This is a genomic window from Actinoallomurus rhizosphaericola (assembly GCF_024055675.1).
Lineage (GTDB): Bacteria > Actinomycetota > Actinomycetes > Streptosporangiales > Streptosporangiaceae > Actinoallomurus > Actinoallomurus soli.
On sequence record NZ_JAMXMW010000012.1, the window covers coordinates 229,985 to 286,656 of the forward strand.

Annotated in this window: 54 protein-coding genes (2 of these 54 running past the window's edge); 42 read left to right on the forward strand and 12 right to left on the reverse strand. The window is 71.6% G+C overall.

Annotated elements, in window-relative coordinates; all coding sequences use genetic code 11:
• Positions 1 to 853, reverse strand: the start of a protein-coding gene (locus NE234_RS26145) for an elongation factor G-like protein EF-G2 (protein WP_252783286.1). Its footprint begins 1,292 nt before the window's first position; the window shows 853 of its 2,145 coding nt (coding positions 1-853); the start codon lies at positions 851 to 853; the stop codon falls past the left edge of the window.
• Positions 854 to 1,086: 233 nt separating this feature from the next.
• On the opposite strand from NE234_RS26145, the gene pgsA reads away from it, so the two are divergent.
• From pgsA to NE234_RS26235, 18 genes are all read left to right on the forward strand, one after another.
• Positions 1,087 to 1,710, forward strand: a complete 624-nt coding sequence (gene pgsA, locus NE234_RS26150) for a phosphatidylinositol phosphate synthase (protein ID WP_252783353.1) — start codon at positions 1,087 to 1,089, stop codon at positions 1,708 to 1,710.
• Complete coding sequence (locus NE234_RS26155) at positions 1,707 to 2,594, forward strand: phosphatidylinositol mannoside acyltransferase (protein ID WP_252783287.1); 888 nt, start codon at positions 1,707 to 1,709, stop codon at positions 2,592 to 2,594. Before pgsA ends, NE234_RS26155 begins: the two co-directional genes overlap by 4 nt.
• 47 nt (positions 2,595 to 2,641) lie before the next feature.
• Positions 2,642 to 3,772, forward strand: a complete 1,131-nt coding sequence (locus tag NE234_RS26160) for a glycosyltransferase family 4 protein (protein ID WP_252783288.1) — start codon at positions 2,642 to 2,644, stop codon at positions 3,770 to 3,772.
• 2 nt (positions 3,773 to 3,774) lie between these two features.
• Complete coding sequence (locus tag NE234_RS26165) at positions 3,775 to 4,332, forward strand: hypothetical protein (protein WP_252783289.1); 558 nt, start codon at positions 3,775 to 3,777, stop codon at positions 4,330 to 4,332.
• Positions 4,333 to 4,530: 198 nt separating this feature from the next.
• Positions 4,531 to 5,571 carry a DUF3048 domain-containing protein gene (locus tag NE234_RS26170; protein ID WP_252783290.1) on the forward strand — a complete coding sequence of 347 codons (1,041 nt, stop codon included), beginning with the start codon at positions 4,531 to 4,533 and terminating at the stop codon, positions 5,569 to 5,571.
• 104 nt (positions 5,572 to 5,675) lie between these two features.
• Positions 5,676 to 6,593, forward strand: a complete 918-nt coding sequence (gene pdxS, locus NE234_RS26175) for a pyridoxal 5'-phosphate synthase lyase subunit PdxS (RefSeq protein WP_308206030.1) — start codon at positions 5,676 to 5,678, stop codon at positions 6,591 to 6,593.
• A 273-nt stretch (positions 6,594 to 6,866) separates the two neighbouring features.
• Entirely contained in the window at positions 6,867 to 7,511 is a 645-nt protein-coding gene (locus NE234_RS26180) for a DUF6928 family protein (RefSeq protein WP_252783291.1), read from the forward strand.
• Positions 7,512 to 7,672: 161 nt separating this feature from the next.
• Positions 7,673 to 8,881, forward strand: a complete 1,209-nt coding sequence (locus tag NE234_RS26185) for a helix-turn-helix domain-containing protein (RefSeq protein WP_252783292.1) — start codon at positions 7,673 to 7,675, stop codon at positions 8,879 to 8,881.
• Between the two features lie 170 nt (positions 8,882 to 9,051).
• A complete protein-coding gene (gene pdxT, locus NE234_RS26190) occupies positions 9,052 to 9,657 on the forward strand; it encodes a pyridoxal 5'-phosphate synthase glutaminase subunit PdxT (protein ID WP_252783293.1) in 606 nt (201 codons plus the stop codon).
• A complete protein-coding gene (locus NE234_RS26195) occupies positions 9,654 to 10,406 on the forward strand; it encodes a YebC/PmpR family DNA-binding transcriptional regulator (RefSeq protein WP_252783294.1) in 753 nt (250 codons plus the stop codon). Before pdxT ends, NE234_RS26195 begins: the two co-directional genes overlap by 4 nt.
• A 98-nt stretch (positions 10,407 to 10,504) precedes the next feature.
• On the forward strand, positions 10,505 to 11,647 hold the full coding sequence (locus tag NE234_RS26200; protein WP_252783295.1) for a GNAT family N-acetyltransferase: 1,143 nt from the start codon (positions 10,505 to 10,507) through the stop codon (positions 11,645 to 11,647).
• 97 nt (positions 11,648 to 11,744) lie between these two features.
• Positions 11,745 to 12,269 carry a crossover junction endodeoxyribonuclease RuvC gene (gene ruvC / locus NE234_RS26205; protein WP_252783296.1) on the forward strand — a complete coding sequence of 175 codons (525 nt, stop codon included), beginning with the start codon at positions 11,745 to 11,747 and terminating at the stop codon, positions 12,267 to 12,269.
• Between the two features lie 91 nt (positions 12,270 to 12,360).
• Complete coding sequence (ruvA, locus tag NE234_RS26210) at positions 12,361 to 12,963, forward strand: Holliday junction branch migration protein RuvA (protein WP_252783297.1); 603 nt, start codon at positions 12,361 to 12,363, stop codon at positions 12,961 to 12,963.
• A 136-nt stretch (positions 12,964 to 13,099) separates the two neighbouring features.
• The gene (gene ruvB, locus NE234_RS26215) at positions 13,100 to 14,137 is read left to right on the forward strand and encodes a Holliday junction branch migration DNA helicase RuvB (protein WP_252783298.1); all 1,038 of its coding nucleotides are present in this window, start codon (positions 13,100 to 13,102) and stop codon (positions 14,135 to 14,137) included.
• 157 nt (positions 14,138 to 14,294) lie between these two features.
• Positions 14,295 to 14,822 carry a preprotein translocase subunit YajC gene (gene yajC, locus NE234_RS26220; RefSeq protein WP_252783299.1) on the forward strand — a complete coding sequence of 176 codons (528 nt, stop codon included), beginning with the start codon at positions 14,295 to 14,297 and terminating at the stop codon, positions 14,820 to 14,822.
• Positions 14,823 to 14,940: 118 nt separating this feature from the next.
• Positions 14,941 to 16,677 (forward strand): protein translocase subunit SecD, encoded by a 1,737-nt coding sequence (secD, locus tag NE234_RS26225; protein WP_252783355.1) that lies wholly within the window; start codon positions 14,941 to 14,943, stop codon positions 16,675 to 16,677.
• 5 nt (positions 16,678 to 16,682) lie between these two features.
• Positions 16,683 to 17,834, forward strand: a complete 1,152-nt coding sequence (gene secF, locus NE234_RS26230; protein WP_252783300.1) for a protein translocase subunit SecF — start codon at positions 16,683 to 16,685, stop codon at positions 17,832 to 17,834.
• 103 nt (positions 17,835 to 17,937) lie between these two features.
• Entirely contained in the window at positions 17,938 to 18,498 is a 561-nt protein-coding gene (locus NE234_RS26235; RefSeq protein ID WP_252783301.1) for an adenine phosphoribosyltransferase, read from the forward strand.
• A gap of 206 nt (positions 18,499 to 18,704) precedes the next feature.
• On the opposite strand, the gene NE234_RS26240 is transcribed toward NE234_RS26235, so the two are convergent.
• Positions 18,705 to 20,123: a peptidoglycan D,D-transpeptidase FtsI family protein gene (locus tag NE234_RS26240; protein ID WP_252783302.1), complete on the reverse strand. Its 1,419-nt coding sequence runs from the start codon at positions 20,121 to 20,123 to the stop codon at positions 18,705 to 18,707.
• A 201-nt stretch (positions 20,124 to 20,324) separates the two neighbouring features.
• On the opposite strand from NE234_RS26240, the gene NE234_RS26245 reads away from it, so the two are divergent.
• The gene (locus tag NE234_RS26245; protein WP_406567070.1) at positions 20,325 to 22,706 is read left to right on the forward strand and encodes a RelA/SpoT family protein; all 2,382 of its coding nucleotides are present in this window, start codon (positions 20,325 to 20,327) and stop codon (positions 22,704 to 22,706) included.
• Positions 22,707 to 22,769: 63 nt separating this feature from the next.
• Here the strand turns inward: NE234_RS26245 and NE234_RS26250 are convergent, their stop codons facing one another.
• Both NE234_RS26250 and NE234_RS26255 read right to left on the reverse strand, forming a co-directional pair.
• Positions 22,770 to 23,999 (reverse strand): DUF349 domain-containing protein, encoded by a 1,230-nt coding sequence (locus tag NE234_RS26250; RefSeq protein WP_252783303.1) that lies wholly within the window; start codon positions 23,997 to 23,999, stop codon positions 22,770 to 22,772.
• Positions 24,000 to 24,211: 212 nt separating this feature from the next.
• The gene (locus tag NE234_RS26255) at positions 24,212 to 25,048 is read right to left on the reverse strand and encodes a peptidylprolyl isomerase (protein WP_252783304.1); all 837 of its coding nucleotides are present in this window, start codon (positions 25,046 to 25,048) and stop codon (positions 24,212 to 24,214) included.
• Between the two features lie 249 nt (positions 25,049 to 25,297).
• Between NE234_RS26255 and NE234_RS26260 the strand changes: the two genes are divergently transcribed.
• The 3 genes from NE234_RS26260 to aspS are packed head-to-tail and all read left to right on the forward strand — an operon-like array spanning position 25,298 to position 29,047.
• Positions 25,298 to 25,981, forward strand: a complete 684-nt coding sequence (locus NE234_RS26260) for an MBL fold metallo-hydrolase (protein ID WP_252783305.1) — start codon at positions 25,298 to 25,300, stop codon at positions 25,979 to 25,981.
• Positions 25,982 to 25,991: 10 nt separating this feature from the next.
• Positions 25,992 to 27,260 (forward strand): histidine--tRNA ligase, encoded by a 1,269-nt coding sequence (hisS, locus tag NE234_RS26265; RefSeq protein ID WP_252783306.1) that lies wholly within the window; start codon positions 25,992 to 25,994, stop codon positions 27,258 to 27,260.
• The gene (gene aspS / locus NE234_RS26270) at positions 27,257 to 29,047 is read left to right on the forward strand and encodes an aspartate--tRNA ligase (RefSeq protein WP_252783307.1); all 1,791 of its coding nucleotides are present in this window, start codon (positions 27,257 to 27,259) and stop codon (positions 29,045 to 29,047) included. The genes hisS and aspS overlap by 4 nt, the downstream gene beginning before the upstream one ends.
• A 42-nt stretch (positions 29,048 to 29,089) precedes the next feature.
• Here the strand turns inward: aspS and NE234_RS45490 are convergent, their stop codons facing one another.
• From NE234_RS45490 to NE234_RS26280, 3 genes are all read right to left on the reverse strand, one after another.
• Positions 29,090 to 29,917 (reverse strand): DUF4253 domain-containing protein, encoded by an 828-nt coding sequence (locus NE234_RS45490; protein WP_252783308.1) that lies wholly within the window; start codon positions 29,915 to 29,917, stop codon positions 29,090 to 29,092.
• A gap of 123 nt (positions 29,918 to 30,040) precedes the next feature.
• Positions 30,041 to 30,157, reverse strand: coding sequence for a DUF397 domain-containing protein (locus NE234_RS46065; protein WP_406567071.1), 117 nt, complete (start codon positions 30,155 to 30,157; stop codon positions 30,041 to 30,043).
• A 19-nt stretch (positions 30,158 to 30,176) separates the two neighbouring features.
• The gene (locus tag NE234_RS26280; RefSeq protein ID WP_252783309.1) at positions 30,177 to 31,031 is read right to left on the reverse strand and encodes a helix-turn-helix domain-containing protein; all 855 of its coding nucleotides are present in this window, start codon (positions 31,029 to 31,031) and stop codon (positions 30,177 to 30,179) included.
• 185 nt (positions 31,032 to 31,216) lie between these two features.
• Between NE234_RS26280 and NE234_RS26285 the strand changes: the two genes are divergently transcribed.
• The 3 genes from NE234_RS26285 (at position 31,217) to NE234_RS26295 (ending at position 32,539) form a co-directional block, all read left to right on the forward strand.
• Positions 31,217 to 31,495, forward strand: coding sequence for a hypothetical protein (locus tag NE234_RS26285; RefSeq protein ID WP_252783310.1), 279 nt, complete (start codon positions 31,217 to 31,219; stop codon positions 31,493 to 31,495).
• Positions 31,492 to 31,875 (forward strand): ATP-binding protein, encoded by a 384-nt coding sequence (locus NE234_RS26290; protein ID WP_252783311.1) that lies wholly within the window; start codon positions 31,492 to 31,494, stop codon positions 31,873 to 31,875. The genes NE234_RS26285 and NE234_RS26290 overlap by 4 nt, the downstream gene beginning before the upstream one ends.
• Before the next feature lie 70 nt (positions 31,876 to 31,945).
• Positions 31,946 to 32,539, forward strand: coding sequence for a DUF4291 domain-containing protein (locus tag NE234_RS26295; protein ID WP_252783312.1), 594 nt, complete (start codon positions 31,946 to 31,948; stop codon positions 32,537 to 32,539).
• 32 nt (positions 32,540 to 32,571) lie between these two features.
• On the opposite strand, the gene NE234_RS26300 is transcribed toward NE234_RS26295, so the two are convergent.
• Positions 32,572 to 34,923, reverse strand: coding sequence for an HAD-IC family P-type ATPase (locus NE234_RS26300; protein ID WP_252783357.1), 2,352 nt, complete (start codon positions 34,921 to 34,923; stop codon positions 32,572 to 32,574).
• A 52-nt stretch (positions 34,924 to 34,975) separates the two neighbouring features.
• On the opposite strand from NE234_RS26300, the gene NE234_RS26305 reads away from it, so the two are divergent.
• Both NE234_RS26305 and NE234_RS26310 read left to right on the forward strand, forming a co-directional pair.
• Positions 34,976 to 35,824, forward strand: coding sequence for a DMT family transporter (locus tag NE234_RS26305; RefSeq protein WP_252783313.1), 849 nt, complete (start codon positions 34,976 to 34,978; stop codon positions 35,822 to 35,824).
• A gap of 139 nt (positions 35,825 to 35,963) precedes the next feature.
• A complete protein-coding gene (locus tag NE234_RS26310) occupies positions 35,964 to 36,443 on the forward strand; it encodes a DUF2231 domain-containing protein (RefSeq protein WP_252783314.1) in 480 nt (159 codons plus the stop codon).
• A gap of 245 nt (positions 36,444 to 36,688) precedes the next feature.
• On the opposite strand, the gene NE234_RS26315 is transcribed toward NE234_RS26310, so the two are convergent.
• Both NE234_RS26315 and NE234_RS26320 read right to left on the reverse strand, forming a co-directional pair.
• On the reverse strand, positions 36,689 to 37,912 hold the full coding sequence (locus NE234_RS26315) for an NAD(P)/FAD-dependent oxidoreductase (protein ID WP_252783315.1): 1,224 nt from the start codon (positions 37,910 to 37,912) through the stop codon (positions 36,689 to 36,691).
• A gap of 82 nt (positions 37,913 to 37,994) precedes the next feature.
• Complete coding sequence (locus NE234_RS26320) at positions 37,995 to 39,104, reverse strand: LacI family DNA-binding transcriptional regulator (protein WP_252783316.1); 1,110 nt, start codon at positions 39,102 to 39,104, stop codon at positions 37,995 to 37,997.
• A gap of 236 nt (positions 39,105 to 39,340) precedes the next feature.
• Here NE234_RS26320 and NE234_RS26325 point away from each other — a divergent pair, with 236 nt between their 5' ends.
• The 7 genes from NE234_RS26325 to NE234_RS26355 all read left to right on the forward strand — a co-directional run bounded on the left by NE234_RS26325 (position 39,341) and on the right by NE234_RS26355 (position 48,953).
• The gene (locus NE234_RS26325) at positions 39,341 to 40,369 is read left to right on the forward strand and encodes an SIS domain-containing protein (RefSeq protein ID WP_252783317.1); all 1,029 of its coding nucleotides are present in this window, start codon (positions 39,341 to 39,343) and stop codon (positions 40,367 to 40,369) included.
• Entirely contained in the window at positions 40,369 to 41,337 is a 969-nt protein-coding gene (locus NE234_RS26330) for a PfkB family carbohydrate kinase (RefSeq protein ID WP_252783318.1), read from the forward strand. The genes NE234_RS26325 and NE234_RS26330 overlap by 1 nt, the downstream gene beginning before the upstream one ends.
• Positions 41,279 to 43,351 (forward strand): hydantoinase/oxoprolinase family protein, encoded by a 2,073-nt coding sequence (locus NE234_RS26335; protein WP_252783319.1) that lies wholly within the window; start codon positions 41,279 to 41,281, stop codon positions 43,349 to 43,351. The genes NE234_RS26330 and NE234_RS26335 overlap by 59 nt, the downstream gene beginning before the upstream one ends.
• Before the next feature lie 35 nt (positions 43,352 to 43,386).
• Positions 43,387 to 45,063 (forward strand): hydantoinase B/oxoprolinase family protein, encoded by a 1,677-nt coding sequence (locus NE234_RS26340; protein ID WP_252783320.1) that lies wholly within the window; start codon positions 43,387 to 43,389, stop codon positions 45,061 to 45,063.
• A gap of 311 nt (positions 45,064 to 45,374) precedes the next feature.
• Positions 45,375 to 46,748: an MFS transporter gene (locus NE234_RS26345; protein WP_252783321.1), complete on the forward strand. Its 1,374-nt coding sequence runs from the start codon at positions 45,375 to 45,377 to the stop codon at positions 46,746 to 46,748.
• A 96-nt stretch (positions 46,749 to 46,844) separates the two neighbouring features.
• Positions 46,845 to 48,437 carry a gamma-glutamyltransferase gene (locus tag NE234_RS26350; RefSeq protein WP_252783322.1) on the forward strand — a complete coding sequence of 531 codons (1,593 nt, stop codon included), beginning with the start codon at positions 46,845 to 46,847 and terminating at the stop codon, positions 48,435 to 48,437.
• Between the two features lie 126 nt (positions 48,438 to 48,563).
• A complete protein-coding gene (locus NE234_RS26355; protein ID WP_252783323.1) occupies positions 48,564 to 48,953 on the forward strand; it encodes a tautomerase family protein in 390 nt (129 codons plus the stop codon).
• Here the strand turns inward: NE234_RS26355 and NE234_RS26360 are convergent.
• Both NE234_RS26360 and NE234_RS26365 read right to left on the reverse strand, forming a co-directional pair.
• Positions 48,950 to 49,660, reverse strand: coding sequence for a GNAT family N-acetyltransferase (locus NE234_RS26360; protein ID WP_252783324.1), 711 nt, complete (start codon positions 49,658 to 49,660; stop codon positions 48,950 to 48,952). The two genes, NE234_RS26355 and NE234_RS26360, sit on opposite strands and share 4 nt — an antisense overlap.
• Positions 49,661 to 49,773: 113 nt before the next feature.
• Complete coding sequence (locus tag NE234_RS26365; protein WP_252783325.1) at positions 49,774 to 50,670, reverse strand: helix-turn-helix transcriptional regulator; 897 nt, start codon at positions 50,668 to 50,670, stop codon at positions 49,774 to 49,776.
• A gap of 165 nt (positions 50,671 to 50,835) precedes the next feature.
• Here NE234_RS26365 and NE234_RS26370 point away from each other — a divergent pair, with 165 nt between their 5' ends.
• From NE234_RS26370 to alaS, 8 genes are all read left to right on the forward strand, one after another.
• On the forward strand, positions 50,836 to 51,174 hold the full coding sequence (locus NE234_RS26370; RefSeq protein ID WP_252783326.1) for a carboxymuconolactone decarboxylase family protein: 339 nt from the start codon (positions 50,836 to 50,838) through the stop codon (positions 51,172 to 51,174).
• Between the two features lie 61 nt (positions 51,175 to 51,235).
• On the forward strand, positions 51,236 to 51,643 hold the full coding sequence (locus NE234_RS26375; RefSeq protein ID WP_252783327.1) for a (R)-mandelonitrile lyase: 408 nt from the start codon (positions 51,236 to 51,238) through the stop codon (positions 51,641 to 51,643).
• A gap of 172 nt (positions 51,644 to 51,815) precedes the next feature.
• A complete protein-coding gene (locus NE234_RS26380; protein ID WP_252783328.1) occupies positions 51,816 to 52,013 on the forward strand; it encodes a hypothetical protein in 198 nt (65 codons plus the stop codon).
• Positions 52,013 to 52,879 carry a PhzF family phenazine biosynthesis protein gene (locus NE234_RS26385; protein ID WP_252783329.1) on the forward strand — a complete coding sequence of 289 codons (867 nt, stop codon included), beginning with the start codon at positions 52,013 to 52,015 and terminating at the stop codon, positions 52,877 to 52,879. Before NE234_RS26380 ends, NE234_RS26385 begins: the two co-directional genes overlap by 1 nt.
• 183 nt (positions 52,880 to 53,062) lie before the next feature.
• Positions 53,063 to 54,412: a replication-associated recombination protein A gene (locus tag NE234_RS26390; protein ID WP_406567072.1), complete on the forward strand. Its 1,350-nt coding sequence runs from the start codon at positions 53,063 to 53,065 to the stop codon at positions 54,410 to 54,412.
• Between the two features lie 111 nt (positions 54,413 to 54,523).
• A complete protein-coding gene (locus NE234_RS26395; RefSeq protein ID WP_252783330.1) occupies positions 54,524 to 54,898 on the forward strand; it encodes a DUF948 domain-containing protein in 375 nt (124 codons plus the stop codon).
• Entirely contained in the window at positions 54,895 to 55,137 is a 243-nt protein-coding gene (locus NE234_RS26400) for a hypothetical protein (protein ID WP_252783331.1), read from the forward strand. Before NE234_RS26395 ends, NE234_RS26400 begins: the two co-directional genes overlap by 4 nt.
• A protein-coding gene (gene alaS, locus NE234_RS26405; protein ID WP_252783332.1) for an alanine--tRNA ligase crosses the window boundary here: on the forward strand, positions 55,137 to 56,672 show its 5' portion. 1,131 nt of this gene lie beyond the right edge of the window; only the first 1,536 of its 2,667 coding nucleotides appear in the window; its start codon is at positions 55,137 to 55,139; the stop codon falls past the right edge of the window. Before NE234_RS26400 ends, alaS begins: the two co-directional genes overlap by 1 nt.

Genomic DNA, 56,672 nt, shown 5'->3' on the forward strand with positions numbered 1-56,672 from the left:
CCTCGAGGAGCTCGCGCATGCCGATCACCGGCCCGGGATGGTCCCCGTGCGGGACCGACGTGGCCAGCACGGGATAGAAGCTGCCGCGCGCGACCGCCTTCTCCATGTCCTCGATGAGGACCTTGACGTCGATCTGCTCCCCGGAGAGGTAGCGATCCATGAGCGTCTCGTCCTCGCTCTCCTGGATGATCCCCTCGATGAGGGCGCCGCGCTGCTCGGCGAGGCGGTCCAGGAACTGCGGGTCGGGGTCGCGCTCGACGCGTTCGCCGGAGGAGTAGTCGAAGCACCGGCCCGTGAGCAGCCCGATCAGGCCGGTCTCGCATGGGAAGTAGCACGGCAAGACGCCGTCGCCGAAGGCGTCCTGGCAGGCGGTGAGGACCTCGTCGAAGTCGCCGCGCTGCTGGTCGATCTTGGTGACGACGACCGCACGCGGCATGCCGACCAGCGCGCACTCCTCCCACAGCATCCGGGTGAGGCCGTCGACGCCGTCGACCGCGGAGACCACGAACAGCGCCGCGTCGGCCGCCCGCAGCCCGGCCCGCAGGTCGCCGACGAAGTCGGCGTAGCCCGGGGTGTCGAGCAGATTGACCTTGAGCCCGCCGTGCATGAACGAGGCGAGCGAGAGGTTCACCGAGCGTTGCTGGCGAATCTCGACCTCGTCGTAGTCGCTGACCGTCGAGCCGTCCTCGACGCGACCGGGCCGCTGGATGGTACCGGTCGCAGCGAGCAGCGCCTCGACGAGCGTCGTCTTACCCGCTCCGGAGTGGCCGACCAGCGCGATGTTGCGGATCTTGTCGGGCTGGTCGACCGCTGGTGCCCTGCCGGCGGCTTGGGGAGCTGTCTTGTCCGCCACGTGCCCACCTCCAAAGGACGGATGGGTGTGACGGGTGCCACACCCGTGGTCACCACCATTACCGCCCCGGCCTCATATCACAAGGGGTGACCGGGCCCGGGTTGAGGCCTGTCTGATATGAGCCGTTCCCACCTGCGCCGACGCCACGCACTACGATTGGCCCGCCCGGGGGGTGGCGCGGCTACGGCCACGGGGCGATGAAATCGCGGCCAGAACACGATCAGAGGATGGCAATGCTCAACCAGTTGCGGCCGGCGCTCTCGCGTGTGATCACACCGGTGGGCCGGGCGCTCGCCCGCACCGGTCTCACGCCGAACGCGATCACCCTCATCGGCACGCTCGGTGTCGTCGGCGGCGCGCTCGGCTTCTACCCGCGCGGCGAGTTCTTCTGGGGAACCGTCGTCATCACGATCTTCGTGTTCTTCGACATGTTCGACGGTGCGGTGGCCCGGGTCACGGGGAAGACGAGCCGGTTCGGGGCCTTCCTCGACTCCAACATGGACCGGGTGTCCGACGCGGCGATCTTCTCCGGGGTGATCCTCTACTTCGCCCGGCAGGACCACCAGGACCTGCTGATGATCGGCCTCGCGCTGTTCTGCCTCGTGGCCGGGGCGCTCGTCTCGTACGCGCGGGCGCGCGCCGAGGGCATCGGCGTCGGCGCGACCGTCGGCATCGCCGAGCGCGGCGAGCGGCTGATCGTCAGTCTCGTCGCGATCGGCCTCGACGGACTCGGCGTCCCGTACGTCCTGGCCATCGGGCTCTGGCTGCTCTCGCTGGCCAGCGCGATCACCGTCGTGCAGCGGTTCGTGGCCGTACGCCGTCAGCTCGAGGTGCTCGAGGTGAGCGAGCAGTCATGAGGGACGAGGCGGCCGACGCCGCGTACGCGCTGGGCTGGGCGGCGGTACGACGGCTGCCCGAACCGGTCGCCCGGGAGATCTTCATGCTGATCGCCGACCGCACGTGGCGGCAGCGCGGCCGTGGAGTCCGGCAGCTGGAGAAGAACCTCCGCCGGGTCGTCGGGCCCGACGTCTCCGAGGAGGAGCTGCGCGGGCTGAGCCGCCGGGGCATGCGCTCGTACATGCGCTACTGGATGGAGGCGTTCCGGCTGCCCGCGACGAGCCGGGAGCGGATCCTGTCCGGCATGCGCATCACCGGCATCGAGGACCTGCGCAAGGACCTCGACGCGGGGCGCGGCGTCGTGGCGGCCCTCCCGCACATGGGCAACTACGACCACGCGGGCGCCTGGATCAGCCTGTCCGGGGTGCCGTTCACCACGGTGATGGAGCGGCTGCGGCCCGAATCGCTGTACGACCGGTTCATCGCCTACCGGGCGAGCCTCGGCATGGAGGTGCTCCCCGCCACCGGCGGCGACGGCGACGTCTTCCGCACTCTGGCCGCGCGGCTGCGCGAGGCCCGCCTGGTCTGCCTGGTCGCCGACCGGGATCTCACCGCGTCGGGCGTGGAGGTCGAGTTCTTCGGCCGGGCCGCGAAGATGCCCGCGGGCCCTGCCGCGCTGGCCATCGAGACGGGCGCCGCGCTCCGCCCGGTCACCTTGTGGTACGAAGGAGACGATTGGGGTGTCCGCGTCCACGAGGAGATCCCCGTGCCCGACGCGGGAGAGCGGCAGGAGAAGGTCCGGGCGATGACGCAGTCCCTCGCGGACGCCTTCGCCGGCGGCATCGCCGCCCACCCGGAGGACTGGCACATGCTCCAGAGGGTCTGGCTTGAGGACCTCCGGTGAGCTGAGATGACCGAGACGGCGCGGACGGCGGAAAGGGCGGGCGGTCGGTGAAGATCGGGATCGTCTGTCCCTACACATGGGACGTTCCCGGCGGTGTGCAGCAGCACGTCCGCGACCTCGCCGAGGCGCTGGTCGCGCTCGGCCACGACGTGTCCGTGATCGCGCCCGCCGACGAGGACTCGCCGCTGCCCTGGTACGTCGTGCCCGCGGGCCGCGCCGTACCGGTGCCGTACAACGGCTCGGTGGCACGGCTAGCGTTCGGGTTCCTGTCCGCGAGCCGGGTGCGCCGCTGGATCCGCGAGGGCGGGTTCGACGTCCTCCACGTTCACGAGCCGGCCGCGCCCTCGCTCGGCCTGCTGGCCTGCTGGGCCGCCGACGGGCCGATCGTGGGGACCTTCCACGCCTCCTTCGAACGATCACGGGCGCTGTCGGCGGCCGGCCCGATCCTGCAGAGCGCCCTGGAGAAGATCACCGCGCGGATCGCGGTGTCGGAGAAGGCACGCAAGACCCTCGTCGAGCACCTCGGCGGCGACGCCGTGCTCATCCCCAACGGCGTGACCACCGAGCGCTACGCCATGGCCGAGCCGCTGCGCGGCTGGCCCGGGGAGGACGGCGCGCTCGGCTTCCTCGGCCGCATGGACGAACAGCGCAAGGGCCTGCCGATCCTGCTGTCCGCCTTCGAGATCCTCGGGCGGCGGCGCCCCGGCCTGCGGCTCCTCGTCGCCGGGCCCGGTGACGAGGAGGAGGTCCTGGCCCGGGTCTCGCCGGACCTGCGCGACCGGGTCGTCCTGCTCGGCCTGGTCAGCGAGGCCGACAAGGTCCGCGCCCTGCACTCCGTGGACGTGTTCGTCGCGCCCAACACCGGCGGGGAGAGCTTCGGCATCGTGCTCGCCGAGGCGATGTCCGCCGGGGCGCCGATCCTCGCCAGCGACATCGAGGCGTTCCGGCGCGTGCTGCTCGACGGCCGGGCCGGAGCGCTGTTCCCGGTGGGCGACGCCGGGGCGCTGGCCGCCGCGGCGGCGGAGCTGCTGGACGACCCGGCCCGCCGTAAGCAGCTGTCGGCGGAGGCCAAGACCGCCGTGCGCGCCTACGACTGGTCGACGGTCGCCCGCGACGTCGTGCGCGTGTACGAGACCGTGGCAGGGGACGCGACCGTCGTCGAGACGTCGGCGGGCTGATCGTGTACCACACCCTGCTCAACGTCGCGCTCGCCGCCGCGGTCCTCCTCCTGCTCGGCGTCTACGTCTCCTGGCGCGCCACCCGCATCGACCGGCTGCACGTGCGCCTGGAGACCGCGCGCGCCGGGCTCGACGTCGCGCTCGTCCGGCGCGCGGCGGTCGCCCTGGAGTTCGCCGCCTCCCGCCTGCTCGACCCGGCGACCAGCCTGCTGCTGGCCGCGGCCGCCCACGAGGCCCGCATCGCGGACGCCGACAACCGGGAGTTCGCCGAGAGCGACCTGTCCCGCGCGCTGCGGGCGGTCGTCGAGCAGCCGGGCTTCCGCGACGCCCTCGCCGGCCGCGAGGACGGCGCGGCGCTGCTGGAGGAGCTCGACGCCGCCGCGCGGAAGGTGGCGTACGCGCGCAGCTTCTACAACAACGCGGTGACCGCGACCCGCGCCGCGCGGCGCAAGCTCCTGCCGCGCCTGCTGCACCTGGCCGGCCGGGCGCCGCTCCCGGAGTTCTTCGAGATCGACGACGCCCCGCCGGAGACCTCCGCCGACGTGGCCCGACCGGTCTGACGGCCCCGACGCTCGGGCGGCGGGCGTCCCCGCGCGCTGGCCGGACGGTCCGAGCCCATGGGGGCCCGGAGTCCCCGCTTCGGCCTCCGCCGGGGCCGTACGTACTCGCTGACCGGCGCGGATGCGCGGGTGACGCCGTCGGCCGGGAAGCCGTTCGGTTAGTCTGGCCCTTTCCGGATTAGTGGGAGAGGACGCGTCATGTCCGTTCTCCAGCCGCACAAAGGTCCACGCGCCGCCGCGCTGAGCGCCGCCGCGCTCACCGTCCTGACCTTCTCGGCGTGCTCCAGTGAGCCGAACGGCGCGGCCCCGCCGAGAGCCGCGGGCACCCCCGCACCCGCGGCCACGCCGTCCCCGTCACCGTCGGCTCAGCCGGTGCATCCCTTCACCGGCCGCCCGGGCGCGCGGAACGGCCCCGTCCTGGCCATCAAGATCGACAACACTCGGTCGGCGAAGCCCCAGCGCGGCCTGCGCTCGGCGGACATCGTCTACGTCGAACAGGTCGAAGGCGGCCTGTCCCGCATCATGGCGATCTACTCCTCGACCCTCCCGCCGCAGGTCGGGCCGGTCCGCAGCGCCCGGATCTCGGACCTGCACATCCTGCCGCAGTTCGGCCGGCCCGCCTTCGCCTACTCCGGTGTGCAGAGCAAGATGAAGCCCTACCTCGCGCGGGCCCCGCTGATCGACGTCTCCCCGGACAAGGCGGCCGGTGCCTACAGCCGCGGCGGGCCCCACCCGGCCCCGTACAACCTGTACGCGTCGCCGCAGGAACTGCTCGCCAAGGCGTCCGGAGCGACGACGGCGCGGGACATCGGCTTCCGGTTCGGCGCCGCGCCGCCCGGCGGCACGGCGGCGGCGTCCTACACCGCGCGCTACCCGTCGTCGACGCTCGTCTTCCAGTGGTCGGCCGGGGAACACCGCTGGCTCGTGTCCCAGGACGGCCGTCCGGACCAGGCCGCCGAAGGCGGGCGGCTCGGCGGGCAGACCGTCGTGATCCAGCGGGTACGGACGACCCGGTCGCAGTTCCACGACTTCCTCGGCAACTACACGCCGCTGATGCAGACGGTGGGCACCGGGACCGCGACGGTCCTGCGCGACGGCAAGGCGTACGACGCCCGCTGGTCCCGCGCGTCCGAGGACCAGGGCACGACCTACACCACCCCGTCGGGGCAGCCGATGACCTTCGCGCCCGGCCAGGTCTGGGTCGTCCTCGTCAACGCGGGCCGTCCCGTCACCCCGTGAACACCGCCGCGACCGGGCGTCGCCGGAGCCGGGCGCCGGCCCCTCCCACCTCGAACTACCATGGAGAGCGACAAGCGTGATCGATTTCTCCTAAGAGGTAGCCCGTGTCCACTGCCACCCCCGCCCAGCCCACCGCCACTCCGGAGACCGGCACCGCCCGAGTCAAGCGGGGGATGGCGGAGATGCTCAAGGGCGGCGTGATCATGGATGTCGTCACCCCGGAACAGGCCAAGATCGCCGAAGACGCCGGCGCCGTCGCGGTCATGGCGCTCGAGCGCGTGCCCGCCGACATCCGGGCCGAGGGCGGGGTCTCCCGGATGAGCGACCCGGACATGATCGAGGGCATCATCAACGCGGTGTCGATTCCGGTCATGGCCAAGGCGCGCATCGGGCACTTCGTCGAGGCCCAGGTCCTGCAGGCGCTCGGTGTCGACTACATCGACGAGTCCGAGGTCCTGACCCCGGCCGACTACGAGAACCACATCGACAAGTGGGCCTTCACCGTGCCCTTCGTCTGCGGCGCCACCAACCTCGGCGAGGCGCTCCGCCGCATCACCGAGGGCGCGGCCATGATCCGCTCCAAGGGTGAGGCCGGCACCGGTGACGTCTCCAACGCCACCACGCACATGCGCCGCCTGCGCCAGGACATCCGCCGCCTCGGCGCCCTGCCCGAGGACGAGCTGTTCGTCGCGGCCAAGGAGCTGCAGGCCCCGTACGAGCTGGTCAAGGAGGTCGCCACGGCCGGCAAGCTCCCCGTCGTGCTGTTCACCGCGGGCGGCATCGCCACCCCGGCGGACGCCGCGATGATGATGCAGCTGGGCGCCGAGGGCGTGTTCGTCGGCTCGGGCATCTTCAAGTCCGGCGACCCGGCCAAGCGCGCCGAGGCGATCGTGAAGGCCACCACCTTCTACGACGACCCGGACGTCATCGCGAAGGTCTCCCGCGGGCTCGGCGAGGCGATGGTCGGCATCAACGTCTCGACGCTGCAGGACTCCGACCGCCTCGCCGGGCGCGGCTGGTAGGGGACCGGCCTCGTCGTCCCGGCCCGATGACCGAGCACACCGGAGAGGGGCCCCCGGCCAGGGGGCCCGGAGGGCTCGCCGGCCGAGGCTCGGAGATCATCGGGCGGGGCACGGAGATCGTCGGGCGGGGCACGGAGATCGTCGGGCGGGGCACGGAGATCGTCGGGCGACCGGGCCCTCCCCAGCACGGCGCGGGCGGGCTAACCTGTCCTGGGCCCGGCGGCGGGACGCTTCCGCGGGACCGGTGCAGTGGCCGCAGGAGGGACGAGACCCATGGCGTGGTCCATCGCGCTGGCGTGCGCGAGCGTTGACGATCCGGTCCGGGCGTTCCGGCAGGGCCTGATCCCGGACCCGGACGCCGCCGCCGATCTGGCGCGGCGCCTCTACCCGGATTCGGCGATCGTCGAGAGCGGCGACACGGTCCTGGACTTCGCGTTGTGGCCGTACGAGGACGAGCTGTTCGTCGGCGCGTACGGCGACGCGCTGGTCGTCTGCGACCGGCGGCTCTACGACGTCGACGACCGGGCCCGTACGCTCGCCGACCACATCGCGGCGGCCCTGCCGGGGTCCACCTGCGGGGTGCTCGTCCTGCACAGCATGGTGTCGGGGTGCTGGTTCCGGTGGTACGCCGGCGACCGTCCGCGACGGGACGTGTTCGTCACGGCCGAGGACGGCGTCGTCGTCGACCTGGGGGAGCGGCTTCCGGCGGAGGCGCCCTTCTGGAGGGCGATCGACGAGGGCGCGCCCGACGTGCCCCTGCCGTTCGACTACGAGGAGTTCGGCCTGGCACTGGCCCGCGAGCACCTGTTCGGCCGTGGCCTCGCCGAGCGCGGCGACGACGGCTTCCTGCCCCTGGAGCTGTCGCTTCGCCGGTTCAAGATCCGTTCGCCGGCCAAGCTGGGCCGCGGCTCTCGCTGACCGGCTGGTGCCGCTGTCTACCGACCGGCGGGTCCTTCCGTCTCGGCCTCTCCGATAACCCCCTTTTCGGGCTGGCCGCTGGGGACGAATCGGTCGTAGCCTGAATGCAGCGCCTTGAGCGCAGTGCTTGGAGCGCAGGCGGCACCAGGGGGTGCAGAACAGTGTCCGAGCCCGACAACATCGGTGACCGGCTCAGGTCGCTCCGCGACGAGCGCTCCATGACCCGGCGGGAACTGGCGGACGACGCCGGTGTGGACGTCGCCCTGATCGAGAAGCTCGAGCACGGCCGGCGGGGGACGGCGCGCCTCACCTGGCTCACCAGGCTCGCGGACGCGCTGAACGTCGAGGTCTCGCGGCTGCTCGGCGGGCGCCGGTCCGAGGAACGCGGCGCGGAACGCGCTCCGGGCCCGCCCGGTGACGTCCAGGACCTCGGCGACGTCGTGGCGTCGGCGGACTCGATGCCCGGGATGGACACCGACGACGCCGGGGAGGCCCCCGACCTCGCCGAGCTGAACGCCGCGGTCGACGCCGCCTGGCACGCCTACCGGATGGGGAACATGACACGCCTCGCCGGGCTGCTGCCGGGCCTGATCGGCGAGGCCCGCCTCGCGTCGAGCGAGCTCGGGGCGAGCGCGGCCGGGCCGCTCGCCGAGGCGCACCAGCTCGCCGCGCGCCTGTTCGTGCACTACGGCAGGTGCGACCTCGCCGAGGTCGCCGCCGAACGCGCGATCCGGGCCGCCGAGGGCGGCGGTGACGAGCTGGAGTGGGAGACGCTCCACGGCACCTACTCCTGGACCCTGCTGTGCGAGGGCCGCCCCCGGGCGTCCGAGGAGCACGCCGTCTCGATCGCCGCGAGCACCGAGCCGTCGATGGACGAGGCCGCGCTCCGCGACCTGACGGTGTGGGGCGGCCTGCTGCTGGCCGCCATGGCCGCGGCCAGCGCCGCGGACCGCACCGCGCCGACGACGGAGTACCTGGGACTCGCCGGTTCGGCCGCGCGCCGGTTCTCCCGCGACCGCCTCGACTATCACGTGGGGTTCGGCCCGGCCCGGGTGGCGACGGAGGCCACCCACGCCTACGCGATGCTCCACGAACCCGGCCTGGCGCTGCGGTCGGCCGGGGACGTGCACGCCGGTGAGCTGTCGCCGCGGTCCTACGGCCGCCATCTGATCGACGTCGCGCGGGCGCAGACGGAGATCCGTGATCTGCGGGCCGCGGAGGAGACGCTCTGCGAGGCCGAGAGCCTGTGCGCCACGTCGTTCTCACCCGCGGGGCCGGCCCACGCCGTCGTGAGCGACGTCGTGGTCGACGTCGGGCACCTGACCCCGGAGCTGCGCCGCATGGCGCGGGCCGTGCAGGTCCACGCGTAGGCACGGAACGGGACACACGGGTCGCGCGGTGTACGCGGGGCGCACCGCTGCCCACGGGCCGGGCGCGCTGAGCGCGGAGCCGGTACGCGGGGAAGATCACTCCCTGCTGCCGTTGTTATGACAGGCACTAGGCTCATTGTCCGTACATCTCATTTCTGAAGGGCTGATTCGTGGCTGCTGTCCCGACGATCGGCGTGCTCGCACTGCAGGGCGACGTCCGCGAGCACCGGCGCGCGCTGGAGTCCTGCGGCGCCTCGACGGAGTCCGTACGCCGTCCGGAGGAGCTCGATCGCGTCGACGCCATCGTCATTCCCGGCGGAGAGTCCACGACGATGTGGCGGCTCGCACGCACCTTCGAGCTGCTGGAGCCGCTGCGCAAACGGATCGAGCAGGGCATGCCGGCCTACGGCTCCTGCGCCGGCATGATCATGCTGGCCGACCGGATCGCCGACGGCGCCGAGGGCCAGGAGACCATCGGCGGCATCGACATGCTCGTGCGCCGCAACGCGTTCGGACGCCAGGTCGACTCGTTCGAGGAGGACATCCACGTGACGGGGCTCGACGCGCCGTACCACGCGGTGTTCATCCGGGCGCCGTGGGTGGAGTCGGCCGGCGACGACGCCGAGGTCCTCGGGCGTGCGGAGTCCGGCGACGCCGCCGGTAGGATCGTTGCGGTCCGGCAGGGACACTTGCTCGCGACGTCATTCCATCCGGAGCTCACCGGCGACGCGCGGATCCACCGGCTCTTCCTCGACATGGTGAAGGGAACCCAATGAGCGGCCACTCCAAGTGGGCGACGACGAAGCACAAGAAGGCCGCCCTCGACGCCAAGCGGGGCAAGCTTTTCGCCAAGCTCATCAAGAACATCGAGGTGGCCGCCCGGACCGGCGGAGGCGACCCGGACGGCAACCCGACGCTCTACGACGCCATCCAGAAGGCCCGCAAGAACTCGGTGCCCCTCGACAACATCGAGCGGGCCCGCAAGCGCGGCGCGGGCGAGGAGGCGGGCGGCGCCGACTGGCAGACGATCATGTACGAGGGTTACGCCCCCGGCGGCGTGGCCGTCCTGATCGAGTGCCTCACCGACAACCGCAACCGCGCGGCCTCCGACGTGCGCACGGCGCTCACCCGCAACGGCGGCTCGCTGGCCGACCCGGGCTCGGTGTCGTACCTGTTCAACCGCAAGGGCGTCATCATCGTGCCCAAGGAGGGCACCTCCGAGGACGACGTCATGCTGGCGGTCCTCGACGCGGGCGCCGAGGAGGTCAACGACCTCGGCGAGTCGTTCGAGGTGATCTGCGAGTCCGGCGACCTCCTGGCGGTCCGCAAGGCCCTGCAGGAGGCCGGTGTCGACTACGAGTCGGCCGAGGCCAACTTCCTGCCGAGCGTCAGCGTCCCCGTCGACGAGGACAACGCCAAGAAGGTCTTCCGTCTCCTGGAGGCGCTGGAGGACAGCGACGACGTGCAGAACGTCTTCGCCAACTTCGACGTCTCCGACGAGATCATGGAGAAGATCGAGGCCTGATCCACCGGGACCGGGCCGGTGCCCGGCCCCGGACGGTGCGGCGGAGGCGGCGCCCGGCCCTGCCCCGGGCGCCGCGGGCGATGCCGTAGCGTACCCACGTGGACATTCGCGTGCTCGCCCCAGAGGACCTCGGCGCCGCCTACGACCTGAGGATCCGGGCCTTCGGACCGGACGACCAGGCGCGGTGGCTCCGGTTCTTCCGTCCCGCCGTCCGGCGGGGGGAGGTCCTCGGGGTCTACGACGGCGACCGCCTCGTCGCCTCCGGCCGGTACCACTCGTTCGAGCAGTGGTGGCACGGTCGTGCGGTGCCGATGGGCGGCGTCGCCAGCGTGTACGTCGCTCCGGAGGAGCGCGGGCGCGGCATCGGGCGCCGCCTCGCACGTGGCCTCCTGGACGCCATGGACGGCCTGCCCCTTACGGCGCTGTACCCGGCCACCGCGCCGGTCTACCGCTCCGCCGGATACGAGCACGCGGGTGCGCAGCACTTCGTCACCGTCCCGGCCGAGGCGCTGCGCACGCTGGCCGCCGGTCCGGTGAAGGTACGGCGGGCCGGGCCGGAGGACGCTCCCGAGATCGTCGGCGTGCTGCGCCGCCTGCACGCCGAGGCGCGGGACAATGGGCCGATCGACCCGGGCGAGGACTGGTTCCGCGGCCTGCTGGACGGCGACGACGTCTTCGCCTACCTCGCCGAGGACGGTTTCCTCGCCTACGGCTGGAGCACGGACGCCCGGGGCCTGGTCGTGCACCGCTGCGTGGCCGGGTCCGCCGACACCGCGCGGGCCCTGTGGGCGCTCGTCGGGTCCGGCTCGTCGGTCGCCCGGAGCGTGTACGCGTGCGTCGCCCCGGACGATCCCCTCTTCTGGCTCCTGCGCGACCGTTCCCACGAGGAGGTCAAGCGGGTCTCGTGGATGCTGCGGGTGCTCGACGCGCCCGCGGCCGTCGCCGCCCGCGGGTTCCCCGGCGGGCTGTCGGCGGAGATCCCCTTGGAGATCACGGACGAGGTCCGTCCGGGCAACGCCGGCACCTGGCGGTTGACCCTCGACGGCGGCCGCGGCACTCTGACGCCCGCCGACGACGGGCGCGACGCCGTCCGCCTGTCCGCCCGCGGCCTGGCCGCGCTCTACGCGGGCGTCCCGATGAGCCGCCTGCGCCGCTCCGGGCTCGCGGAGGGCGACGCCTCCGCCGACGCGATCCTGGACCTCGCCTTCGGCGGGACGCCGTACATGCTGGACTACTTCTGACGATTCCGGTGCGACACGCCGGGGCCGGGGCGGCCCGGGCGTCGTACGTGGCGAGTAGCCTCGCTGCGAACACCTGTTCGGAGCGGAAGGAGCGGTCGTGCGGGTACTCGGCGTCGACCCCGGCTTGACCCGGTGCGGCGTGGGCGTGGTCGACGGCGCGCCGGGCGCGCCGCTGCGGCTCGTCACCGTCGACGTGATCCGCACCAGCCCCGACGACGACATCGGGACCCGGCTGGTCGGCCTGGAGCGCGGCCTGGAGAGGCTCCTGGACGACTTCCGCCCGGACGCGGTGGCCGTCGAGCGGGTGTTCAGCCAGCACAACGTCTCCACCGTCATGGGCACCGCGCAGGCCGGCGCCGTCGCGATCGTCTGCGGGGCGCGGCGGGGGCTGCCCGTCGCGCTGCACACCCCGAGCGAGGCCAAGGCCGCCGTCACCGGCAACGGCCGGGCGGACAAGGCCCAGGTGACCAGCATGGTGACGCGGCTGCTGCGGCTGGACACCCCGCCGCGGCCCGCCGACGCCGCCGACGCGCTGGCCCTCGCCATCTGCCACGTGTGGCGCGGCGGCGCCCAGGCGCGCATTCAGGCGGCGAGGATGAGAAGGTACGGAGTCGAGAAGTGAGCGGAGACGACCGCTCGCGGGCGGTTCGGGCCGCCCGCGGTGAGCACGGAGGCCCGGCCGGTCGGCCCGCGGCACACGGGAGGACGGCGTAGTGATCGCTTTCGTCAGCGGCAAGGTCGCCGGCGCCGGACCGGACGGCGCCGTGATCGACGTCGGCGGCGTCGGCCTGGCGGTCCAGTGCACCCCCGCCACGCTGGCCGGACTGCGCGTCGGCGACGAGGCGCACGTCCCCACCTCGCTGATCGTCCGCGAGGACTCCCTCACGCTGTACGGCTTCGCCGACGACGACGAGCGCACGATCTTCGAGCTGCTGCAGACCGCGAGCGGCGTCGGCCCCCGGCTCGCGCTGGCCATGCTCGCCGTCCATCCGCCGAACGCCCTGCGCCGCGCCGTCGCCACCGAGGACGTGAACGCCCTCACCAAGGTGCCGGGGATCGGCAAGAAGGGCGCCCAGCGCATCGTCCTGGAGCTGAAGGACCGCCTCGGCATGCCCGCCGACGACCTGGAGGCGCCCGTCCCCGTGGCCCGTGCCGTGCCGTGGCGCGACCAGGTGCACGCCGGGCTCACGAATCTCGGCTGGTCCGGCAAGGAGGCGGACGCCGCCGTCGACGCGGTGGCCGCCGAGGTCGACGGCCAGGAGACGCCCGACCTCGCCACCCTGCTCAAGCTGGCCATGCGGAGGCTGAGCCGATGACGCCGGCGGCCGTCGTACCGACCGAGGGCGCCGCGCGCCTCGCCGCTGAGGACCCGGGAGGGTCGGCCGTACGGGCCGGGGGCGGGTCAGCCGTACGGGCCGGGGGCGACCCGCGCGCCGGCAGGGGAGCGGGCGCATGAACGACGAGCGTTTCGTCTCGCCGATCGCCGACGGCGACGACAAGGTCATCGAGGCGGCGCTGCGGCCCAAGCGCCTCGATGAGTTCATCGGCCAGGCGCGGGTCCGCGAGCAGTTGTCGCTCGTGCTGCACAGCGCGCTGCGGCGCGGACGGGCGCCGGACCACCTGCTGATGTCCGGGCCGCCCGGCCTGGGCAAGACCACGCTCGCGATGATCATCGCCGGCGAGCTCGGCGTTCCGCTGCGGATCTCCTCCGGCCCGGCGATCGAGCGTGCCGGTGACCTCGCCGCGGTGCTGTCCACCCTGTCCGAGGGAGAGGTGCTCTTCCTCGACGAGATCCACCGGATGGCCCGCCCGGCCGAGGAGATGCTGTACGTCGCCATGGAGGACTTCCGGGTCGACGTCATGGTCGGTAAGGGACCGGGCGCCACCGCCATCCCGCTGGACATTCCCCCGTTCACGCTGGTGGGCGCCACGACCCGCGCCGGGCTGCTGCCGGCGCCGCTGCGCGACCGGTTCGGGTTCGTCGCGCACATGGACTTCTACGAGCCGGCCGACCTGGAAAAGATCATTCACCGGTCGGCCCGGCTCCTCGACGTGCGGATGGACGACGCGGGCGCCGCCGAGATCGCCCGGCGCGCCCGTGGCACGCCCCGGATCGCCAACCGCCTGCTGCGGCGGGTCCGCGACTACGCCGAGGTGCGCGCCGACGGCGTGATCACCGTGGAGGTCGCGCGGCAGGCGCTCACGCTGTACGAGGTCGACGCCGACGGCCTGGACCGGCTCGACCGGTCGGTGCTGGAAGCGCTGCTGACCAAGTTCGGTGGCGGCCCCGTCGGCCTGTCGACGCTCGCGGTCGCGGTGGGGGAGGAGCCGGAGACCGTCGAGGTGGTGGCCGAGCCGTTCCTGGTGCGCAAGGGGCTCATCGCCCGTACCCCGCGAGGCCGGATCGCGACGCCGGCCGCCTGGCGTCATCTCGGTCTCGCTCCACCGCCCGCGGCGGCGGGTACGCTTTTCGAGGTAGCGGAGGAGTGACGCGGAACTTCTCGGTGCGCGGGCTCGTCCCGTCATTGCCGGGGTTTCAGATACTCCTTTACACTCCGGAGCTTGGTCGCCGTCTGCAGATGGCACGCCTTTCGCGGCGCGAATAAGTCGACGGCGGGCTCAACACTCACATCGGAAGGATGCCCCGGTGCAGGGCAACACAACAATCACAGCGCTCACTCACGTCGTCGCAGCGAAGAGCGGCGGCAACCCGCTGATGTCGCTGCTTCCCCTGATCCTCATCGTCGTGGTCTTCTATTTCCTGCTGATCCGCCCGCAGCGCAGGCGGCAGCAGCAGCAGGCCCAGCTGCAGAACCAGCTGGTGCCCGGCCAGCGGGTCATGACGACCGCCGGCATGCTCGCCACGGTCGTGGCCGTGGAGGACGACGCGCTCGTCCTGGAGATCGCGCCGGGGGTCGAGGCCCGCTTCGTCAAGCAGGCCATCGGCCAGGTCCTGGACGACTCCTCCGATGAGGAAGAGGATGAGGAGGTCGACGAGACCGAGGAGCCCGGTCAGGAGCACGCCGCCGACGAGGCGGTGGCCGATGACGAGCCCGAGGTCGCGCAGGACGACATCGAGCCGAAGACCGACGCGAAGACGGTCGCGGAGGACAAGGCATCAGCGGAAACGTTGAAGGACGGCGAGCAGAGGGCCGGCAAGAAGCCCTCGGCCTGACCACCTGACCGTAGACGAAGGACGAAAGACGACCGTGGCTCCGCCAAGCAGAAACACTGCAAAACCAGGGCGCGTTCTCCTCGCGCTGTTCGCGATAGTCGTAGCCCTGGTGGGCGTCATGTTCTGGCAGGGCCAGAAGAAGCCCAAACTGGCCCTGGACCTGGCGGGCGGCACCACGGTGACGCTCACCGCGGAGCCCACGAAGCCCGGTGCCAAGATCGGTGACTCCGAGATGGGCCAGGCCATCAAGATCATGCGCGAGCGCGTGAACGGCCTGGGCGTCTCCGAGGCCGAGGTGACCAAGCAGGGCAACAACGTCATCGTCGTCCAGGTGCCCGGACAGGGCCAGGAGCGGGTCGTCAAGACGATCGGGACCACGGCGAAGCTGGAGTTCCGCCAGGTCCTGGTCGCCGCGCCGGTGGGCGTCCAACAGGCGCCGACCCCGGCCCCCAGCCCGACGAGCACGGGCAAGACCAAGGGGGCGAGCCCCTCGGCCAGCGCGAAGCCGTCGGGCAGCGCCAAGCCGTCGGGCAGCGCGAAGCCGTCGGCGTCGGCGAGTGCGACGCCGAAGGGCCGCGCGCTGGCGCAGGCCCTCACCAAGGCGTCGTCCACGCCGAAGCCGTCCACGTCCGCGAAGCCCTCGCCCAGCGCCTCGCAGTCGCTCACCCCGCAGCAGCTCCAGCAGTTGCAGCAGCAGCTCCAGCAGCAACAGCAGCAGTCGACCGGTGCGGACTTCTCCGGCGTCGACCCGGCCGTCAAGGCGCAGTTCGACAAGCTGACCTGCACCGGCAACGACGTGGGCCAGGGCAGGACGCTGGACCCGGCCAAGCAGGCCGCGGTGTGCGCGAAGCCCGATCCCAAGACCCACAAGGTCGACTACAAGTTCATCCTGAGCCCGGCGAAGATCTCCGGTGAGCAGGTCACCAAGGCGCAGGCCATGCCGCCGGACCCGCAGAACGGCCGGGTGCAGTGGGTCGTCAGCCTCGACCTGAACGGCACCGCGACCAAGGCGTTCGCCACCTTCACCCAGCAGGCGGCCGCGCTCGGCGAGAACAACACCCGCAACCACTTCGCGATCGTCCTCGACGGCACGGTCTACTCCTGGCCGAGCGTCAAGGAGGCGATCACGACGGGCAACGCGCAGATCGAGGGCCAGTTCAACCAGCAGGACGCCACCGACCTGGCCAACGTCCTGAAGTACGGCGCGCTGCCGCTGAAGTTCAACCAGAGCTCGATCGAGTCGGTCTCGGCCACCCTCGGCAAGGACCAGCTCACCGCCGGCCTGCTCGCCGGAGCGATCGGCCTGGGCCTGGTCGTGCTCTACTGCCTCTTCTACTACCGCGGCCTCGGCTTCGTCGCGATCTCCAGCCTGGCGGTCGCCGGGATCATCACGTACGAGGCGGTCGTGCTGCTCGGGAAGTTCATCAACTTCCGGATGTCCCTGGCGGGCATCGCCGGCGCGATCGTGGCGATCGGCATCACCGCCGACTCCTTCGTCGTCTTCTTCGAACGGCTGCGGGACGAGATCCGTGAGGGCCGCACGCTCCGCACCGCCGTCGAACGCGGCTGGGTCCGCGCCCGGCGCACGATCATGGTGGCGGATGCGGTGTCGTTCATCGCCGCCCTGCTGCTGTACTGGTTCGCCATCGGCGGCGTGAAGGGCTTCGCCTTCACCCTCGGGCTCACCACGCTGATCGACGTGGTCGTGGTGTTCTTCTTCACCAAGCCGATGGTCACGCTGCTCGCCCGTACGAAGTTCTTCGGCCGGGGCCACCGGTTCTCCGGCCTCGACCCGACGACGCTGGGCACGACCAAACGCGTTCCCACCCGTCCCGTCGGCACGAAGGAGGCCTGAGCCTGATGTCACGCCTGGGCAACATCGGCGGTCGCCTGCACCGCGGCGAGATCTCGCTCGACTTCGTAGGGCGGCAGAAGACCTGGTACGCCATCTCCGGGCTGATCCTTGTCATCAGCGTCGTGTCGCTGCTCACCCTCGGCCTGAACTTCGGCGTCGAGTTCAAGGGCGGCACGGTCTTCCAGTTCCCGACGAAGCCGGGGGTGACGACCTCCGACGCCCGCGACGCGGTGAAGAGCTCCGGGGTCGTCAAAGAGGACCCCATCGTCCAGAAGACCGGCACGGGCTGGCGGGTCCAGACCGAGAGCCTGAGCTCCACGGACGTCACCAAGGTCCAGGACTCGGTGCAGCAGAGGCTGCACCTGGCCAAGCCCGACGACGTGAGCCCGCAGAGCGTCGGCGCGAGCTGGGGTAAGGACATCTCGCAGAAGGCCCTCGAGGGTCTGCTCGTCTTCCTGGTCGCGATCATCATCTACCTGTCGATCGCGTTCGAATGGCGGATGGCGGTCGCGGCGATCATCGCGCTGGCGCACGACATCCTGATCACGGTCGGCGTCTACTCGCTCGTGCAGTTCGAGGTGACGCCGTCCTCGGTGGTCGGCCTGCTGACCATCCTCGGCTACTCGCTGTACGACACGGTCGTCGTGTTCGACAAGGTCCGGGAGAACACCCGGTCGCTGACCACCTCGAACACCATGACCTACAGCCAGGCGGCGAACCTCGCGGTCAACCAGACCCTGGTCCGGTCGATCAACACGTCGATCATCGCGCTGCTGCCCGTCGCGGGCCTGCTGTTCATCGGCGCCGGCGTGCTCGGCGCCGGCACCCTGAAGGACCTGGCGCTGGTCCTGTTCGTCGGCATGCTGGCCGGCGCGTACTCCTCGATCTGCATCGCCACGCCGATCGTGGCCGACCTGCAGGAGCGGCAGGAGAAGTACAAGACGCTGGCCAAGCGGGTCGCGGCCAAGGCCAACAGCGCCAAGCGCAAGGCCAAGCCCGAGGTCGAGGTCGCCGAGCTGCCGCAGGACGACGTCCCGGACGACGAGGCCGAGGCATCCTCTGTCGGGGCCGGTGTCCGGGTCGTGCAGAATGGTCCGCGGCAACAGCCGCGTCGGGGCGGCTCCAAGGGACGGCCCAGCGGCAAGAAGAAGCGCTGAGCCGACGCCGGAGCCGCCGTCACCGCCGAGCCGGAGGGCCGGCGCGGCACCGGAGAACAAGCACTGAGCCCATCTCGCGGCGGATCGCCTGATCCGCCGCGAGATGGCGTCCTTGAGGAGAAACGTGACCTCGCGACCGGTCGACCTGACGAAGCTGATCAACGAGCGGATCCGCGAGGTCCCCGACTATCCCAAACCCGGAGTGGTCTTCAAGGACATCAGTCCGCTGCTGGCGGACCACACCGCGTTCGCGGCCGTCGTCGACGCCATCGTGGCCTACTACGGCCGGGGGACGATCGACAAGGTCGTCGGGATCGAGGCCCGCGGCTTCATCCTGGCGGCTCCCGTCGCCTACCACTTCGGCGCCGGGTTCGTGCCGGTCCGCAAGAAGGGCAAGCTCCCGGCGGCGACGTACTCCGAGAGTTACGACCTGGAGTACGGCAGCGAGACCATCGAGGTGCACCAGGACGCTCTCGCGCCCGGCGAGCAGGTGCTCATCGTCGACGACGTGCTGGCCACCGGCGGCACGGCCGCCGCGGCCGCCGAGCTCGTCCGCCGCTCGGGCGCCGAGGTGGCGGGCCTGTCCGTCCTCATCGAGCTCGGCTTCCTCAAGGGCCGGGACCGCCTGCCCGAGCTGGACGTCCACGCCCTCATCCAGGGCTGAGAAACCCCCTTTCCCGGATCCTCCCGCCGCGAGTCCGTCCGCCCGGCTCCGCGGGCGCGTACGGGCCCGTCGGTGCCAGGCGTGTCCGCAAGCCCGTGCGAGCTCGGGGCGGGCCGTCCGTATCCGCGGGCTCGCGGGCCCGTACGAGCCTGGACCGGCCCGTCCGTGTTCCGTGGGCGCGTACGGGCCCGTCCGGGTCGCGGGGGTTACTTGACGCCCAGCGCCTGGACCATGCGGTCGACGATCGGGCCGGCGGCGTCCGCGCCGAAGCCGCTGCCCTCGGTGACCACCGCGAAGGCGATCTGCGGATTATCGGCCGGGGCGAACCCGGCGAACCACCGCTCGTTGTACGACAGGCCCGTCTCGGCGGTGCCCGTCTTGCCGGCGATGTCGCTGGACACCCTGCCGGTTCCCGTGCCGCTCGCCACGACCTCCCGCATCATGTCCCGCAGCTGGCTCGCGGTCTGCGCGCTGGTGGCGTGGAAGAGCTCCTTCGGCGAGGCCGCCTCGATCTCGGACTGGTCCGGGGCGGTGATGCGCTGGATGAGGTACGGCTTCATCACCACGCCGCCGTGGGCGACCGCGGCGGCGGCGAGGGCCATCTGCAGCGGCGTCGCGGAGACGCTGCCCTGGCCGATGCCGCTGCGCCCGACGTCGTCGCCGCCCATGTTCTTGGGGTAGACGCTGGCGGCGCTGCGCAGGTCGCTCTCGATCGGGATGTGCTGCCCGAACCCGAAGCCGGACGCCTCGGCGCCCAGGGTCTTCTGGCCCATGTCCAGCGCGAGTTTGCCGAAGGTGCTGTTGCAGGACTGCGCGAACGCCGTGATGAGCGGCAACTGCCCGCCGTTGCACGGCCCGGAGTCGGCGTCGTTGTGCAGGGGGTTCCCGGAGGGCAGGGTGAGCACACCGGGAGTGTCGACGGGGCTGTTCTCGTTCAGCCCCTGCTTGTCCATCCCGGCGGCGGCAGTGATGATCTTGAAGGTCGATCCGGGCGCGAAGCTCTCGTCGATCGCCTTGTCGATGAGGGGGCTGCCGGACGCCTTGAGCAGCCGGTCGTACGCCTTCGTCGACGCGGTGGTGTCGTGCACCGCGATGCTGTTGGCGTCGAAGGACGGGTAGGACGCCATCACCTTGATCGCGCCGGTCTTCACGTCGATGGCGACGGCGGCGGCCCGACGGGAGGTGCTCGCGCGCAGGGCGTCGTACGTCGCGCGCTGGGCGGCCGGGTCGATCGTCGTGTGCACCGTGGCGCCCTGGTTCGTACGGCCGACGATCGCGTCGAACCAGTGCTGGACGGTCAGCCTCGGGTCCGTGCCGGACAGCAGGCTGTCGGCGGCGGCCTCCACGCCGGTCACGGCGCCGCTCGGCGCGAAGTAGCCGGTGATGGGCGCGAACACCTCGGATTCGGGGTACTCGCGCTGGTAGCGGAAGTCCTTCTGCCCGGTGTCGCGCGACCTGGCGATCACCGTGCCGCCCGCCATGATCGGCCCGCGGTTCCGGTTGAACTGCTCGAGGAAGTGCCGGGCGTTGAGAGGGTCGTCGCGCAGCTTCTGCTCCTGCGCGCCCTGGATGTAGGTGACGTTCACCATGAGCGCCAGGACCAGGAGCAGCGAAAAGATCGTCATTCTTCTGAGTGTCTTGTTCATGCGTCAAGTTCCTCCGGTGCCGTCCCAGCATCTCGCGAGATCGTCCGGACCTCCCCCCACCCCCGGCTCGCGGGATCCCCCGGTCATCCCCCCGGGCCCGTGACCGGAATGGGAGATGGGCGCCGACTGGAAAACGACAACGGATAAACTGTGGTTCCGACGCATGATTTGGGAGGCTGAGTGCCCGGTGAGGTGGTCTCGTCCGACGCGGTGGCCGATGCCGCGCTGACCTCGCGGGCCCAGGCAGAGCCCCCATCGCCGGAGGCGCCTGCCGATCCCCCCGAGCCGAAGCCGGACGACGGCGACGCGACGCCATCGAGCGCGGCCGCGCCGTCGGCCGCCCGCGTACGCAGACGGCTCGCACGGCTCGGCGCCCAGCGTGGTCCAATGATGAATCCCGTACTCGAACCTTTGATCAAGACGCTCCGGAACACCCATCCGAAGGCGGATGTGCGTACCGTCGAGCGCGCCTACGACGTCGCCGCCCACCACCATCGCCACCAGAAGCGCAAGAGTGGCGATCCCTACATCACCCATCCCCTCGCCGTCGCGACGATCCTGGCCGAGCTGGGGATGAACACCGAGGTGCTGTGCGCCGCGCTGCTGCACGACACCGTCGAGGACACCCCCTACACCTTGGACCAGCTCCGGGACGACTTCGGCGACGTGATCGCCGCCCTGGTCGACGGCGTCACCAAGCTCGACAAGGTCAAGTACGGCGAGGCGGCCGAGGCCGAGACCGTCCGGAAGATGGTCGTGGCGATGTCCCGCGACATCCGGGTGCTGGTCATCAAGCTGTCGGACCGGCTGCACAACATGCGCACCCTGCGCTATCTGCCCCGGCCGAAGCAGGAGCGCAAGGCCCGCGAGACCCTGGAGATCTTCGCGCCGCTCGCGCATCGCCTGGGCATGAACACGCTGAAGTGGGAGCTGGAGGACCTGGCCTTCCAGACGCTGTATCCCAAGCGGTTCGACGAGATCGCCCGGCTGGTGTCCGAGCGCGCCCCCCGGCGCGACGTCTACCTCCAGGACGTGATCGCGAACGTCTCGGCCGACCTGCGCGAGGCCAAGATCAAGGCGACCGTCAAGGGCCGGCCGAAGCACTACTACTCGATCTACCAGAAGATGATCGCCCGCGAGGTCGGCTTCGAGGAGATCTACGACCTCGTCGGCATCCGCGTGCTCGTCGACACCGTCCGCGACTGCTACGCCACACTCGGCACGATCCACGCGCGATGGAACCCGGTCCCCGGCCGGTTCAAGGACTACATCGCGATGCCGAAGTTCAACATGTACCAGTCGCTGCACACGACGGTGATCGGCCCGGAGGGCAAGCCCGTCGAGCTGCAGATCCGCACCCGCGCCATGCACAACCGCGCGGAGTACGGCATCGCGGCCCACTGGAAGTACAAGGAGGAGACGGTCGGCGGCGGGTCGCCCGCCAAGACGGGGGACATGGCCTGGCTCCGGCAGCTCCTCGACTGGCAGAAGGAGACCACCGACCCGGCGGAGTTCCTGGAGTCGCTGCGCTTCGACCTGTCGGTCTCGGAGGTCTTCGTCTTCACCCCGAAGGGGCAGGTCCTCGCCCTTCCGCAGGGCGCGACGCCGGTCGACTTCGCGTACGCCATCCACACCGAGGTCGGTCACCGTACGATCGGCGCCCGGGTCAACGGCCGGCTCGTGCCGCTGGAGTCGACCCTCGACAACGGCGACACGGTGGAGATCTTCACCTCCAAGTCGCCCGACGCCGGGCCCAGCCGCGACTGGCTCAACTTCGTCAAGAGCGCCCGCGCCCGCAACAAGATCAAGCACTGGTTCTCGAAGGAGCGCCGCGAGAGCGCGATCGAGCAGGGCAAGGACGCCCTCGCCCGGGCGATGCGCAAGCAGAACCTCCCGCTGCAGCGCCTGCTGTCCGGGGAGGCGCTGGTGGCGCTGGCGCACGACCTGCGGTACTCCGACGTCTCGGCGCTGTACGCCGCGATCGGCGAGAGCCACCTGTCGGCGCAGAGCGTGGTGAGCAAGCTCGTCGACTCGCTGGGCGGGGTGGAGAGCGCCGCCGAGGACCTCGACGAGACCGTCATCCCGACCAAGAAGCGGCGGTCCAGGCCCGCGGGCGACCCGGGCGTGGTCGTGGCCGGCGACCCGGACGTGTGGGTCCGCCTGTCCCGGTGCTGCACGCCGGTTCCGGGCGACGAGATCGTCGGGTTCGTCACCCGCGGCAACGGGGTCTCGGTGCACCGGGAGGACTGCGTCAACGTCGCGAACCTCCGCACCCAGCCCGACCGCATGGTCGACGTCAAGTGGTCGCCGGGGGAGGACTCGGTCTTCCTCGTGGCCATCCAGGTCGAGGCGCTGGACCGCACCCGCCTGCTGTCCGACATCACGCGGGTGCTGTCGGACCAGCACGTGAACATCCTGTCGGCCTCCGTCGCCACCAACCGCGACCGGGTCGCGATCAGCAGGTTCAGCTTCGAGATGGGCGATCCGAAGCACCTGGGCCACGTCCTGAAGGCCGTCCGCAACGTCGACGGCGTCTACGACGTCTACCGCGTCACGAACTGAGGCGACAAAGACGGAAAGAGCCCGGTCTCCAGGGGAGACCGGGCTCTTCAGCGTGATGCGGACTCAGGAGAACTCGGCGAGGGTGCGCTCGGCCTCCTGCAGCCAGGCGCGGCGTGCCGTCAGGGCCTCCTCGGCGTCCCTGACGTCCTTGTCGCGCCCGCCGCTGCGCGCCTTGTCCAGGCGTGCCTCCAGCTGCTCTATGGAGGACCGCAGCTGCGTGACGGTCGCCTCGGCGCGTGCCCGGGCCTCCGGGTTGGTACGCCGCCACTCCGACTCCTCGGCGGAGCGTACGGCCTCCTCGATCCGGCGCAGCCGGCCCTCGAGCTGGTCACGGGAGTCGCGCGGCACCATCCCGATGGACTCCCAGCGCTCCTGGACCGTGCGCAGCATCTGGCGGGCGGTGCGCACGTCCCGTACGGGCAGGATGCGCTCGGCGTCCTCCAGGACCTTCTCCTTGGCCTCGGCGTTCTGCCGGAACTCGGCGTCGCGCTCGGCGAAGGCGGCGGAGCGCGCGGCGAAGAAGACGTCCTGCGCACCCTTGAACCGCGCCCACAGCTCGTCCTCGACCTCGCGGGACGCGCGGCCGGCCATCTTCCAGCGGCGCATCAGGTCGCGGTAGGCGGCGGCGGTCGGGCCCCAGTCGTTGGAGTCGCTCAGCGCCTCGGCCTCGGCGACCAGCTGCTCCTTCTCCTGGCGGGCGCTCTCCCGCTCCTCCTCCAGGTTGGAGAAGTACGCCTTGCGGCGCTTGGTGAAGGAGTTGCGCGCGGTCGACAGACGCTTCCACAGCGCCGTCTCGGTGGGCCGGTCGACGCGCTCGGCGAGCTTCCACTCCTCGACGAGCTGGCGGAGGCGCTCACCGCCGTTCTTCCAGTGCGTCTCCTCGGCGGCGATCCGCTCGGCCTCGGCGACGATGCGCTCCTTGACCTCGCGGGCGTGACCGCGGGCCTGGTCCCGGGCGACCTTGATCTCCTCGCGGCGGCGGCCGAGCAGCCCGGTGAGGCCGTCCAGCCGCCGTGCCAGGCTGTCGAGGTCACCGACGGCGTGGGCCTCGGTCACCGACTCGCGGAGCCGGGCGATGCTGTGCTCGGCCTGCGCGGGCGCCAGGTCCGTCGTCTTGATCCGCTGCTCGAGCAGGTCGATCTCGGTGACCAGCGCGTCGTACTTGCGCCGGAAGTACGCGAGAGCCTCTTCGGGCGCGCCGGCCTGCCAGGAGCCGACGGTGCGCTCGCCCTCGGCGGTCTTGACGTAGACGGTGCCGTTCTCATCGACACGGCCCCAGGGATCAGCGGTCACCGTGGCCCTCCCGGTCGTGGAGCGTGCCCGCCATGAGCGGCCGGGCGGTCCGGGCGGAGCCGTCTCCGCCTCCCCGGCGCCGGATTCCCCAAGGATCGGTGGCGCTGCACACCGTTGCCTCCTGTATCAAGGCCCGGGCCGTTCGTCGGGCGCCGGACCCACCGTGACGACCTCGGGAGCCGTGCTCCCGCAGGCCACCCTAACCTTCCCCATTACCCCATCTTCGCGACGGTGAGGTGTTTTATTTCAATTTTCTTCTTTGGGGCGGTCATCCCGGACTGCGGGTCGGGAGCGGTCGCTCCGGCCTTGGCGACCGAGTCGACGACGTCCAGCCCCTGCGTGATCTCTCCGAAGACGGTGTAGTCGGCGGGCAGCTGGGCGTCGCCGTACATGATGAAGAACTGGCTGCCGTTGCTGTTCGGCTGGCTGCTGTGCGCCATGGCGATCATGCCGCGCTTGTAGGTCGCCTGCCCGGAGGATCCGGCCTTGGGGACGTTCTCGTTGCCGAAGCCGTACTTCGGACCGCCGCTGCCGGTGCCGGTCGGGTCGCCGCACTGCAGCACCTTGATGCCGGTGTCGAGACGGTGGCACTTGGTGTTGTCGAAGAAGTTCTTGGACGCGAGGTACTTGAACGAGTTGACGGTGCAGGAGGCCTTGGTGCCGTCGAGCTTCGCGACGATCTTGCCCTGGTCGGTGTCGATCGTCATGTCGTACGTGCCCTTGACCGGCTTGACCGGCGGCGTGCCGACGTCCTTGGCGTTCGGAGAGTCCGTCAGCGGCTGGTAGGCGCATTCGCCGGGCTTCGCCGAGACGGTCGGCTGCGCGCTGGCCGATTTCGACGCGGACGCGGCGGCCGTCGGAGTGGTCTTCTTGTCCGACTTGTTCATCGCGAACGCGATGGCACCGCTTCCACCGGCGATCACTGCCACGGCGGCGACCGTGCCGATGATCTTTATCCTGCGTGCTCGCGCCCGCCGGGCCGCACGGCGCTGCATCTGGCGCTCGTAGCGCTGCCGGGCCAGCTGCTTCTTGCGGTCTTTACCCGCCACCGGTGTCGCACCTCATCGAATCGCGTCATGAACAGGGAAACGTGCTGCGCATCGTAGCGGTCCTGGCCGGTATTTTCCTGAGTGGCCCACAGAGGCCAGGCAAATCGGTCCAAGACCGGACACCTCGCGGCGCTCCCGCAGGTCCTTCGCGGACGCCCTTCGGCGCTGCCGCGTATGTCGTTCGCGGTCGGCCGCGTGCCGCCGGTACGCTCAAGCTGCCGGAAGCAGGCGCCTTAAGAGAGGACGATCGTGCTCATCGCCGGGTTCCCCGCCGGGTCCTTCGCCACGAACTGCTATGTCGTGGCACCCGCGGCGGGGGAGGAATGCGTGATCATCGACCCTGGCCAGGACGCCGAGTCCGGGGTCGAGGACCTCCTCCGCGAGCACCGGCTCAAGCCGGTCGCCGTGGTGCTCACGCACGGTCACATCGACCATATCTGGTCGGTCGCACCGGTCTGCGGCGCGCGCGACGTCCCCGCGTACATCCACCCGGACGATCGGGACCTGCTGGCCGACCCGGCCAAGGGCTTCCCGCTCGGCGTCGGGCAGCAGTTGCTGGGCGGCCTCACGTTCAGCGAGCCCGACGACGTACGGGAGCTCGCCGACGGCGCGACGCTGACGCTGGCGGGGCTCGAGCTGATCGTCGAGCACGCCCCCGGCCATACGCCCGGGTCGGTGACCTTCCGGCTCGCGGACCAGCAGGTGATCTTCTCCGGTGACCTGCTGTTCGCGGGCTCGATCGGCCGCACCGACCTGCCGGGCGGCGACTACCCGGCGATTCTGGAGAGCCTGGCGCGCGTGTGCCTGCCGCTCCCGGACGAGACCACCGTGCTGCCCGGCCACGGCACGCAGACCACGATCGGCCACGAGCGGGCGACGAATCCGTTCCTGAAGGACATCGCCCCGATCGACGGCCCGCACAGGGGACTTTGACACCACCACCATGAGCTCGAACTTCCAGGCCCCCCGAGGGGTCAGCGAATATTTCCCGCCGCGCTCGGCTACCTTCCTCGCCGCCCGCGACGCGTTCGCCGCGGCCGCGACGCGCGCCGGCTACTCCTACCTCGAACTCCCGGTCTTCGAGGAGACCCGCCTGTTCGCGCGGGGCGTCGGCGAGTCGACCGACGTCGTCACCAAGGAGATGTACACCTTCGAGGACCGCGGCGGCCGGTCGCTCACGCTGCGCCCGGAGTTCACCGTCGGCGTCCTGCGGTCGGTGCTCCAGCACGGCCTCAACAAGGGCGAGCTGCCGGTCAAGGTCTGGGCCGTCGGCCCGGCGTTCCGCTACGAACGGGCGCAGAAGGGCCGCTACCGTCAGTTCTACCAGGTCGACCTGGAGGCGATCGGGTCGGAGGACCCGGCCGTCGACGTCGAGACGATCGCCCTCGCCTGGGACTTCTACCGCGATCTCGGCCTCACCCGCCTGTCCCTGCACCTGAACTCCCTGGGCTGCCGGGAGTGCCGCCCGGTCTACCGCGCGGCGCTGCAGGAGTTCCTGCGCGGCCTCGACCTGGACGAGGAGACCCGCAACCGGGTCGAGATCAACCCGCTGCGGGTACTGGACGACAAGCGGCCGGAGGTCCGCGCCCAGCTCGAGGGCGCCCCGCTCGTCACCGATCACCTGTGCGGGGCCTGCAAGGCGCACCACGACCGGGTCCGCGAGCTGCTCGCCGACCTGTCCATCCCGTGGGTCGACGATCCGCGCCTCGTGCGCGGCCTCGACTACTACACCCGCACGACGTACGAGTTCGACCACCCGCTGCTCGGCGCGCAGTCCGGCATCGGCGGCGGAGGCCGCTACGACGGCCTGTCCGAGGACATCGGCGGCCCGCCGCTGCCCGGCATCGGCTTCGGTCTCGGCCTCGACCGTACGGTCCTGGCCATGGAGGCCGAAGAGGTCGCCGCGGTCACCGCGCCGACGGTCGACGTGTACGGCGTGCCGCTGGGCGAGGAGGCCGAGCGTAAGATCTTCGGTCTGATCGCCGAGCTGCGCCGTTCGGGTGTCGCCGCCGACATGTCCTACGACGGCAAGAAGCTCAAGGGCGCGATGCGAGGGGCCGGCCGGTCCGGGGCGGCGTACGCCGTCATCCTCGGCGAGCGAGATCTCGCCGCCGGGTCCGCCCAGGTCAAGGACCTGGCCAGCGGCGACCAGGTCGCCGTTCCGCTCGCCGAGCTCGTGACGACGTTGAAAGAAAGGCTTGCTGAGAGATGATCCGCACACACGAGGCGGGCTCGCTGCGCCGGGACCACGCCGGGCAGCAGGTCGTGCTGGCCGGCTGGGTGGCGCGCCGCCGTGACCATGGAGGCGTCACCTTCATCGACCTGCGTGACGCCTCCGGTGTCGCCCAGGTCGTGTTCCGCGAGGAGGACACGGCGCACGACCTGCGCTCGGAGTTCTGCGTCAAGATCACCGGTGAGGTCCGCGTACGCCCCGAGGGCAACGAGAACCCCGACCTGCCGACCGGCGAGATCGAGGTCGTCGCCTCCGACATCGAGGTGCTCAGCGAGGCCGCGCCGCTGCCGTTCCCGATCGAGACGGACGCCAACGTCAACGAGGAGGTGCGCCTCAAGCACCGCTACCTCGACATCCGCCGCGAGGCCCTGTCGCGTTCGCTGCGCATCCGCTCCCAGGGCTCCTACATCGTCCACGACGTCATGCGGCAGCACGGGTTCGTCAACGTCGAGACGCCGACGTTCACCAGCTCCACGCCGGAGGGCGCCCGCGACTTCCTCGTCCCCGTACGCCTCAAGCCGGGCCACTGGTACGCCCTGCCGCAGTCGCCGCAGCTGTACAAGCAGCTCCTGATGGTCGCGGGCATGGAGCGCTACTACCAGCTCGCCCGCTGCTACCGCGACGAGGACTTCCGCGCCGACCGGCAGCCGGAGTTCACCCAGATCGACATCGAGATGAGCTTCGTCGAGCAGGAGGACGTCCTCCAGGTCGCCGAGGACCTCGTCGGACGGCTCTGGAAGGACATCGTCGGCTACGAGATCCCGCGCCCGATCCCGCGGATGACCTACGCCGACGCCCTGAGCAAGTACGGCTCGGACAAGCCGGACCTGCGGTTCGGCAACGAGCTCGTCGACATGACCGAGTACTTCGCCGGCACGTCGTTCCGCGTGTTCCAGGCCCCGTACGTCGGCGCGGTCGTCATGCCGGGCGGCGCCTCCCAGACCCGCAAGGAGCTGGACGGCTGGCAGGACTGGGCCAAGTCGCGCGGCGCGAAGGGCCTGGCGTACGTCCTCGTGCAGGAGGACGGCACCCTGGGCGGCCCCGTCGCCAAGAACATCACCGAGGAGGAGCGGGCCGGCCTGGCCGCCGAGGTCGGCGCGAAGCCCGGCGACGCGGTGTTCTTCGGCGCCGGCAAGCCGCACGCCACCCGCGAACTGCTCGGCGCGGCCCGCCTGGAGATCGGCCGCCGCTGCGGGCTGATCGACGAGTCCGCGTGGGCGTTCACGTGGGTCGTCGACGCGCCCATGTTCGAGGAGACCGACGAGGGCGGCTGGACCTCCGTCCACCACCCGTTCACCTCGCCGAAGCCCGAATGGGTCGACTCCTTCCACGACAAGCCGGGCGAGGCGCTCGCCAACGCGTACGACATCGTCTGCAACGGCAACGAGATCGGCGGCGGCTCGATCCGTATCCACCGCGGCGACGTGCAGCAGCGCGTCTTCGAGACCCTCGGCCTGGACCGCGACGAGGCCCAGGAGAAGTTCGGCTACCTGCTCGACGCGTTCAAGTACGGCCCGCCGCCGCATGGCGGCATCGCGTTCGGCTGGGACCGCGTCGTCATGCTGCTGGCCGGCCGCGACACGATCCGCGACGTGATCGCCTTCCCGAAGGCCGCGTCCGGCTTCGACCCGCTGACCGGCGCGCCCACGCCGATCACCGAGGAGCAGCGCAAGGAGGCGGGCATCGACGTCCGCCCGGAGGACGAGAAGCCCGCCGAGCCGAACGAGCCCGGTCACATCGTCCGCCCCTCCACCGAGAAGTACTGAGGACCGGGACGGCGGGGATCCCGAGTGGGATCCCCGCCGTCGTCAGTCCCACCAGAAGCTCCACCGGGGCGCGGTGACGAGCCTGTCGGCGTAGGTGGCGAAGATGACGCTCTGGTCCTGATAGATGTTGTCCGGGCAGGCGAGGAAGTGCTCCAGCGCAAGTCTGTTCGCCTCCCCCGGGCGTGGGGGAGCGGCGACCGACAGCTGGACGGTGCCTCCGTCGATGGCGATCAGACGGGCGCCGAAGCGGCCCTCCCATGACCTGATCACCGCCCAGAGGTGTTCCACGTCCACGTGGTTGTTGCATCCGCCGAAGCTGATGGTCAGCAGGACGTCCGCGCTCCGTTCCACGGGGACAAGAGCAAGACGGCGCGGCTGGCCGTCCCGCGCGAGTTCGGCCGCCATGGCGGCGGCGTGCTCGCCCACGTCGCGGGCCGGCGTCGACCCGGCGGGCAGACCCGGCCAGGTGTCGAACGGCGGTCCGGGATCATCGGGCCAGGGCTCCACGCCCTCGGGGATCTCGAGTGGGGGAGCGGCGTCCCATTCGGCCTTGTTCCGCAGGTAGCGCTCCCACTCCTCTCGGAAATACGCCGTCACGTCGAACGCCGAGTCGTCCAAGGGGCCTTCGCCCGGGTACCAGATGTCCTCGTAGAACATCAGGAACATCGGGAACAGCCCGGTCTCGGCCCGCTGCGCTTCGAGACGGCGCCACCACGCGGCCGCGTCCTCCAGGGGTTCGTCACTGACCCAGAGCGCGGGTACGTCGCTGTGCTTGTCGGACGAGTAGCAGTCGGCCGCGGAGACGAGGCGCCCCGCGGGCAGGTCAACGGGCAGCCGGGCGAAGGCGTCCGTAAAGGATCTTTCAGTCACGCGGCCGACTGTAGGAACCGCCGCCGACAAGATCGGCCGTACCGAACGCTAGGCAAAGGCCCCACGGGCGCGGGGTTCAAAGGGCAGGCGACGTGTCCGTGCGACGTTCACCGAGCGTTTGTCTCAGCTCAGCGGCTCCCACCCCGCGCTGATGACCAGGGCGACTTCCACGCACGCGCCATCACCGCTGCTGCGGGCGCTTTTACGCCAGAGAGTGGGGGACAGGTCGGCAAAGTCCATAAGCCCGAGTTCCTTTCGTCTATCCGCCCTCCGCGAGCTTCGTGATCAGGCGGACCGAGTCTTCCGGACTGAGTGCGATCGCACGGAGGTACTCGAAGATCACGGTATACCGGTCGATATCGGCGGGCCCGTCCAAGAAGAGATCGCCGGCCATCGAATCGATGTAGACGACATCCGGAAGTTCCACCTGACCGAAATTGAGGACATGGAACGACCCGAGCATGCCCGGGTGGGCTCCTGCCTCGAATGGGAGAACCTGGAGAGTGATGTTGGGCTTGTTCGCCACTTCGGTCAGGCGAAGCATCTGCTCCCGCATGACCTCATTACCACCGACGCAGTGCCGGAGGGCGCCTTCGCCCACGATGGCCCAGAGACGTATCGGGCTCTCTCTGGTGAGGACCTCCTGGCGGCGCAGCCGTACCTCGACGCGGCTGTCGACCTCGGCGAGGGTCGCCTCCGGCAGGACTCCACGGATGATGGCGCGCGCGTAGCCCTCAGTTTGGAGAAGTCCCGGCACGAATGACGATTCGTAGTTCAGGACGGAGCGGGCCTCGTCTTCCAGCTCGACGTACGTCGTGAGGCGTTCGGGGAGGTCGGCGTTGATGGTCTCCAGCCAGCCGCGCTGGTCGGACTCGCGGAGCAGCGTGAGCAGGTAGGCGGCGCGCTCGCTGTTCACGCCGTAGAGATCGAGTAGGGCGCGCAGCGTCCGGACCTGGGGACGGCTGAGCGCGTTCTCCACGCGGTAGAGCGTTGCCTGGTTGATGGACGTGCGTTCGAAGACTTCGTCCTGGGTGAGTCCCGCTTCCTCTCGTCTACGCCGCATCTCGGCGGCGAGACGGCGCAACCGGAGCGTCGGGCGTCGGCGGTTATGCATCGATCGTCCTCTTTCTCCGCCCGGCGAAAGTGAAATCGCTGGTCAAGGCGGACATCTGGCGCTGTACGGAATTTGCGGTGCATGCGTTCGCATGCCTTGCGCTTTAAGCGGTGGCGAGCGCATCCTTACGGAGAGTTTGCCATCAACTGCTTTCCGTAGCGAGTCGATCCGAGAGGAAGAGCGCGATGACAGAGGCTCCGCATCGAGCGGCGCTCATGGTCAGGCGGCTGGAGGGTCTGGCGGCGGAGCTTCGCCGCACCTACCGGGTCACCGTCGTCGTACAGGAGCAGCGACGCCCGTTTCCCGTGCTCGAGGCGATCAGCGCCAGACGGCGGGGTTTCGTCCTGGCTGGGGCGGTCCACTACTGGTGGCACGGCGAGGCACCATGGGCGATCGGCCCGGTGACGGACGTCCACGGCGCGGCCCGCTGGATCGCCGACCGGCTCGATGCGGTAGCCCGGTGAGGCGCGTGCTCGGGCGTACGGATCTCCGCAGCGCGCCGGAATCCGTTGCCGAGGCACGGTGCTGGCTCGCCGGCCTGCTCGGCCGCGATCACCGTGCCTTCCGCGACATCGAGCTCTTGACCAGTGAGCTCGTCACCAACGCCATCAAGTACGCCGCCTCGACGGGCGTCTCCCTCATCGTGGACGAGGTCGACGAGGATCGAATCCGCGTGGAGGTCGTCGACGGCGGCCACCCGAGCAATGAGCCGCGTTTCGCGGACGGGGCACCGGACTTCGCCGAGGGCGGGCGCGGCCTGCACATCGTCCGGATGCTCGCCGCCGACTCGGGCGTCAGCGGTGACGCGAGCGGCCGGATCGTGTGGTTCGACGTGACCTTCTGAGCGGTGGGGTCCCCGTCGCCGCGCGAAAACCGGTTGTTCGTGGTGTGCTGAGCCGTCATCGTGGCGTCTCATGCGGACCTACGAGATCAGGGCCGATCACGATCAGGAGTCGATCGTCGTGTACCAGGCGTACCGGCCGGAGATCGGGCGGCCGGCGGCCGAGCAGGGGCGGTTCGTGCCGCCGTTCTCGCGGACGCGCATGACGTGGATCAAGCCGTCGTTCCTGTGGCTGATGGCGCGCAGCGACTGGGCGCGCAAGCCGGGCCAAGAGGTGATCCTGGCCGTTCGCATCAGCCGGCAGGGTTGGGAGGAGGCGCTGTCGCAGGCGGTGCTGACCCACGCCGACCGGCGGCTCTACCGCGACAGCGCCGAATGGCGTGCCGCGTTCAAGCACGCCCGTGTCCGCGTCCAGTGGGATCCCGAACGGACGCTGCGCGGACAGCCCCTCGACGCCCGCAGCATCCAGGTCGGCCTCAGCCGGCACGTGATCGACCGGTACGCCGACGACTGGATCTTCGACATCCAGGACATGACCCCACGGGTCCGTACGATCCAGCGGCTGCTTCATGACGGCGAGACGGCGAAGGCCAAGGCTCTGCTCCCGCCCGAGCGCGTCTATCCCCTCGATCCGGGACTCGCCCGGCGCATCGGCGCGGAGGTCTAGGACACTTCCTGCGTTCGTGCCTTGGGGCAGGGCTACTTCTCCCTCGCCCCCTGAGATCCGGCGCGCCGGGTTCGTCTCCAGGCCACCTCGAGTGCCGCCGCGGCGAGGACCGCGATGCCGGCGGCCGTCCAGGGGAGCTCGAACCCGACCAGTCTCAGGGCGAAGAAGTGCTGCAGCCAGGGAACGACGAGCACGGCGGCGAAGGCCACGGCCATGGCGGCGACCAGGATCGCGCGCCATCGCGTGTAGGGACGGGCGATGATGGCCAGCACCCACAAGGAGATCAGGAAGAGCGTCAAAGTGGCGGCGCTGGTGGCCGCGGCCGTCGCGGTCGTACCGCGGTAGTGATGGCGGGCGATCAGGTAGGTGGCGAAGGTCGCGGTGCCGGCGATGATCCCGCTGGGCAGGGCGAACCGCATGACGGTGCGGACGAAATGCGGGCGCGCGCGTTCGGTGTTGGGAGCCAGCGCCAGGAAGAAGGCGGGGACACCGATGGTGAGGGTCGACAACAACGTGGAGTGGCGGGGCAGGAAGGGGTAGGGCACCCGCCAGATGACCACGAGCAGACCGATCAGGACCGCGTAGACGGTCTTGGTGAGGAAGAGGTTGGCGACTCGTGTGATGTTGCCGATGACCCGCCGGCCTTCGGCGACCACGGCGGGCAGAGCGGTGAAGTCGTTGCCGAGGAGCACGATCTGGGCGACGGCGCGGGTGGCGTCGCTGCCGGTTCCCATGGCGACACCGATGTCGGCGTCCTTCAGGGCGAGGACGTCGTTGACGCCGTCGCCGGTCATGGCGACCGTGTGACCACGTGACTGGAGGGCCTCCACCATGTCGCGTTTCTGCCGCGGGGTGACGCGTCCGAAGACGGTGGCCTTCTCGACCGCCTCGGCCATCCGCGCGGTGTCGGCGGGGAGCCGGCGGGCGTCGAGGGGGTGCTCGGCGTGCGGCAGGCGGAGCCGTGCGGCGATCGCTCCGGTGGCCAGGGCGCTGTCGCCGGAGATGACTTTGGCGGTGACGCCCTCGTCGGCGAAGTACCGCAGTGCGGCGGCAGCGTCGGAGCGCACCTGCTGGTCGAGGACGATCAGGGCCGCGGGGGTGTCGTGGCGGGCCAGGGCGGGATCATCCAGCCCCTTGGTGGTCTGGGCGAGCAGGAGGACACGCAGGCCGCGAGCGGCCAGGGCGTCGGCCGCCGCCAGGTGCGGGTCGCCCGTGGGCAGCAGGACGTCGGGGGCACCCAGCAGCCAGGTGCTGCGTCGGCCGTCGGGGTCGTCGAGTACGGCCGCGCTGTACTTGCGGGCGGAGGAGAACGGCAGTGACGCGGCGCAATTCCAGCCGTCGCGCTGATGTCCGTAGGCGTCGAGGATGGCCTGCAGGCTGGCGTTGGGACGCGGGTCGGCGGCGGCCAGACAGGCCAGCGCGGGGCCCGGCCGCGCCGCGTCGGCGCCGTCGAGCGGGATGAGGTCGGTGACGCGCATGCCGCCCTGGGTGAGGGTTCCGGTCTTGTCCAGGCATACGGTGTCCACCCGGGCCAGTCCCTCGATCGCGGGAAGTTCCTGGACCAGGCACTTCCTGCGGCCGAGCCGGATCACCCCGATCGCGAAGGCCACCGACGTCAACAGGATCAGGCCTTCGGGAACCATGGGAACGATGCCGCCGACCATCCGCCGTACCGCCTGGCGCCAGTCATGGTGGTACAGGTACAGCTGGCCGATGATCAGTGCGACCGCGACGGGGATCATCATCCACGTCACGTACGCCAGGATGCGGCTGATACCGGAGCGCAGTTCGGAACGTACCAGGGTGAAGCGGCCGGCCTCCTCGGCGAGCTGGGCGGCATACGCATGGCGGCCGACCCTGGTAGCGGTGTAGGCGCCACTGCCGGCCACCACGAAGCTGCCGGACAGGATCGCATCGCCGGGATGCTTGGAGACGGGGTCGGGCTCGCCGGTCAGCAGCGACTCATCGATCTCCAGCCCGTCAGCGTGGGCGACGGTGCCGTCGACGACGCACTTGTCACCGCTGCCGAGCTCGATCACGTCGTCCAGCACGATCCGGGAGACGGGAACGGTGACGGGCGCGCCATCACGGCGGACGACGGGCCTGGCCTGACCGATGACGGCCAGCGCGTCCAGGGTCTTCTTCGCGCGCAGCTCCTGCAGAATCCCGATCCCGGTGTTGGCGATCACCACCAGACCGAAGAGGCCGTCCTGGATCGGGCCGACCACCAGCACGATGGCGAACAACGTGCCGATGATCGCATTGAAACGAGTGAAGACGTTGGCGCGCACGATCGCGGCGGTCGAGCGGGAGGACCGGGCGGGAACATCGTTGACCTGACCGCGCGCCACCCGCTCGGTGACCTGGGCGCTGGTCAATCCCATCACGCTTCCGACGGTACGTGCACCCGCGGCGACCAGCGAGCATGCTGTGAGCGTGGCCATTGCCATCGCTGTGCTGACCGCTCTGCTGGCGGCGTGTTGTTTCGGCGTCGCCGCCGTCGTGCAGCAGGCCACGGCTTCCTCGATGCCCGAAGCCCAATCCCTGCGACCGCGACTGCTCTGGGCGCTGGCGCACCGGCCGCTGTGGCTGGTCGGTATCAGCATGTCGGTTGCCTCGTACTTCATCCAGGGGGTCGCCCTGGCCTTCGGCTCCCTGGTGCTCGTGATGCCACTGGCCTCCACCGACCTGCTGTTCGCTCTCCCGCTGGTCGCCTGGCGTCGTGGACAGCGCTTCACCCCGATCGAGGCGGCCGGCGCGGCATGCACCGCGGGCGGTGTGGCCGCCTTCTTGACGGTGCTGCCTCGTACCGCCGACGTGGCCGCACCAGGGCTATGGGGCTGGTTGCCGCTCCTGCTGGTCACCGCATCGTTGGTGACCGTGCTGGTCTCGGCCGGGCTCCGCAATTCCGGCCGTCGTCGGGCGGGCATGTACGCGGCCGCCGCCGGGCTGCTCTTCGCCCTGCTCGACGCCCTGACCAAGGCCGCCGCCGATCTGCTGCGCCACGACGGTTGGGCCGCGTTGCGCCACTGGGAACCGTACGCGCTGCTCGTCATCGGTGGTACGGGGCTGCTGCTCGCCCAAAGCTCCTACCAGGCGGGGTCACTGGCGATCAGCCTGCCCCTCATCGACACCCTCGAGCCGATCGGCGCCGTCCTGATGGGAACACTGATCTTCCAGGAACGTCTCGCCTCTTCTGGCGCCTTGGTCGTCCAGATCCTCGGAGGAGTCCTGGCCGTCACCGGGATCATCATCCTGGACAGATCACCCCTGGTGCGGGCCTAGGCGGAACGCGCGGACATCGTCTGGCCGGGTCGCCGTGAGCATCGAAGACCTTCACCGTCCGGCCGTTGTGATCGCTTCATCGGCAATGGCGGCTAGGTGTGTTTGCCGCCTGTTGAATCCACTGGGGTAGGAGACGGACATGGTCTTCGGCCTGCCGCTCCATCCTCTGGTCGCCCACGCCGTCGTGGTCTGCGTGCCGCTGGCGGCGCTCGGCGCGATCCTCATGGCATTCTGGCCCGCCGCAGCGCGCCGCCTGTGGCCGGCGGTCCTGTTCGTCGCCACCATCGGCCTGATCGCCGTGCCACTGACGACACAGAGCGGCGAGCCCCTCGAGGAACGCGTCGGGGAGAGCGAACTCGTCGAGGCCCACGCGAAGCAGGGCGAGCAGGTCCTGCCGTTCGCCATCGTGCTATGGCTGTCCGTCGCGGGCATCTGTCTCTTGATCTACCGCCTTCGGCGGACGCCCCGATCGCCGGGTGGAACAGCCGGGCCCAGACCGCGGTGGTTGCCCATCGTGACGGTCGTCCTCGCCGTCATGGCACTGGTAGGCGGCGTCGGAGGCGTAGTCGAGGTCGTGCTCGCCGGCCATAGCGGAGCAAAGGCAGTCTGGACGAAATAACTCCTCTCCTGCACTCGGCGAACGGGCCCGAGCGTGGCCGTGTCCGTGGGCGACAAGGTCTCGCTCGTTCGGGCGGCTCTGCGAGGATCATGTCCAACGCCACACCATGGGCGCGGTCGCTCATCGGCCTGCCGGCCATGGGCGTACGCGTACGGGACCGCTGACGCGTACCGAGGTGGGGCAGTCGCCATCGGGTCGGGCAACCCGAAGCGGCCGACCGGCCACCCGGCCACGGACCACGGACGTCAGGACGCCGCGCGGCCGGAGTCCTCGGTGAAGCGCTCGAGCCGGTAGGGGGCCAGCTCCGGCAGCCGAACGTCCTCCAGCAGTTCCCGGGTCACGAGCTCGGCGAGATGCGCGGCGAGGGTGACGCCGCTGTGCGTCACCACGACGTACAGGCCGGGGACGGCGCCGACCGCCCCGGCCACCGGCATGCCGTCGGCCGGCATCGGCCGCACGCACACCCGGTACTCCTGCACACGGGCCTCGCGCAGGCTCGGCACGACGCGCCGGGCCCGCTCCAGGAGCGTGTCCGCCAGGTCCCGCAGGACGGGCTCGGGAGTGTGCAGGTCCGCCGTGACGTCCCCGGCCTCCAGGTGCACCGTGTGCGGACCGTGCGGGCGCAGGTGCACGCCGGGCGTGTGCAGGACCCGCGTCGGCGGGACCTCGACCGGGCCGACCCGCACCACGAACCCCGGCGCGGTCGAGCCCGGCGGCTCCGGATCGACGATCGGGACGCGGATCCCCGCCATCGCGGCGACCCCGGCGGTCCAGCGTCCGGCGCAGCAGACGACGACGTCGGCGGGAACCAGGTCACCCGCGGCGGTGCGCACCCCGATGATCCGGTCACCGGGGCCCTTCGCTCCGGTGACCTGCCCCGCCTCGCCTGCGCGCTCGGTCCCACCGCCCCACGCGGCCTCGCCGGCGCGCTGGAGTCCGGTGACCCGCCCGGCGTCGCCGGTGTGCACCCGCGCCCCGCGTCGGCGGGCTCGCGCCACCAGCCGCTCCACCAGAGGCTCGGTCAGCAGGTAGCCCTCCTCCGGGAACCAGGCGAAGGACAGGTCCCGCGCCGGCGCGTCCGGCAGGCGCAGGGCGGGTTCGATCCCGGCCGCCTCATCCCGGTCGACCAGGCGCGCCGCGTACCCCCACGCTCGCGCCCGGGTCACCGTGGCCTCCAGCCGGTCCCGTCGCCCGGCGTCGGCGACCTCCAGGTTGCCGACCGGCCGGTACCAGGCGTGGCCGTCCAGCTCGGCGGCCAGGCGGGCCCAGGCGCGCATGCCGTCGGCGTTGAGCCGGTGATAGGCCTCCGGCGTCTTGGCGGCGGCGTTGAGCCAGGCGAGGCTCCACCGGCTGGTCGCCCGGCCGGGTCGGTCCTGCTCCAGGAGGGTCACCGACGCGCCCTCTCCGGCGAGCCGGTCCGCCAGGGCCGCTCCCACGATCCCGCCGCCGATCACCGCGTACCGAAGCATGCTCCACCCTCTGCCTTCCGCTCGACGCCTCTGGTCTCCGGCGGCCATGCGCCGCCCGCTCGACGCCTCCGGTGCCCGGCCGTCACGCGCCACTCGCCGGGGCGGGCGCGGTCGAGGCCCTGCGCACCAGCTTCGCCTGGAGCCGCAGGTGCACGGCCTCGTCGTCCGCCGGGCCGCCGCCCTCGCGCTGCGCGTGCACGCGCGCGAGCAACTGCTCCGCGGCGGCGGCTCCGAGCTCGCGATGCGGCTGCCGGACCACCGTGAGCTGGGGGCGCACCAGAGTCGTCCACTCCTGGTCGTCGAAGCCGACCAGGGAGATCTCCTCGGGGCAGGCGCGGCCGCTGCGCTGCACCGCGGCGAGGGCGCCCGAGGTGAGGATGTTGTCGGTGCAGAAGAGGGCGGTGACGGACGGGTCGCGGCGCAGCAGCCGGGCGGTGGCCCGTTCCGCGGCGGCCCGGTCGTACGGGGCCTGCACCACGAGGTCGGGATCCGGCCGGATACCGGCGCGCTGGAGCGCGGAGAGGTATCCGGCGAGCCGGGCGGCGCTGGGCCGCTCCCCGTCGCCGTCCACGGAGGGGTCGAGCAGCCGGGAGAAGTCGCGGGACGCCTCGCTGACCACCGCGATGCGGCGGTGGCCCAGGCGGATCAGGTGGTCGACGGCCCTGCGGGCGCAGGCGGTGTTGTTGACGAGCACCTGGTCGACCTCGGGGAGGGCCGGCAGCGGGCGGTCCAGGAGGACGACCGGGAGGCCGCCGTCGACCAGGGTGCGCAGCCGCCCGGCGCTGTCCGGCCCCTCGGGCGCGATGATCAGGCCGTCGACCCGCTTCTCCCACATGACCTGGATGGCGCGCTGCTCGGCCTCGGGGTCGGAGTCGGTGTTGGCGAGGAGGATCTCGAAGCCCCCGGCCCGCACCACGTCGGCGATGCCCCGTACGGCCTGGGCGAAGAAGGAGTTGCCGACGTCGGTGACGATGACGCCGATCGTCTCGGTCGAGCCCTGGATGAGGCTTCGGGCGAGCCCGTTGGGCCGGTAGCCGAGCCGCTTGGCGGCCTCTTCCACCTTCTTCCGTGAGGCCGCGCTGGCCTGGCCGTAGCCGCCGAGGACCCGGCCGGCCGTGGCGGTGGAGACCCCTGCGGCCCGTGCGACCTCGACGATGCTCGGCGGCCCGCCGGTCTGCCCCTTGCTGTGCACGTGGCTGCCTCTGCTCTCCAGACGTCGTTCCCCGGGAGACGCCGCCCACTGGGCGCGGCTCCCGATGGTCTCCGCGGCCGCGGACCTCTTGACACCAGTCTAGATCCGCTGAGAAGGTTCTCAGCACTGCGACTGAGAACCTTCTCACCCATCAACCGCGAAACCGACACCGGCCCCGTACGGCGTTCGCCGTCGCGGGCCGTACATGAACCCGTTCGTACGAGGAGACCCCCCGAATGCTGGACGTCGCCGTCGACCCGATCCCGCTGTCCGACGACCTGACCCCCACCCTCGAGCACACCGTCGCCCAGGCCGGCAAGGCGCGCGACCTGGCCGCCCGCCTGGTGGGGGAGGGGCTGAAGACGGCGTACTTCATCGGCTGCGGCGGTTCCTACTACTCGACCTTCCCCGCCCAGGACCTCATGGAGAGCGTCACCGGCGCGGTCGTGTCGCACCGGATGACCGCCGCGGAGCTGATCCACCGCCCGCTCGCCGGGCTCGACCGGACCTCCCTCGTCGTCGCCTCCTCCCACTCCGGCGGCACTCCCGAGACGCTGGAGGCTGTACGGGTGGCGAAGAAGGCCGGCGCGACCGTGGCCGGCATCGCACGGGCCGGCGACTCGCCGCTCGCCGACGAGGCCGACGTGCTCTTCGACTACCCGAGCGACGTCACCGTCACCGAGCCCAAGGCCATCCACTTCACGCAGGTGGCCCTCGCCCTCCTGGAGGCGACCGGATCCCTGCGGGACGCCGAACAGGCCTGGCGGGCCGTGGCCGCCGTACCGGAGGCGCTCACGGACGCCAAGCGGGAGGTCGCCTCCCTCGGGGCACGCGTCGGCGCCCAGTGGCGCGACGCCGAACTGGTGTACGTGCTCGCCGCCGGCCCGAACTTCGGCGCCGCGAACGCCCTGGCCGCCTGCTACCTGCAGGAGATGAACTGGCTGCACGCGTCGGCGGTCCACGCCGGGGACTTCTTCCACGGCCCGTTCGAGATCGTCGGCGACCACCCCGTGCTGGTGCTGGTGGGCGAGGACGCCACCCGGCCGATGGGCGAGCGGGCGGTGGCCTTCGCCGAGCGCTACTACCGCACCTGGTCCGTGCTGGACTCGAAGGACTTCACCCTGCCGGGCGTGCCGCAGGAGCAGCGCGGCCTGATCAGCCCGCTCGCCGTGGCGAGCGCCTCCCGCCGGCTGCTCGACTTCTGCGCCGCCGAGCGCGGCCACAACACCGCCCAGCGCCGCTACATGTACCGGGTCGAGTACTGATGCGGCTGATCGGCATCGGCGACAACGTGGTCGACCGTTATCCTGACCTGGGAACGATGTTCCCCGGCGGCAACGCGGTCAACGTCGCGGTCTACGCACGGCGCGCCGGTGCCCGCGCCGCCTATCTGGGGGTGACCGGAGACGACGCCGCCGGCCGGGCCGTGCGCGCGGCGTTGCGCGCGGAGGGCGTCGACACCGGCGAGGTGCGGACCGCGTCCGGTCCGAACGCCTGGGCCCAGATCGGTCTGGTCAACGGCGACCGGGTCTTCGAGGGCGCGTCCGACGGTGTCTCCCGCTTCCGGCTGACGGACGCGGAGATCGCCGGCCTGGCCGCCCACGACATCGTGCATACCGCCTACAGCGGCTCGCTGATCGAGCAGGTTCCGCGGATCGCCCGGCGGACCCGGGTGTCGTTCGACTTCTCCCAGCAGCGTGACGCGCCCTGGGCCCCGGACCTGGTGCCCCACCTGTACCTCGCCGCGTTCTCCGGAGCCGGCCTGGACGACGGGGAGGTGCGCGGGCTGCTGGCCGAGGCCGTGGCCCGCGGCGCCGACTGGGCGCTGGTCACCCGGGGCCGCGACGGGGCCTGGCTGAGCGACGGCGCCACCGTGTGGCGGCAGCCGGCGCGGCCGGTGGAGGTCGTGGACAGCCTCGGCGCGGGAGACGCGTTCATCGGCACGTTGCTGGTGGCGCTCGCCGGCGGCGGGGATCCGACGCCGGGCCTGGCCGCCGCCGCCGCGGCGGCGGCCCGCGCCTGCGAGGAGCACGGCGGGTTCGGCCACGGCGTCCCCCTGGAACCGCCCGAGCCGCCCGGTCCCGTCCGCCCGCCGCGCCCGGCCGCGCGGACGCCCGGGATCGGGCCGGCGCCGGACGACCGCACCCCCACGCGAGCACCATCGGAGGAACGACATGACACTGCGCATCGGCGTCGACACCGGAGGCACCTTCACCGACGTCGTCGCCTATGACGAGGTGACGGGGGCCGTGCACGTGCGGAAGGTCTCCAGCACTCCCCAGGACCCCGGGCTGGCCATCGTCGAGGGCGTACGCCAGATCCTGGAGCAGGCCGGCGGCCGGTCCATGGCCGAGGTGTCGTACTTCGCGCACGGCACGACCGTGGGCACCAACGCCCTGCTCACCGGCCGCGGCGTGCGGACCGCCGTGATCACCACCCGTGGCTTCCGCGACCTGCTGGAACTGGGCCGCGGCCGCCGCCCGCGCCTGTACGACCTGCAGGCCGACAAGCCCGCCCCGTTCGCGCCGCGCGACCTGCGGCTGGAGGTCACCGAGCGGGTCCGGCACGACGGCCGGGTGGAGACGCCGCTGGACGAGCAGGACGTACGGGCCGCCGCCAAGGTGCTGCGCGAACGGGACGTCCGGGCCGTGGCGGTCTGCCTGCTCTACAGCTTCCTCCACCCCGCACACGAGGAGCGGATCGGGGAGATCCTCGCCGAGGAGCTGCCCGGCGCGTACGTGTCGCTGTCCAGCCGGGTGCTGCCGGAGTTCCGCGAGTACGAGCGGCTGTCCACCGTGGCGACCAACGCCTACGTCGGTCCGATCGTCGCCGACTACCTGGCCGGCCTGCGCCGGCGGCTGGCGGAGCAGGGCCTGGCCGTGGTCCCGCACGTCACCCAGTCCAACGGCGGCATCATCCCGTTCGAAGCGGCCGAGGCGCTGCCGGTGCGCATGGTCCTGTCCGGCCCGAGCACCGGCGTGGTCGGAGCGGCCGGCATCTGCGCCGCCGCCGGGCACCCCGACATCATCACCTTCGACATGGGCGGCACGTCCTCCGACGTGTCCCTGGTGCAGGGCGGCGAGCCGAAGGTCACCACCGGCATGGAGCTGGACGGCCGGCCGATCCGCAGCCCGATGCTCGGCATCCACACGGTCGGCGCCGGCGGCGGCTCCCTGGCCTGGGTGGACGCCGGCGGTCACCTCAAGGTCGGCCCGGCCAGTGCCGGCGCCGACCCGGGCCCCGCCTGCTACGGCAGGGGCGCCGAGGCGTCGGTGACCGACGCCAACGTGGTGCTGCACGTCCTCAACCCCGAGTACCTCCTGGACGGCCGGAAGCGGATCGACGAGGGCGCCGCCCGTGCGGCCGTCGAGCGGATCGCGGCCCGCGTCGGCCTGGGCACCGAGGAGACCGCCCAGGGCATCCTGCGCGTGGTCACCGCGAACATGGCCCGCGCGATCCGCGTCATCTCGGTGCAGCGCGGCTACGACCCCCGCGACTACACCCTGGTGCCCTTCGGCGGCGCGGGACCGCTGCACGCCTCCCGGCTCGCCCGCGAGCTGGGGATGCGCACCGTGCTGATCCCGCCGACGCCGGGCGCGCAGTCCGCCCTCGGCCTGCTCATGACCGACGTGCGCGCGGACTTCTCCCGTACGCGCATCCAGCCGCTGGACGAGGACTCCGCCGGGCGGCTCGGCGCGGTGTACGCCGAGCTCGCCGCCGAAGCGCGCGCCTGGTTCGACGACGAGCGCATCCCCGCGGCGGACCGGGCCCTGCAGCGCACCGCCGAGCTGCGCTACGTCGGCCAGAACTACGAGATCGCGGTGCCGGTGCCCGATGGCGAGCTGGACGCGGCCGCCGTACGCGGCGTGCTCGACGCCTTCGCCGCCGAGCACGAGCGCATGTACGGCTACTCCTCCGCCGAGGAGCCCGTCCAGATCGTCACCTTCCGGGTCCAGGGCGTGGGCGCGGTCCCGAAGGCCGCGCCGGCCCGGCAGGAGCCGGCCGGCGAGGACGCCTCCGCCGCGGTCGCCGGCAGCCGTGAGGTGTACCTGCCGGAGCTGGGCGGCTTCACGCCCGTCCCCATCTACCGGCGCGACCGGCTGCGCCCCGGCAACCGTGTCACGGGACCGGCCGTGGTCGAGCAGATGGACACCACGACCCTCCTGCTGCCCGGCGACACCCTCACGGTCGACGAGCACTCCAACCTCGTCGTCGCCATCGCCGAGCCCGTCGCCGCCACGGCCTGACCCGACCCGCCTTCCGGCCCGCCCCGAGGAACGCAATGAACGCCAACGCCAAGAGCACCGCCGCACCGGACCCCGTGCTGGTCGAGGTCATGGGCTCGGCCCTGTCCTCCATCGTCGAGGAGATGGGCGAGACCCTGGTGCGCGCCGCCTACTCCAGCAACATCAAGGAGCGCCGGGACTGCACCGCCGGCCTGTTCGGCGCCGACGGCCACATGCTGGCGCAGTCCGAGCAGGCCTCGCCGATCCACCTCGGCTCGCTGATCGGCGTCGTCTCCGCCGTCCTGGAGCGCTTCCCCGTCGAGGAGATCCTTCCCGGCGACACCTTCATCAGCAACGACCCGTACTCCGGCGGCGGCTCCCACCTGCCCGACATGGTGCTGGTCACGCCGGTGTTCGTGGACGGCCTGCTGACCGCCTGGGCCGCCAACCTGGCCCACCACGCCGACTTCGGGGACCGGGGCCACGCCCACATCTTCCAGGAGGGCCTGCGCATCCCGCCGGTGCGGTTCGCCCGCGACGGCAGGATCCAGGAGGACGTCTTCCGGCTGATCCTCACCAACTGCCAGGTCCCGGCCGAGCGGCGCGCCGACTTCCGCGCCCAGCTCGCCGCCAACCGGCTCGCGACCGCCCGGTACACCGAGCTGGCCGGGCGCTACGGCCGCGACACCATGATCGCCACCGCGGCGGCGCTGCTCGACTACACCGAGCGCCGCACCCGCGCCGCGATCGCCGAGGTTCCGGACGGCACCTACGCCTTCCGTGACCGGTTCGACTGCCCCGAGCTGGACGACGAGCTCGAGCTGCGGCTGACGGTCACGGTGACCGGCGACGAGCTGCACTTCGACTTCGCCGGCAACCCGGACCAGGTCCGGGCCTCGGTGAACATGGTGTGGACGGCCCTGTACGCCACCGTCTACTACGCGGTGAAGACCCTGGTCGACCCCGACATCCCCTCGAACGCGGGCCTGCACCGCCCGATCCGCATCGACGCGCCGCTCGGCTCCATCGTCAACTGCGTCGAGCCCGCCGCCGTCAACGGCCGTACCGAGACCTGCCAGCGCGTCGTCGACCTGGTGCACGGCGCCCTGGCACCGGCGGTGCCCGAGCGGGTGACCGCCGCCGCCAACGGCGCGAACACCGGAGTGCACTTCTCCGGGCTGGACTCCCGCACCGGCCGGTACTTCGTCTATCTGGAGACCATCGGCGGCGGTTCGGGCGCCCGCGCGACCAAGGACGGCCTGGACGGCGTGCAGGTGCACGTAACCAACACCTCCAACCTTCCGGTGGAGTCGCTGGAGACCGAGTATCCGCTGGTCGTCGAGGCGTACGAGCTCGTCGAGGACTCCGGCGGCGCGGGGCGGCACCGCGGGGGCATGGGCATCCGCCGCACCGTGCGCGTCGAGGACTCCGACGTGCAGTTCTGGCTGGACACCAGCCGGCGGGCCTCCCGGCCCTGGGGCCTGTTCGGCGGACGGCCCGGCGCCAGTGCCCGCGTCGAGCTCAGCGACGGAGCCCGGCCCGTGGTGCACGGCCACACCGTGCTGCAGCCCGGCGACCGGGTGAGCATCGTGACGGCCGGCGCCGGCGGCTACGGTGACCCGGCCGAACGCTCGCCCGAACAGGTGCGGCGCGACATCCGCGAGCAGGTGATCTCACCCGAGCAGGCGCGCGAGCACTACGGCGAGGTCGCCCTCACCGCCGAGGAGGCCTGACCCGGCGCCGCGGCGCACGCCTCACCTTCCGCGCCCCCGGAGCGCACACCTGGACCTTCATTCCCGAGACCGCGCGACTGGCCCGGCACCTTCGGTCCCCGAGACCGCGCCACCGGCCCGGCACCTTCGGTCCCCGAGCCACGCCTCCCCTCCCGACCACCGCACCCCCGTTCCCGACCGCACCGCATCGCCCGTCCCGACGCATCGCACCCCCCATTCCGGCCATTCCGGCCACACCGCACCCTCGTCCCGGCCCACCGGCCCGCCACCGCGGGCCGGCATCTCCCCCCACCCCAGAAAGGAGAGGTCCGGTGAGCCACACCGCAGCGCCGTCCAACGGCGACTCCGCCGGCACTCCCGCCTCCGGTCCCGCCCGCGACCACACCGGAGCCCCGCCGACCGCCATCTCATGGCGCCGGATCCTCTTGTCCGCCGTCCTCGGCAACACCGTCGAGTGGTACGACAACGCCCTCTACGGCATCCTGGCGGTGATCATCGCTCGGCGGTTCTTCGCCGGCGGCGACTCCACGGCGGGCCTGATCTCGACCTACCTCGCCCTGATCCTGTCGTACGCGGTCCGCCCGATCGGCGGCACTCTCATGGGCCGCATCGGCGATGTCAAAGGACGCAAGTACGTCCTGACGCTGACGATCATGCTGATGTCGGTCGGGACCGTGGCCATCGGGCTGCTGCCCTCCTACGCCGCCATCGGCGTCGCCGCGCCCGCCCTGCTCGCCGTGTGCCGGGTCGTCCAGGGCGTCGGCGCCAGCGGCGAGTACACCGCGGCCGCCGACTTCCTGCTGGAGCACGGCGACCGGCGCCGCAACTACCTGTCCGGGCTGTGCGTCGGCTCCACCTCGCTCGGCCCGCTGCTCGCCTCGGTCGTCGCGTACGTGATGATCCTGGCCGTCCCGGAGCACGCCTTCGACTCCTGGGGCTGGCGGGTGCTGTTCCTCCTGGCGGCGCCGCTGTCGCTGGTGACCATCTACATCCGCCGGCATGTCACCGAGACCCCGGAATTCCAGCAGGTGATGGCGCAGGCGAAGGCGGAGACCGTCAAGCAGACGCCGTTCCGGGAGGCGGTGCGCGAACACTGGCTCGACATGCTCCGCGCGATCGGTCTGGGGGCCGGCCAGCGGATCGGTTCCTTCGTGATCCAGAGCTACTTCGTCACCGCGCTCGTCCAGAACGGTTTCGGCGAGGACCAGGCACTGCTGGCCGCCATCCTCACGTACATCGTCGGAGCTCCGGCCGCGATCTGGGGCGGCCGGATGGCCGACCGGCACGGCGGACGGCGGCTGCTGGTGGCGGGCTACTCGGTGTTCGTCATCTTCACCGTGCCGACCTTCCTCGCCATCGAGTCGGGCTCGGTGGTCCTCGCCTTCATCGCCGTGGTCGTCTTCACCGTGATCAACAACATCATCGGCGGGCCGCTCACCACCGCGTACGTCATGAGCTACCCCGCGCACGTGCGCGGCACGGCCTCGGCCCTCAACTACAACGTCGGGACGACGCTCCTCGGCGGCACCGCGCCGCTGCTCGCCGCCTGGCTGCACGGGCTCACCGGCACGGACGTGTCCTTCGGCTGGTACATGACGTTCTTCTGCCTGGTCTCCGCGCTCGTCGCCGGCTTCGCGCTGCCGAAGGCCATCGACGAGGCGCGCGGGCTCCCTGCCGCCGCGTAGCGGCCTCCCCGGCGGCAGCCGGGTCCGGGCGGCGGGGGCGCCCGGACCCGGCCCGCCCGGCCGCGTACCCCTGTGTCGAACATCGGAAGGAAGTACATGGACACCGCGCTCCCGGCCCGTTATGGGCGTAAACCCCTGGTCACCGGCACGTCGGGGATGGTGGTGACCTCGCATCCGATCGCGGCCCGTGCCGCGCGCGACGTGCTGCGCGAGGGCGGGAACGCCTGCGACGCGGCGCTCACCGCCGCTGCCGCGCAGTTGGTGGTGGAGCCGCACATGACGTCGCTCACCGGCGGACTCAGCATGCTGCACCGCAGGGCGGCCGACGGCGCGACCGTGTACCTCAACGGCAACGTCAACGCGCCGCTGGCGCCGCTGCCCGACTTCACCGGGGCGGACCTGACGCGGGGGAGGGGCGTTCCCGTGCCCGGCTGGTGGCCCGCCTTCGACGAGGCACGGCGCCGGTTCGGCAGTCTGCCGGTCGCCCGCCTGCTCGCCCCCGCGATCGCGGTCGCGCGGGAGGGCTTCGAGGTCAACCCGTTCCTGTTCGGGATCATGTACGGAGCGCAGGCCGATCTGGGCGCGTCCGAGCAGATGCGCGAGGTGTTCTTCCCCGACGGGCACCTCGCGATGCCCGGGCAGGTCATCCGGCAGGAGCGGGCCGCCCGCACCCTGGAGCGGCTGCGCGACGAGGGCATGGACTACTACCTCGGCGACTTCACCCGTGCCTTCTGCGCGACCGTGCGCTCCGACGGCGGGGTCATCGGGCCGGCGGACTTCGAGCAGTACCGCGTGCTCCTGCAGGAGCCGGTACGGGGCACGTACCGCGGGGCCGAGGTCGTCGCCTCCCCGCCGCCGGACGACGGGGGCGCGCAGCTCGTCGAGGCCCTCAACATGCTGGAGACCGTGGACGTGGCGCGGCTCGGCCCGCCGTCCGCGTCACCGGAGTGCCTGAAACTGCTGGTCCAGGTGCACAACACCGTGTACTACGCGCCGCCCCGGCAGCACGGCCTGGAGCAGGACGGAGAGCGGCTCGCGCTGCTGTTGTCCAAGGAGTACGCCCGTACCAGGGTGGCGCTGTTGTCGTCCCGGCCTCCGCTCGGCGCCGCGCCGCCGACCCCCGGCACCATCCACGTCTCCGTGGTGGACCGCGACGGCGACATCGCCTCGGTGACCCACTCCCACATGGCGTCCGGCTGGGTGAACGGGCTGTTCTCCGAGGGTTTCCAGCTGTCCGGAGGCGGCTCCTTCTTCCAGCGGGTGATGCCGCAGCCGGGCGAGCGGGCCTGCGTCTACCTCGCGCCCAACATCGTCCTCCGGAACGGCAGGCCGGTACTCGTCTCCGGGTCGCCGTCGGTGTCCCTGGTGGCCTGTGTGCTGCAGAACGTCGTGAACCTGCTGGACTTCGGCATGACGATCGAGGAGTCCGTGCAGGCGCCGCGGTTCGGCGCCCGTCCGCACTCGCCCGAGCGGGGCTGGGAGCCCGGCAACCTGCTGGAGGCCGGCTTCGCGCCGGAGGTGCTGCGGGAGTTCCGCGCCTGGGCCGGGCGGGAACGCCTGTGGACGCGCGTGACCAACCCCTGGTACGCGCTCACCGGGAACTTCGAGGGCATCACCCTGGACCCGGCCACCGGCGTGATGGCGGCGTGCGCGGACCCGCGCCGGGTCGGTGCGGCCGAGGCCGCGTGACCGAGGGGCCGGCCGGTCACCGAGCGCGGGCCGGCCGGCGGGGCGTATCGTCAGCGGTCCGCTCCTTGTACCTACTAGTATGTACAAGGGTCGCATCAGGAGCGCGCTCGAGGAAGGACCGCTGACATGCCGTTCGTGCGCATCGACGCGCTGGGAGCCGACAAGGATCGGCTCGAAGCGCTGGGCCGGGCCGTGCACGAGGCCCTGGGGGAGACGATGGGGTTCCCGCCCGACGACCGGTTCCAGGTGCTGACCGGGCACGACGGTACGAGCAGCACACTGCGGTACGACGACTACCTCGGAGTGCGCCGGGACGATGGAGTCGTCTACATCACGATCACCCTGCGCTCCGGGCGTCCGCCCGAGCAGAAGCGGGCGCTCTACCGGCGGATCGCCGACCTCGCCCACGAGTACGCCGGGACGGAGCCGCGGAACGTCCTCATCGCGCTCACCGAGAACGAGTCGATCGACTGGTCGTTCGGCCGCGGGGTGGCGCAGTACGCGCCGGGAGACTAAGCCGGGAGGCGTCCGCTGGTGCGGGCCTCATCGTCGAAGCCGAGCCGGTCGTACAGCCGCATGGCCGCCGTGTTCTCCGCGTAGACCCCCAGCCCCACCCCGTCGTGGCCCTCCGCGAGCAGCCGGCGCATCGCCCACGTCGTGATCGACGCGCCCAGCGCCCGGCGGCGGGCCTCCGGGCGCACCGCGATCGCCGCCACCTGGCCGACCTCCGGAGAGGTCGTCGTGTCGGCGAGACAGGCCAGGATTCCGCCGTCCTCGCCCCTCACGGCCGCCCAGCGGCGGGCCCTGCCGTCACGAGGCCAGACCGACCAGTCCGGACCCGTGCGCTTCAGCAGGTCCGTGATCGCGTCGGTGTCGCCATGCCAGTCGACCAGGTCCTCGCCGGGCCGTCGCGGCGGCGCCTCGTACGCGACCCGCCACTGCCAGTCGACCGGGTCCGCCAGCGGCAGCGGGGTGCCGCGCGGCACGTTGACGTACACGTTCGCGGGCAGCTCACCGCGCAGCCCGGCCAGCAGGCCGGCCACCGCCTCGGGTGTGCCCAGCCCCACGACCCGCCGGACCGTGGCACGGTCGGGGTTCAGGTGCAGGAACGCGACCGCTCCGTCCGCACGCCAGGCCCTGCCGCGTCGCTCGGGGTGCACACTGCGGATCAGAGGGTGGCCTCCGGTGATCGCCAGGAGGTCGTCGATCGAGGAGGGGGTCACGCCGCCCAGGCTAACGCCGCCCCCGCCCGACCGGATCACGGCCCCGCCGCCGGTGAGCCCCCGGACCGTGACGGTCCGTTCGCGCCCCATCGATCCTGAAATCCGAACATCGATCAGCCGTCCGACGTGCGGGCCTGGTCCTCCGGCCGGGCCGGCCGCGTCCGGTCGGAGGTGGCGGCCCAGGCGGCGAGCAGGCTGAGCGCGTCGTGGGCCGGGGTGCCGGGTTCGGCGCTGAAGGCGGTGAGGGTGAGACCGGGGTCGGCGGGCAGGGGCATCGCCTCGAAGGGGAGGGTGAGGTCGCCGACGACGGGGTGGTGGAAGTTCTTGACGCCGGTGTGGTGCAGACGGACGTTGTGCGCGGCCCACCGGGTGCGGAAGTCCTCGCTGCGGGTGGCGAGTTCGCCGATGAGGTCGGTGAGGGGGCGGTCGTACGGATCCCGGCCGGCCTCGGTGCGCAGCAGGGCCACGGTGGTGTGGGCGGACTCCTCCCAGTCGGGGTAGAAGTCGCGGGCGCGGGGGCTGAGGAAGCGGAACAGGGCGAGGTTGACGGGCCGGACCGGGTCGTCGAAGACCGGTGAGTACAGGGCGCGGCCGAGGCGGTTGGACGCGACGATGTCCAGCCGCCCGTTGCGGACGTACGCGGCCGTGTCGGTCATCGAGTCCAGCAGGTGCTGGATGCCGGGCCGGATCTGCTGCTGCGCGCGGCGGCGGCGGGCGCGGGGGGTGGCGTTGGCGGTCCGGGCGAGGTCGAACAGGTGGGCGTGCTCGGCCTCGTCCAGCTGCAGGGCGCGGGCGAGGGACTCCAGGACGCTCTCGGAGACCCCGCCGAGGTTGCCCCGCTCCAGGCGGGCGTAGTACTCGGCGCTGACGCCGGCGAGCATGGCGACCTCCTCGCGGCGCAGGCCGGGAACGCGCCGGTGGCCGCCGTAGGCGGGCAATCCGGCCTGCTGTGGGGTGATCTTGGCTCGCCGCGAGGCCAGGAACTCGCGGACCTCCCGGCGGTTGTCCATGTCTTCCGAGGTTAGGCGGGTTCCGAAGGTCGTGGGGTGTTCTGTCAGTACACCGAACGGCAGGAACTCCCTCCCCGGCCCGGCCGGCGGTTTCCTGGTCGATGCCCGGGGTGCGCGGCCCGCCGCCTCCCGGCCCCCGCGACCGGCACATCGAAAGGCATGACGATGACAGAGAGCACGCAGCCCTCAGGCGCCCGTACGCTGCTCGGCGAATTCGCGCCCAAGCTGGTGGAACTGACCGATGAAGTCCTGTTCGGGGACGTGTGGGAGCGCCCGGGGCTGTCCCCGCGCGACCGGAGCCTGGTCACCGTCACCACGCTGGCGGCGCTGTGCCGCACCGAACAGCTGGACTTCCACCTGCGCACGGCGCTGAAGAACGGCCTGAGCAAGGATGAGCTGGTCGAGGCCCTTACCCACCTGGCCTTCTACGCCGGCTGGCCGAGCGCCATGAGCGCGGTGACCCGGCTGAAGAGCATCGTCGAGGAGACCGGCCCGGCCGCCTGACCACCCCGCCCGTGACCCGGCCGCGCGGCCTGCGCGGCGGTGTACCGACCAAGGAGATTCGATGGAGATCCTGAAGCAGCCCCCGACGATGAAGCTGCCCGGGCAGTGGTTCACCGGTGACGCCTGGGCGGACGTGATCTACCGGGGTGAGGAGCCCTCTCGTGCGCGGGCGAACATGGTCCGCTTTGCGCCCGGCGCCCGGACCGCCTGGCACTCCCACGGCCTGGGCCAGACCCTCTACATCGTGGAGGGGACGGCCCTGATCCAGACCCGCGGCGGCGAGATCCTCGAAGCCCGCCCCGGGGACGTGATCTGGACGCCGCCGGGCGAGGAGCACTGGCATGGTGCCGCCCCCGACCGGTTCATGGTCCACCTGGCGCTGTGGGAGACCGACGACGTCGACTGGCTGGAGCACGTCACCGACGATGAGTACGCCGGCCCCCGTCTCGGCACCCGCACCCGTCCCTGACCGAGGCGACGACCGAGGGGTGAGGCGGTAGCCGGAGTCGTGCAGGGCGGCCGGACGGGCGACGGTCGGTTCGCCGAACCGGGTGCTGAGCACGCTGGAGGACACGCGCTCGTAGCGGGTGGAGTTCGTCGAAGCATCATGGTGATTCGGAAATCGAAGCAAGGGGGCTCGAATGCCGGGCATCGAACCGCTCAATCCGCCCTACCCCGCCTCCGCCGGCCGGGCGCTCCGCCGGTGGACGTCCCCAGGCGTGCCGTACGCGCCGCTCACGCTGTTCCGCGTCCTGCGCCGCGAGGTCGCCCCGTTCCCCGGATCGCCGGAACCGCCTCGGCGGGCCGAAGCCGAGCGGTCCGGCGGGAAGGACCTGTGATGAGCGCGGACGGGTCGCGGATCACGATCGTCCACGCGTGCCTGCGCGACGGGCGAGGCGGCAGTCCGACCGCGGTGATGGAGGAGGCGCCGTTGACCGACGGCGAGCGCCGCCGCGTGCCGGTCCTGATGGGCACCTCGCACGCGGTCTTCGTCTCCGCGCACGACGGACCCGATGGGCCCGCGGCAGCCCTCCGATTCTTCACCGCCGAAGGGGAACTGCCCGCGTGCGGTCACGGAACGGTCGCGGCCCTGGCCTTCCTCGCCGAACGCGCCGGGGGCGGGGAGCACCGGACGACGCTGCACACGTCGGGACGCGCCTTCGCCGGCCGGGCCGTGCCGCAGAACGGGACGATCACGGCCTCCTTCGACACCGGCCCCGTCGACCTGCGTGAGCCCACCGCGATCGAACGTGACCTCGTCCTGCCGGCCCTCGACGTCACCCCGGACATCCTCATGCCCGGTACGCGGATCGCCGCGGTGGGAAGGCCGCGGTTGCTGATCCCCGTCGCCACGCGCTCGGCACTGGCCGCGCTCGACCCGGATCAAGAACGACTCCGCGCCGCCTGCGACAGACTCGGCCTCCTGGGCTGCTACGTCTACTCCATGCCGGAGTCCACCGGCCGGGCCGCGGCCCGCATGTTCGCGCCCTCGATCGGCGTCCCCGAGGACATCGCCAACGCCAACAGCACCGCCTGCCTCGCCGCCGACCTGGCCGACCGGGGGGTCACCGGCGTCACCGTGGACATGGGGGACCGCCTCGGCACTCCTTCGACGATCACCGCCACCACGCGGCCCGGCCCGCCGGGCCCCCTGGTCCGCCTGAGCGGTGCCGCGCGGATCACACGCGTCCTCTGCCTGCCGTGACCGACCGAGGGCGTGACCGCCGATCGCACCGGATCACGACCCTGCTGCGGGCGGGACCGGGGACGTACCGGAACCTCTTGCCGATCACGGGGAGATCGGCCGTCGTGCGGGTACTCCCCGGGAGCGTCGTGGTGATCGCCTCCGTCGCGCTGAGCGGCCTCGGCGAACGGATAGTGTCGAGGCGTGGTGCGCAGGGAAACTGAACAGGCCGACAGCCTCTTCGACACGCCCGCCGAAGAGGCGCAGCAGGCCAACGCGCCGCTGGCGGTACGGATGCGCCCGCGGGGCCTCGACGAGGTCGTCGGCCAGGAGCATCTCCTCGGCCCCGGCACCCCGCTGCGCCAGCTGGTCGAGCGGGACGTCCCCATGTCGCTGGTGCTGTGGGGGCCGCCCGGCACCGGCAAGACCACCCTCGCGTACGTCGTCAGCCAGGCGACCGAACGCCGGTTCGTGGAGATCTCCGCGGTCTCCGACGGCGTCAAGCAGGTCCGCGCCGCCATCGACGTGGCAAAGCGCGAGCTGGGCATGGGCGGCCGGCAGACCGTGCTGTTCGTCGACGAGGTGCACCGGTTCAACAAGGCCCAGCAGGACGCCCTGCTGCCCGCCGTCGAGAACCGCTGGGTGTCCTTCATCGGCGCGACCACCGAGAATCCCTTCTTCTCCGTCATCAGCCCCCTGCTGTCCCGCTCCCTCCTGCTGACGCTCCAGCCGCTCGCGGACGACCGGCTCCGCGAGGTGATCCGCCGGGCTCTGACCGACGAGCGCGGCCTCGGCGGCGCGGTGAAGCTCGCCGAGCCCGCCGAGGACCACCTCGTACGCCTCGCGGGCGGGGACGCGCGCCGGGCGCTGACGTACCTGGAGGCCGCCTCGTACGTCGCCCCGAACGGCGCGCCGATCGACGTCGACGTCCTGGAGAAGGCGGTCGACCGGGCGGCGGTCCGCTACGACCGCGAGGGCGACCAGCACTACGACGTGGTCAGCGCGTTCATCAAGAGCATCCGCGGGTCCGACGTCGACGCGGCGCTGCACTACCTCGCCCGCATGATCGAGGCCGGTGAGGACCCGCGCTTCATCGCCCGGCGGCTGATCGTCCACGCGAGCGAGGACATCGGCATGGCCGACCCCACGGCCCTGCAGACGGCGACGGCCGCCGCGCACGCCGTGGAGTTCGTCGGCCTGCCGGAGGCCCGCATCAACCTCGCCCAGGCGGTGATCCACCTGTCCCTGGCGCCCAAGTCCAACGCCGTGATCACGGCGATCACCGAGGCGAGCGCCGACGTACGGCGAGGGCTGGTCGGCCCGGTGCCGCCGCACCTGCGCGACGCGCACTACAAGGGCGCGGCCAAGCTCGACCACGGGAAGGGCTACCGCTACGCCCACGACTTCCCCGGCGGAGTGGTCGAACAGCAGTACGCTCCGGACGCCGTGGCGGGCCGGGAGTACTACCATCCGACCAGGCACGGCATGGAGGCGCGCTTCTCCGACGTGGTGGAGCGGCTCCGCGCCGTGCTCCGCGGCAGGCGCGCCGACTGAGCCCGCGCCGTCGGCGGGTGACGGCATGGTCGCCTGGGCGCGTTTTCGCAAGCCCGGGACGGTAAGGTCGGTCCGACCGAGTTCTCCGCGACCACAGGAGGAGGAAGCCGCATGCTGACGGGCGAACAGCTGGCCGGGCTGATCGTGGCCATGTTCTGGGCGATACTCGTCTCCTTCCTCGCCTACGTGCTCTTGAAACTCGCCCGGTTGCTGACCGAGGCGACCAAGACGGTGGCCGAGCTCGGCGACCGGACCGCCCCGCTGCTGGACGACATGACCGGCACGGTGGAGCGGGCCAACGAGCAACTGGACCGGGTCGACGTGATCACCAAGAACATGGGCAGCGTCAGCCAGAACGCCGCCGCGGTCAGCACCACCGTCACCTCGATCGTCGGCGGCCCTCTCGTGAAGGCCGCGGCGTTCTCCTATGGTGTCCGTAAGGCCATCGGCTCCCGTGGCCACGGCAACCAGGACGGCAAGCGATGATCCGGCGACTCTTCTGGCTGTCGCTGGGCACCGCGTTCGGCGCCTGGTCGGCGTTCCGGCTCAAGCGGGCGGTGCGCGCCGTCCTGCCGGGCAGCCTCGCCCACCAGGCCACCGGGCTCGGCCGGACCGTACGAGGGTTCGCCGGCGACGTCCGCGTCGCGATGAACCACCGCGAGGAAGAACTGCGCGACGCCCTGCGCCTCGACGCACACTCCGATACTGACAAGGACCTGCACTGATGGAGTCGGCAGAGATCGCCCGCCGTTTTCTCCGCTTCTTCGAGGAGCGCGGCCACACCGTGGTTCCCTCGGCCAGCCTGATCGCCGAGGACCCCACGCTGTTGCTGGTCAACGCGGGCATGGTGCCCTTCAAGCCGTTTTTCCTCGGCCAGCGGACCCCGCCGTACCCTCGGGCCACCAGCGTCCAGAAGTGCATCCGGACCCCGGACATCGACGAGGTCGGCAAGACCACCCGGCACGGCACGTTCTTCCAGATGCTGGGCAACTTCTCCTTCGGGGACTACTTCAAGGAGGGGGCGATCCCATTCGCGTGGGATCTGCTGACCCGGTCGGAGGCCGACGGCGGGTTCGGGTTCCCGGAGGACCGGCTGTGGGCCACCGTCTACCACGACGACGACGAGGCCTTCGAGATCTGGCACAAGAAGGTCGGCCTGCCCGAGGAGCGCATCCAGCGCCGCGGCATGGCCGACAACTTCTGGTCGATGGGCGTGCCCGGCCCCTGCGGTCCCTGCTCGGAGATCTACTACGACCGCGGCCCCGAGTACGGCCGTGAGGGCGGTCCGGTCGCCGACGAGGACCGCTACCTCGAGGTCTGGAACCTCGTCTTCATGCAGTTCGAGCGGGGCCCCGGCGCGGGCAAGGAGGGCTGGCCGATCCTCGGCGAGCTCCCCGCCAAGAACATCGACACCGGCATGGGCCTGGAGCGCATGGCGGCGATCCTCCAGGGCGTCGACAACATCTACGAGATCGACACCATGTGGCGGATCCTCGACCGCGCCGCCGACCTCACCAAGACCAAGTACGGCCGCGACGCACGGGCCGACGTGTCCCTGCGCGTGATCACCGACCACGTCCGCAGCGGCACGATGATGGTCGCCGACGGCGTGGTGCCCTCCAACGAGGGCCGCGGCTACGTCCTGCGGCGCATCCTGCGCCGCAGCATCCGGCACCTGCGGCTCCTCGGCGCCGGCGACGACCGTTACCTGCACGAGCTGACCGCCGCCGCGATCGACGGAATGGGCGAGACCTACCCGGAGCTGCGCTCCGACGCCGCCCACATCCACACGGTCATCGACGCCGAGGAGCAGTCGTTCCTCGCCACGCTCCGCACCGGCACCGCCATCTTCGACGCCTCGGTGGAGGAGAGCAAGCGCCGCAAGGAGTCGACGCTGTCGGGCAGGCAGGCGTTCACGCTGCACGACACCTACGGCTTCCCGATCGACCTCACCCTCGAGATGGCGGCCGAGCAGGGCCTGTCCGTCGACGAGAACGAGTTCCGCCGCCTGATGGACGAGCAGCGGCAGCGCGCCAAGGCCGACGCCGCCGCCAAGAAGACCGGCAACCTCGACGTGTCCGTGCTGGGCGGCCTCCTGGAGCAGACCGGCTCGGTGCAGTTCACCGGATACGACGCGGTCGCCGGCGAGGCTCGGGTGGTCGGCCTGATCGTCGGCGGCGCCAGCGTGCCGTCGGCGGGCCAGGGCAGCGAGGTCGAGGTCGTGCTCGACCGCACCCCGTTCTACGCCGAGGGCGGCGGC

What these genes read in the sequence shown, in the direction of transcription:
- pgsA (WP_252783353.1), top strand. Translation starts at nt 1,087, where the DNA reads ATGCTCAACCAGTTGCGGCCGGCGCTCTCGCGTGTGATCACACCGGTG.
- NE234_RS26155 (WP_252783287.1), top strand. Translation starts at nt 1,707, where the DNA reads ATGAGGGACGAGGCGGCCGACGCCGCGTACGCGCTGGGCTGGGCGGCG.
- NE234_RS26170 (WP_252783290.1), top strand. Translation starts at nt 4,531, where the DNA reads ATGTCCGTTCTCCAGCCGCACAAAGGTCCACGCGCCGCCGCGCTGAGC.
- NE234_RS26180 (WP_252783291.1), top strand. Translation starts at nt 6,867, where the DNA reads ATGGCGTGGTCCATCGCGCTGGCGTGCGCGAGCGTTGACGATCCGGTC.
- NE234_RS26195 (WP_252783294.1), top strand. Translation starts at nt 9,654, where the DNA reads ATGAGCGGCCACTCCAAGTGGGCGACGACGAAGCACAAGAAGGCCGCC.
- ruvB (WP_252783298.1), top strand. Translation starts at nt 13,100, where the DNA reads ATGAACGACGAGCGTTTCGTCTCGCCGATCGCCGACGGCGACGACAAG.
- secD (WP_252783355.1), top strand. Translation starts at nt 14,941, where the DNA reads ATGTTCTGGCAGGGCCAGAAGAAGCCCAAACTGGCCCTGGACCTGGCG.
- secF (WP_252783300.1), top strand. Translation starts at nt 16,683, where the DNA reads ATGTCACGCCTGGGCAACATCGGCGGTCGCCTGCACCGCGGCGAGATC.
- NE234_RS26235 (WP_252783301.1), top strand. Translation starts at nt 17,938, where the DNA reads ATGGCGTCCTTGAGGAGAAACGTGACCTCGCGACCGGTCGACCTGACG.
- NE234_RS26240 (WP_252783302.1), bottom strand. Translation starts at nt 20,123, where the DNA reads ATGACGATCTTTTCGCTGCTCCTGGTCCTGGCGCTCATGGTGAACGTC.
- hisS (WP_252783306.1), top strand. Translation starts at nt 25,992, where the DNA reads ATGAGCTCGAACTTCCAGGCCCCCCGAGGGGTCAGCGAATATTTCCCG.
- aspS (WP_252783307.1), top strand. Translation starts at nt 27,257, where the DNA reads ATGATCCGCACACACGAGGCGGGCTCGCTGCGCCGGGACCACGCCGGG.
- NE234_RS46065 (WP_406567071.1), bottom strand. Translation starts at nt 30,157, where the DNA reads ATGGACTTTGCCGACCTGTCCCCCACTCTCTGGCGTAAAAGCGCCCGC.
- NE234_RS26280 (WP_252783309.1), bottom strand. Translation starts at nt 31,031, where the DNA reads ATGCATAACCGCCGACGCCCGACGCTCCGGTTGCGCCGTCTCGCCGCC.
- NE234_RS26285 (WP_252783310.1), top strand. Translation starts at nt 31,217, where the DNA reads ATGACAGAGGCTCCGCATCGAGCGGCGCTCATGGTCAGGCGGCTGGAG.
- NE234_RS26295 (WP_252783312.1), top strand. Translation starts at nt 31,946, where the DNA reads ATGCGGACCTACGAGATCAGGGCCGATCACGATCAGGAGTCGATCGTC.
- NE234_RS26300 (WP_252783357.1), bottom strand. Translation starts at nt 34,923, where the DNA reads ATGGGATTGACCAGCGCCCAGGTCACCGAGCGGGTGGCGCGCGGTCAG.
- NE234_RS26310 (WP_252783314.1), top strand. Translation starts at nt 35,964, where the DNA reads ATGGTCTTCGGCCTGCCGCTCCATCCTCTGGTCGCCCACGCCGTCGTG.
- NE234_RS26315 (WP_252783315.1), bottom strand. Translation starts at nt 37,912, where the DNA reads ATGCTTCGGTACGCGGTGATCGGCGGCGGGATCGTGGGAGCGGCCCTG.
- NE234_RS26325 (WP_252783317.1), top strand. Translation starts at nt 39,341, where the DNA reads ATGCTGGACGTCGCCGTCGACCCGATCCCGCTGTCCGACGACCTGACC.
- NE234_RS26330 (WP_252783318.1), top strand. Translation starts at nt 40,369, where the DNA reads ATGCGGCTGATCGGCATCGGCGACAACGTGGTCGACCGTTATCCTGAC.
- NE234_RS26335 (WP_252783319.1), top strand. Translation starts at nt 41,279, where the DNA reads ATGACACTGCGCATCGGCGTCGACACCGGAGGCACCTTCACCGACGTC.
- NE234_RS26340 (WP_252783320.1), top strand. Translation starts at nt 43,387, where the DNA reads ATGAACGCCAACGCCAAGAGCACCGCCGCACCGGACCCCGTGCTGGTC.
- NE234_RS26350 (WP_252783322.1), top strand. Translation starts at nt 46,845, where the DNA reads ATGGACACCGCGCTCCCGGCCCGTTATGGGCGTAAACCCCTGGTCACC.
- NE234_RS26355 (WP_252783323.1), top strand. Translation starts at nt 48,564, where the DNA reads ATGCCGTTCGTGCGCATCGACGCGCTGGGAGCCGACAAGGATCGGCTC.
- NE234_RS26365 (WP_252783325.1), bottom strand. Translation starts at nt 50,670, where the DNA reads ATGGACAACCGCCGGGAGGTCCGCGAGTTCCTGGCCTCGCGGCGAGCC.
- NE234_RS26370 (WP_252783326.1), top strand. Translation starts at nt 50,836, where the DNA reads ATGACAGAGAGCACGCAGCCCTCAGGCGCCCGTACGCTGCTCGGCGAA.
- NE234_RS26375 (WP_252783327.1), top strand. Translation starts at nt 51,236, where the DNA reads ATGGAGATCCTGAAGCAGCCCCCGACGATGAAGCTGCCCGGGCAGTGG.
- NE234_RS26380 (WP_252783328.1), top strand. Translation starts at nt 51,816, where the DNA reads ATGCCGGGCATCGAACCGCTCAATCCGCCCTACCCCGCCTCCGCCGGC.
- NE234_RS26385 (WP_252783329.1), top strand. Translation starts at nt 52,013, where the DNA reads ATGAGCGCGGACGGGTCGCGGATCACGATCGTCCACGCGTGCCTGCGC.
- NE234_RS26395 (WP_252783330.1), top strand. Translation starts at nt 54,524, where the DNA reads ATGCTGACGGGCGAACAGCTGGCCGGGCTGATCGTGGCCATGTTCTGG.
- NE234_RS26400 (WP_252783331.1), top strand. Translation starts at nt 54,895, where the DNA reads ATGATCCGGCGACTCTTCTGGCTGTCGCTGGGCACCGCGTTCGGCGCC.